Genomic DNA, 57,671 nt, shown 5'->3' on the forward strand with positions numbered 1-57,671 from the left:
ACGACGGAGAGTGCTTCGGATGAGCCTTCACGAACAGATGCACGTGGTCGGGCTCGATCTCCAACGCAACGATTGGCCAGTCGTGCTCGGCGCACTTCTCGCGAAGCAGCACGTCGAGCCTGTCACGAACCGGGCCGGCGAGCACAGGACGGCGGTATTTCGGGCACCAGACGACATGGTAGCCGAGGTCGTGGACCCCGCCTGCGCCCGCTGTCACCTGCCTGCCCATGCCACCGACTATACCAGCGCGGCCTGTATAACCACCGCCGGTGCGTTCTCGTACCGGATTCCCCTGTCGCCTAAAGGCGACAGTCCCCTCCGGAGGTATTTGATGGGCGCGAAGCATGTGCGGGGGGACAGCGGCATCGTGTCGCGAACTCCGCCTTGTCGCGTCCGCTTTGTCTCCGATGCGCTGACGATCTCCGTCGCCGGCGGTGGTCAGGCGACGATTTCGCTGATCTGCATCTGGGGGGTGGCGTTGGTGTAGTTGGCGATGTCGGCGCCGACGGTGGGGCCGTCCAGTCTGGCCAGCGCGGTCCGCATAGCCTCGAGCGAGTCGAAACGGATGTGCGCGGCCGCGAGGTAGGGGCCGTCCACGGCCCGGTCGATCTCGACGTCGGTGACGCCCATCATGGACGCGATCATGGGGATGTGGCTGGTCCGGTAGTACTCGTGGTCGAACGTCGCGCCCTCGGTCTTCGGGTACAGGACGGTGTAGCGGATCACGGCAGCTCCCTCGATGCGCGTCGACACCCGGCCATCCGGACACCCCCGGACAACCTGCCGGAAGTCTGCCAGATCCGCGGCCGCGACCATGCTTGATCCCGCCGGCCCCATCGCGCCATCCGACATTGTCCATCCGGCACTGTCCATCGAGCACTGTCCATCGAGCACGGCGGATCACGGGAAAGGGGCGCGAGCGTCCCCGCCGCATCCGACCGTCCGGCCCGCGAGCATCCGGAGCAGGGCGGGGACCATGCCGAGGATGCCGGGTCTCGTTACCAGACCGCCCGGGGCGTGCAACGGGACGCGGACGCGCACGGCGGCGGGCAGGGCGTGGAACTCCAGCGGTGGGGGCAGGCGCAGGGCCTCGCCGTCGATCGCGACGCTCAGCGGTCCACCGGAGTCGACGCGCAGGCCCGGGCTGTTCCACTGCTGGAAGCCGGGGAAGCGGTCGATGGCGCCCATCGCCTCCAGGGCGACGAGTCTCGGCAGGTCCTGGGCGCGGTCGATGCGCAGTGCCACGATGCCGAGCCGGCCGCCGTCCAGTCGAGGCCGCACACCGAACCCGCCGAGGCTGCGCACCTGGTACGGATTGTTCGACACCAGCAGGACGTCGGCGGTCCCGGCGCCGACGCCGGCGGCCCCGCCGCCGTGGGCGGGGGTGGGGAAGCGCAGGTCCGGGGGCTCGTGGCCGGGTCCGAGGAGGTCCGGCAGCAGGTCCGCCGCCGTGCTGATCTTGGCCTCTCGGTAGTCGTCGGACTGCACGATCTCCGCGTAGACGCCGAGCGACACGTTGTTCACGAACACCCGGTCGCCCACCTGGCCGAGGTCGACCCGTCGTTCGACGGCCTCGCCGAACGCGTCGAGCGCACCCGCCACGTCCCGCCGGTCCAGCCCGAGGTCGAGGGCGAAGTGGTTGCGCGTCCCCGCCGGCACGCACACGTAGGCGAGCCCGCGCCGCCGCGCCACGTCGGCGACCACGGCCTGCGAGCCGTCACCGCCCGCCATGCCCACGACGTCGGCCCCGCGGTCGGCGGCCGCCTCACACAGCGACCGCAGGTCCGCGCCAGCCGTCAGCATCACAACGCCGACGCCGCGCCGGGCCGCCTCATCGGCGAGGTCGTGCCGGCCCGCGGCACCGCCGCCGGACCGCGGATTGACGAGCAGGACGCCGCGACGGGCCGGTCCGACGCGCGTCCCGGCCGGCCGATGCCGCCCGAACGCCACCCGTGCCAACGCCGCCGACGCCGCGACCAGACCCACGATCAGCAGCACCCTCACCAGGCCGGCGACCTCGGCGAACAGGATGAGCCCGATCAGCGCCACGACGGCCACCAGCCCGGCGGCCACTCGTCGCGGCCCCCGTCCGACGAGCGCCGCCCACGCCGCCATCACCGTGATCGCGATCGCGGCGACCGTCACGGGCAGCGCGACCGGCCGGTGCACCAGCCCGGCGACCGCGACGGCGAGCGCCGCCGCGAAGCACCCGAGACACCCCCCGGCGGCCAGCCGCCGCAGCCCGCTCACCCCGCTGCTGCCGTCTTCATCGTCGTCCGGGGCAGCAGGGCCGCCAGTGCCAGGCCGAGGAGGCCGACGACGGCGAGGACGACGAGGGCGACGGCGTAGGCGTGGCCGGTCAGGCCGGCGACGAGGATCGTGCCGGCGATGGCGGTACCGAGCGACGAGCCGAGGTTGGACACGCTGCGGGACAGCCCGGAGATCTCGCCCTGCCGCTCCTGCGGGAACGCCGACTGCACGATGTTCACCGACGGCGTCAGCATCGCACCGATGCCGAGCCCCGTCAGCCCCAGCCCGGGCACGGACCCCCACGGGTTGTTCGTCACCGCGGCCAGCGCCAGCAGGACGGCGGTGCCGGCGACGGCGAGCGCGAACCCGGCCATGATCAGGTTGCGCTGCGGCCAGCGGCGGGCGAGGCGCTCGGCGGTGAGCGACGACACGAGCACGCCGATGGTGGCCGAGGTGAAGATGAGGCCCGTGGCGATCGCGCTGTAGCCGCGGACGACCTGCAGGTACGCGGAGACGGTGAACGAGGTGCCCATCAGCATCAGCCACTGTGCGTTCTGGGTCGCGAGCCCGAGGTTGGACGTCCGGTCGCGCAGCAGCGCCGTGGACAGCAGCGGCTCCCGCCCGGCACGTTCCTCGGCGCGCACCCAGCAGACGAACCCGGCCAGGACAGCGACCCCCGCCGCCAGCAGCAGGGCTGTGGCCAGCAGGTTGTTGTCGGCGGCGAGCACGCCCGTCACGACCAGGACGAGACCGGCGGCGGACAGGCAGGCGCCGACGGTGTCGAAGTGCCGGGTGCGGTCCGGCGGGACCGGGTCGGGAACGGAGCGGCTGAGCACCACGATCAGCGCGACGATCAGTGCCTGGAAGACGAACGCGGCCCGCCAGCTGATCGCCGAGGTGATCAGTCCGCCGATGAGCGGCCCGGCCGCCGCGCCGACGCCGCCCGCGGCCATGATCACCCCGAAGGCGTGGGCCCGGGCGGCGAGATCGGTGAAGATCATCGTCGTCAGGATGTAGACCGGGGGGATCAGCAGCGCGGTGCCGACGCCCTCGAGGATCGAGTTGCCGAGGATAAGCACGCCGAGGCCCGGGGCGACGGCGCTGAGCACGGCGCCCGCCCCGTACAGGGCGAGTCCGGCGAGCAGGCAGGGCCGGCGGCCGTACCGGTCCGTCAGCTTGCCGCCGGGAATCATCAGCGCCGCCATCACCAGCAGGAAGATCGTGATGGTGACCTGGACGCCCTGCACGGTCGTGTCCAGGTCGTCGCTGATGTCCTTGATCATGACGTTCATGTTCGACCCGGCGAAGCTGCAGACGAACTGTGCGAGCGCCAGCGGCGCGAGGATCCGCTTCGTCATGCGCGGGCCGAGGCGGCGGCTGGCGGCCGGCTCTCGGCGCGGTCGAGTTCCTCGTCGAGGGCGAGGGCCGCGTCGATGAGGGCCAGGTGGGTGAAGGCCTGCGGGAAGTTGCCGAGCTGCTCCCCCGACGGCCCGATCTCCTCGGCGAACAGGCCGACGTGGTTGGCGTACGTCAGCATCTTGTCGAAGGCGTACCGGGCCTGGACGAGCCGCCCGGCCCGGGCGAGCGCCGCGACGTACAGGAAGCTGCACAGGTTGAACGTGCCCTCGGCGCCGCGCAGCCCGTCCGGCGACGCCTCGGGGTTGTACCGGTAGACGAGGCTGTCGCTGACCAGCTCGCGCTCCATCGCGTCCAGGGTGGACAGCCACGCCGGATCCACCGGCGACAGGAAGCCGACGCGCGGCATGAGCAGCAGCGACGCGTCGAGGACATCGGTGTCGAAGTGCTGGATGAACGCCTCCCGCTTCGGGTTCCAGCCGCGGTCGAGGATCTGGTCGAAGACGGCGTCGCGGGCCCGGGTCCAGCGGGCGACGTCCGCCGGCCGGGAGAACCGGGCGGCCAGACGCAGGCCGCGGTCGAAGGCGACCCAGGTCATCAGCCGGCTGTAGGTGAAGTTCTGCCGGCCGCCGCGGGTCTCCCAGATGCCCTCGTCGGGCCGGTCCCAGGCGTCGGCGAGCCAGTCGAGCATCCCGGCGAACGCCCGCCAGCCCTCGATCGCGCCGACGTCGCCGGTGGCCGCCAGCGCGTAGGTGGCCTCCCCGTAGATGTCGAGCTGGATCTGGTCGGCGGCGGCGTTGCCGGCCCGCACCGGTGCCGAGCGCCGGTAGCCCTCCAGATGGTCGAGCGTCTCCTCGGTGAGGTAGGGGTCGCCGTCGACCCGGTACATGATCTGCAGCGGTTCGCCGGACGTCGACACGCCCGCGGCCACCCGGTCGCGCAGCCAGTGACGGAAGTCGTGCGCCTCCCGGGTGAACCCGATGTCGATCAGCGTCCGCACGGACAGCGACGCGTCGCGGATCCAGGTGAAGCGGTAGTCCCAGTTGCGTTCGCCGCCGATCTGCTCGGGCAGCCCCATGGTCGCCGCGGCGATCGGGGCACCGGTCGGGGCGTAGGTGAGCAGCTTCAACGTGATCGCCGAGCGGTTCACCATGTCCCGCCAGCGGCCGCGGTAGGTGCACGCGCGCAGCCAGTCGATCCAGAACGCGCGGCAACGCTGCAGCTCGTCGCGGATGCCGGCGCGCGTCGACGGCTCGGGCGCGGCGCCGCCGCTCGGCACGCTGGTCAGCACGACCGCGGCCACCTCGCCGGCCTCCAGGGTGCACCGCGCCCAGACGTCGCCGTCGCGGGCCTCGAACGTGATGGGGGCGGTGGCCTGCAGGTGCAGGTCCCCGTGCGGGGCACGGAAGACGGCGGCGCGCGCGTCGGCGTCACTCAGGGTGAGCGTATGTGACGCCCGTCCGTAGTCGAAGCGCGGCTGACAGGTGAACGTGAACGGCACCCGTCCCCGCACCACCCGGGCGATCCGCACCAGCCGGTGCCGTCCGCTCGGCGCGCTGGTCGCCAGCGGCTCCATGAAGTCCGCGACCTCGCCGACGCCCTCGGGCGCCAGGTACCGGGTGACGAGCACCGCCGTGTCCGACAGGTACAGCTGCCGGCCGGACGCTCCGGCCTGCGGCGACAGGTCGGCGGCGAAACGGCAGTGCCCGCCCCGCTCGCTGTCCAGCAGGGACGCGAAGACGCTGGGCGCGTCGAAGCGCGGCGTGCACCACCAGTCGATCGACCCGTCGGCCGACACCAGCGCCGCGGTCTGGAGGTCCCCGATCAGGCCGTGGTCGCCAATCGGCGGATAGCTGCTCACCAGGCACTCCTCCCAGCCGAACCCGCCTCCACGATGCACCCGGACACCACTGAACGCATCTCGACCGCTACCGTGCGCGCAGTTCCGGCCCGCCCGGCGCGGGTGTCGCGGGTGTCGCGGCGGCGGCGAGGATGGCCAGCAGTGCCAGCGCGGCGACGACGACCAGCAGGACGATGGCGACGGTGACCGCCGTCGGGTAGCTCCACAACACCAGCGTCAGCACCCCGGCCGCGATGACGATCCCGCTGGTCAGCGGGCGGTGCTCGGTCAGCCAGCGGCCCACCGCGCCGGTGCGCAGCCCCCTGCGCGCCAGCCTGCTGCCTGTGGCCGAGGTGGCCCGCCCTGTCCCGCGCCGCACGGCCCGGGCGCCCCGAGCCGGTCCGACCAGCCAGCCGGCCGCGATCGCGATCGCGGCGAGGGTGAGCAGGGCCTCGGCGCTGCCGCGCAGGTAGCGCAGCAGGGTGTCGTAGATCGCCGACGCCGCGTCCCGCGTCTGCGCCGACGACGGGACGGAGTCCAGGTAACGCTGGCGCAGCAGCGTGAGCAGCACCAGCAGGACGATCATCATCGCGCCGACGCCGACGCCGCCGGCCATCAGCGCGATCCGCCGGTCCGGCATCAGCAGCACCCCGGCCAGCAGCAGCAGCCCGGCGGCGACGGGCAGCCAGAGCCCGAGCACGTCGAGCACTCGCAGCCAGTCCTGGACCCGGCTCAGTTCCTTCGTCTGCAGCAGCACGATCGTGCGGTCGGAGTCGGGGATCTTCGCCGCCGCGCCGAAACCGGCGTCGACCAGCCGCTTGCGTACCTCGTCGACCACGGCCCCGACGTCCAGCACGATCGCGTTCCCCGACGTCGTGATCGCGCCGCCGCCCGTGCCGGTGAGGACCTTCATCACCGCCGGCTGCACCCGACGGTTCGCCGCCGTCCACAGATCGGCGAACTGGTCGCTGTCGACGACCCCGGCGACGATCTCGTGCACCACGTCGGTGACCGCGGACGACAGCACCCCCGACAGCGCGTCCGCGTGGTCGGCGACGACGGCCGGAGCGCCGTTGCGGCGCAGCACGTCATCGAGCGAACCGGTAACCCCCTTGACGTCGACGTTGTCGACGATCCGCGTCGTCAGCCGATCGATCACGAGGTTCTGGACGGCGGGATCGGCGGCCAGCGGCGCGACGGTCGACACATAACGGTCGGTGTCGGAGATCGACGAGTCCAGCCAGGCGGCGACCACGGCGAACGGCGCCAGCAGCACGGCCAGGACCAGCAGCACCGACGCCCAGACGGTCCGCAACCGCCCCCCACCCCGAGCCGTTTCCATGCCGGCGCCGGTGCCGGCGGGATGCGCATCGTCCTCACCACGGCTCGGCGGAGGTGTCCACGACACGTTTCCTCCCACAGGTCCCGCCGGGGCCCGATCTTGCGGCCGCGCCGAGTTCGGCGCCGTGAGGAGTGAACCAGAGAATGCCCCTTGATCGCGCCCGCAGCGATCGATCCGGAAATTCCGACAAATATCGACAACCCTTCTCGAGAATATCCACGCCGGGAGGACGGAGTTTGCCTGCGTCCACCCCGGGTAGAACTCGCCGGGAATGCGGCGTCTGCCGAATTTCCATTCACCGAATCGGGGAGAGAACCATGACGACGCTGGCACCGGAGCGGACACTTGACGCGATCGCCAACGGCGAGGCACCGGTCTTCGAGGAACTCGTCCAGATGCACCTGGACACCCTCGAGCGGTCCGGTCTCGACGAACGCACCTATCACCTGGTACGGCTGGCCGCTCTCATCGCGCAGGGCTCCGCCCCCGCCTCGTACATGATGAACCTCGCCGCCGCCCGGGAAGCAGGGCTCACCGCCAAGGACGCGAAGGGCGTCACCACCGCCATCGCGCCGATCGTCGGCAGCGCCAGGGTGGTGTCGGCGGCCGGCAGCGTCCTGCGGGCCCTCGGGTTCGAGGCCGCCATCTCCGACGACGAGTAGCAGCGGTCGCTCGGCTCAGATCCGCCGGGTCGGGGCACGGTCACGGTGACCGGCCCGGCGTCCTCGGCCACCCATCCTCCGGAAAGCACGGAGGAGGGAGAGGCCGCTTTCGTTGTACCACTTTCCGACAATGGCCCCGCCGGTCAGGACGACCCCCAGGCCGATCAGCCAGGAAAGCAGCGTGAAGACGACACCGATATTTCCGTAGCTCCGCTCGTTCTGCACTATGGACGACGAGAAGGTCAGCCTGCTGACCACCCCGAGCCCGGTCAGGCCGATCGTGGTGAGCACGGCGGTGGGCAGCAGTTCCCGCCAGCTCAGCCGGCCGAGGACGAGGATCCACGCCCCGCCCCAGAGGAACAGCCCCAGCGCCAGGGTGACGAGCGCCGCCTGGGCCGCCTGGCCGCCGACGGTGCGGGTGAGCACCGCCCCCGCTGCCGTGCTGCCGGCCAGAAAGACGATCAACCCGGCCAGCCACACCGCCTGGGCCGGCAGCCCCCGCCGCCATCCGATCGCCGGCACCCGGAAGACCCGCAGATACACCGACTGCACCGCGGCCGCGAGGCTCAGCCCACCAAGGACCAGCCAGACCACCCCCACCACCGTCCAGCCGGATCGCGCCGTGCCGCCGCCCTGCGGCGCGAAGAGCCGTTCGACGGCCAGCGCCGCGTCATGATCGAGCCCCATCCGCCGCACGACGATCTCCGCGGCGCCACCCGGCCGCAACGGCGACACCGCCGCCAGCGTGATGATGAACGGAAAGAACATCATCAGAGTCAGCGCGGCCAGGTTCATCGCACCGTTGATCAGATCCCCTTCGTGCAGCCTGCGCCCCAGTTCCTCGGCCGCCGACCCACGCAGCCGCCCCCGCACCCGCTCGCGCACCCGCTCCCCCACCGCGGCGGCCCGCCCGGCCTGCCCGACCGCCCACCCGGGAACGCGCCCACCCACCCGCCTGGGCACGCCCCCGGGCAGCCGCCGCCCCGCGCCGGAGTCCCCGCCTCGATCGGGCTCACGTCCGCTGTCGCCCACATCCCGGCCGCCGGGCATCACGTCCCCCCGCCCCTCGGTGCCTCCCCCGCGGCCAGCATCTGCCGCCGGACGCACCCGCGCACCCGCACCGGGCAGCGATCCGCCTGTCCACGTGGCCTACTCCCGCAGCAACCACACGGCGCGGGGATCCTTGTTCGACTTTCCCGACCAGCGGACCAGACCCTCCTTCTCCAATGCCCGCAGTCGGGACGCCACGGCCGGCCTGCTCATGATGAGACGCTCGGCGACCTCGCCAGTTCCGAGCGGCGTCTCGCTCGCCCGCAGCAGGTCGAGCACGTCCTGACTTCTCGTCGGCAAGCGGGAGATCAGCCTGGGATCAAGGCGAGGAAGCGCGGCGAGCACGAGTCGCACGCTTCCAGCACTCTGCTTGTAAAGCGGATCAGTGAGCCCCACCCGCCGCATCTCCTCGAACATTCTCTTGATTCCCTCGCCCAGCTCCTGTGCAATCCTAAGATCGGCACACACGCGCGCGATACGAGGGTTTCGAGCAAAACGGCTGATGTCGAGCGGGCGCGACGGGTCAGCCAGTCCGGGGAACCTGCCGGGGCTTTCGATCTCGATCCTGTTCGGATAGATCTCGACACGGATGTGATCACCCCCCAGACTGTACGACCGGTGGATCACCGCGTTCACGAGGCCTTCCAGCCAGGCATCGCGCGGAACGATCGCTCGGCCGACGAAGGTCCCCTCGTCGCCCAGCACACGCCGCCTGGGGACAAACTCCTCGATGATGTCGCTGGCACGCTGGATCGACTGAGGTATCGAACCTTCGACCCGTATGTCCGAGCTGTCGTCCAGCCCGAGACGCGAGCCTGTCCCACGCTCAACGGTGAAAAAGCGAAGTATCCGGATGTACGCCTGAGGGAATATGTCCTGTGGGTGCGCACCGAACAGCAGGTAGCCCGCATTCGTGACCCGCCCGTCCCGCGCAAGAAGACTGCGGGCCTCCAGCAGCCGTTCGAACGTTCGCGTGGCGCCGGTCTTCTCTCGATAGACCTGGAGCTGCGCGCCATCAAGATCATTCACCGCCACGCCGGGTGCAGGCATGCCATCGTACTGAGCCTGTCCCTTGTCGAACTCCAGCTCCTGGCGAGCCTGGAATCCGAGCTTCCGGGACTCGTCGCCAATCCGGAGATAACACTCCCCGTTCACCAGTTCGTGCACGCGCTCGCTTGGGTCGACCCGCACGACGAGAAGGACGTCCAGATGGCCGCCATCGTTCCGGCAATTGATCTGACTGAATCTGGCACGGACTGGGGGGCTGGTGAAGTCGATCGGTGCCTGACGGAAGTCGTTGAGCTTCTTCGCCGCGTCCCGCAACCCCTCCACCTTACCGCCGTGTAGCCCGACAACGATAATGCCCCCCTCGGCGTTCGCAAACGCGACGAGCGGAACTGCGAGGTCTTTGGGTGCGATCCGGGAGCTTTTCCGATCGAACCACTGATCTTCGGGCGTGGCGAGCAGCAGCGCTCCGACCTCATCGATCGGGGCCGCAAGCGCCGCGTCGACGCGGTTTGCGGTCACGCGGACCACTCTAAGATCCTTCAGGTCGGTTCGGCCGGTCGGGTCGGACGGGTCGGCGAGCACGCTGGGGCGCGCCCGCGAGGCGGCAGGGGCTTTCATGTAGGTTTCAAGTAGACCGCCGAGGCAAGCATATTCCCAGGTCAGGGGACCAATTCTAGCAAGAAGGATCTTTCTAGTAGTGATGCGCCGACCGGCGAGGGATCGGTGCGCGTCCACCGGCGGAACTTGTCAAGATCTTTAGGACAAGATTCTTTGTGGATTACCCTGTAGTCGATCTCTGTGGGGGGACGACCTCCGATCGTTCGGGGACGCCGGCGGCGTCGGCCTGGTCGCCGGGCTTGTGGTTGATCCCGGCGGGCTTCGGGAGTGGTGGCGGGACCGGGGGCCGGTTCACGAACCGTTCCGGGTGCGCGGCGTAGGCGGCGTCGAGGACGTGGCCGCGGGCGGCGTGCACCGCCTCGGCCTGGCCGAAATACACGACCGCCGGTGCGAGGTAGCCGATTCCTGAATGTCTGTGCTCATGGTTGTACCAGGCGAAGAACCGGCGGCAGAACTGGCGCGCCTCGGCGATGGTACCGAACCGGTCAGGGAAGTCGGGCCGGTACTTCAATGTTTTGAACTGGGACTCCGAGTAGGGGTTGTCGTTCGAGACCCGCGGCCTGGAATGCGACCGGACGATGTCGAGGTCCGCGTAGAGCATCGCGACGGTCTTCGACGTCATCGACGAACCCCGGTCCGCGTGCACCGTCAGCCGCAACGTGTCGACGCCGTACTTCTCACAGGTCTGTGTGACCAGCTCCTTCGCCAGCTCACCCGACTCGTTCGACGCCAGCATCCAACCCACCACATACCGGCTGAAGATGTCAAGGATGACATACAGATAAAAATAGCTGTGTTTCGACGGTCCCTTGATTTTCGTGATATCCCAGGTCCACACCCGGTTGGGTGCCGCCGCGAGCAGTTCGGGCTTCACGTGCGGCGGGTGCGTGGCCTGGCCGCGACGCTCCCCGGTCTGGCCCTCGGCGGCCAGGATCCGGTAGAACGTCCGCCAGGACGCCAGGTAGACGCCCTCATCGAGCAGCGTCGCCCACACCGACGCCGGCGACATGTCCGCGAACCGCTCCGAGTTGAGAACCGCCAGAACCTCGGCGCGTTCACCGGGAGAAAGGGCCCGCGGCTGCACGCGTTCGCTGTACGGCTTCGGCGACCGCCGCGCCGCCGCCACAGGCGGACGGTGACGCCGGTAGAACGTCGCCCGTGACCGCCCCGTCAGCTCACAGGCCTTCGCCGGCCCGACGACCCCGGCCAACTCCACAGCACACGCCTCGGCTATCCGTTCTCCTTCCGCGGCGACTCCCGGGAGACGTCGGGAATGCTCTCGGAGAGCGCCTCCAAGAGCGCGTTGGCTTTTCCCATAATATCAATCACGCGCCGGGACGCCTCAAGCTCCTTCTCCTGCCGGGCCAGCCGGGCCCGCAGCTGCTCGATCTCCTTGTCCCGTGGATCGGACGCCGGCCGGCCCCGCGGCCTCGACAAAGCCTCCGCCGCACCCTGATCCCGCGCCCGACGCCATTCCACCAGATGCGCAGAATACAACCGCTCCCGGCGAAGAATCGCACCCTTCTCACCATGCCCGGCCGCGTCATACTCCGCCAGAATCCGCGCCTTGTACTCCGCCGTGAACGTCCGCCGCTTCGCCTTCGGCTCGACCTCCGGATCAGGCCGCGCGGACTCGGACTCGCTCACCCGACCATCATCGACCAGACCCCGCCCGGCCGTCACCACCATCGCCACGATCAACCTCTCCCAACCCCGCCCACGCTAGCCTAGATGGAACATAACATCTGTCTCATCTCATCTTGGCAGGTAGGGCGGCGAGGTACCGCGGCGGCCAACGGGTGGACACGATCGCGGCTCAGGGAGAGGGCGCGACGGCGACGCTCGACTGGGCGGCAGGGACGAGCAGGCGGGGCGTTCGCGCGGGGTCCCGCGACGTACATGGGTGGTCGCCCTCGCCGGGGTGGCTCAGTTGTTCTCGCCGGGCGCGGCGACGGCCCGGTCGTCGGCGGGGACGGCGTCGACGGCCGGGTGCGTCCGGCCGGCGGGGCCGGCGGCGAAGGCGGTCAGCAGGGTGGTGGTGATCCGGGTGATGGGCTGCTGGATGGCGGGGCCGTGGGCGCCGGGGCCGCAGACGTCGGCGAGCGCGCACACCCAGGCGCTGGTGCCGCTGTCGAACACGCCCGCGCCGGACGGCGCCGAGTAGTACGAGACGTCGGAGTGGTCGGGGGCGCCGCGGCAGGTGATGGGCGAATGGGCGATCACCTCGATGGGGTGCGGCGTCGGGTAGGCGTCGTCGACCCGGTCGTACTCGGAGCCGATCAGGCCGGGCAGCCGGGCGCCGGCGGCGAGCCCGGTGCCGGCGAGCAGCCAGGACTGCGGGCGGGAGATCACCATGTCGCCGTGGACGGGATTGCACTGGTACATGCCGCCGGTCAGGGAGCTCTCCGGGTTCGCCCGCGGCGGCGACGGCCAGTTCGCGGTGATCCGCGCGTCGTCACGGCCGTAGACGGGATCCTCCTGGGCGACCTTGTAGGCCGTTTCCAGCCGGTCGGCGCCGAGCGGCGACGGGTCGAGCCGGATGCGCCGGTAGACGGCGTTCGCGCCGAGGAACGCGAGGTTGGTGCCGCGGTCGCGGGCTGCGGTCAGCGCGGTGCGCATCGCCGGGGAGTAGTACTCGTCGTGGCCGAGGGAGATGACGGCGCGGGCGCCGTCGAGCAGATGCGGGTCGGCGTGCAGGTCAACGTCGGTCTCGTAGTCGACCGGCAGGTTCAGCCGCTCGGCGAGGGCGACGAGGGGCTGCTCGTTGCCGGTGAAGTCGGCGGCGCCGTCGCCGTAGTCGTAGGGCCGGTCGAACGAGACGACCCGGGCCCGGTCGGCGAATCCGCGCGGCCCGTGGTAGAGGCTGTAGCCGCCCCAGGCGTTGTAGGCCTGCCAGGTGGTGACGGCGTTGAGGATGACGACCCGTCCGGCCGCGCCCGGCCCGCGGACTGTGAGCGGGATGTACCGGTGGTCGCCGGTGGACGCGTCGAGGCGGAACAGGTAGTCGCCGGGCGGCCAGGAGGCGGTGGCGAAGCTGGCGGTGGGCCGCCAGTCGGCCGCGGAGATCGTGTTCGTCCCGGGCGCGTGACCGGGCTGGGCCTGCGCGGCGCCGGGCAGTGGGCCGGTCGTCGCGATGAGCCGGCAGGTCCGCCCGCCGTACCAGCCGGTACGGAACACCGAGACCGTCAGCGACGGCGCCGTCGTCGACACGAAAAGCCGCACCGGTTCGCCCGGCCGAATGCTGACCCGGTCGGCGAAGCCCTCGACCGCGTGCTGCGCGCCGAGCTGGCTCAGCCCGCATTCGGCTCCCGGCCGCCCGTTCTCCACCCGCACGTCCAGGCCGCCCGCGGCCGCCCCCGGACCGCTGTCCAGCCCGGCCGCGGCGGCCCGGCGCCCTCCGGGCCCGCTGGTGGCACTGCCGGACCCGCCGGGCCCGCCGGCCCGGCGGGTTCCGCCGGCGGAGCAGCCGACGAGCAACGAGAGACAGGCGAGCAGGCACAGGCACGTCGCCACGCGCAGGGGCCGACACCGGGACACACCTCATCCTCGCAGAGGGGCGCCAGCTCCCCCGCCGGCAGATCCGATCCGCCCGCTGTCGACGGGCCCGCGGGGACTTGTCCGATGCGCGGTCAGCCCACCGGAACGGAGGCGGTGAAGACGATCGGGAGTTCGTGGACGGCGCGGACCTGGCTCGGGCTGGACACCGGGGGGTGCTCCGGGTCCAGCTCGTAGTCGGGCAGGCGGCGGTGGATCTCCTCCAGCGCGATACGCAGCTCGACGCGGGCGAGGTGGGAGCCGATGCAGCGGTGCGGGCCGACGCCGAACGACAGATGCCGGTTCGGCGCCCGGTCGATACGCAGCCGCGCCGGGGCGTCGAACTCGCGCTCGTCCCGGTTGCCGCTGGCCAGCACCAGCAGCACCCGGTCGCCCTCCTTCAGGGTGACCCCGCCGAACTCGGTGTCACGGGTGACCCGGCGACCGGGGGACACCGCGGCCTCGATGCGCAGCAGCTCCTCGACGGCGGCGGGAATCAGCGCGGGATCGTCCAGCAGGCGCCGGCGCTGGTCGGGATGGCGCGACAGGTACTGCACACTCCAGGCGAGAGTTCCCTGCACGGTGTGCAGCCCGGCGATGAGCAGCAGGAAGAAGAGGTTGACGAGTTCGTCGTCGGTGAGCCGGCGCCGTTGACCTGCGAGCTCCACCTCGGCGTCGATGATCTGCCGGGTGACGTCGTCCTCGTCGGCGCCGATGCCCGCGCGCCGGTCGGCGATCACCTGGCCGAAATAGGCGAACATGCGCTGGGCCGCCCGCGCGCGGGCCGCCTCGTTCTCCTCGGCGCTCGCCCCGGGAATCCCGCGGACCGCGATGTCGGTGCACTCACTGAACAGCGGTGCGTCGCTCAGCGGCCAGCCCATCAGCGCCAGGAACACCCGGGCCGGCAGCTCGTGCGCGAAGGCGGTGATGAACTCCGCCCGCCCGTGCGGGGCGAACCCGTCGATGAGCTCGCCCGCGATCGCCCGGATGCGCGGCTCGAGCGTGGCCATCCGGGTCGGGCTGAACAGCGGCTGCAGCAGGTGCCGGAACACCGCGTGGTCCGGCGGGTCGACCTCGAGCGGGAGCGTGCGGGCGACGCCGTTGGGGACCAGCGAGTTCGGCCAGCTGGAGAAGAGATCCGGATCGCGCAGCACATCGAAGATCTCCTGATAGCCGGTGACCACCCAGTGCCCACCGTGGGCGGTGGAGAAGAGCACCGGCCCCCGCGCGGCCAGCGCCGCGACATCATCCTGGAAATGGTCGACCGGCTCGGTGAGCGCCGGAGAGAACACGTCGAAGTCGACTCGAAGCCGCTCCGGAACCTCATCAACGGAGGTAGCCACGATGACCGTCCACTCCTTTGCGTTCACAAACGGGGGCGCGTTCCGCGAGACGATACAAAGCAGTTCCGGCAGGGAAATCCTAGGGTGCCGGATTCGCCACCGTCAAGCAGTCGCCGACCGAAAGAACGTTCGTGCAGGTTGACGCCCGTGCAGGTTGATGCCAGCCGCATCGAATCGGCCACGGGAAATACGGCCGGCCGTCCCGCGCCCCCCGGGCGTTCTCACCAGGATGAGCGCGGCGAACCGTGATCCGGCTCACCGGAAGCGACGTCCGAGCTGGCGATTCCATGCGACACACCGAAGCATGTCAAGGCGGCATATATCTGGACATACCGTCCTGGGAGCGACAGCGTTGCAGTGCCCTTGGGGGGGCCGAACATCCTTTGTGGAGCACCCATGGATACCGCCACTCCTGCTGGTCCCATCACGTCGCCGCACCCGGGGAGCAGCTCGGACGCTCCCGGTCGCCGATTCGGCGGCCGTCGCCGGCGCGGTCCGGCCGTCACCCTCGCCGCGCTGGCGGCCCTCGCCGTCAGCACCGTCACCGCCGGCTGCGGCGGCGGCTCCAGCGGCTCCGGCGACGGCCAGGCCGCGGGGGCGAGCGGCGCCGCGCCCAGGTCCGGGAGCGCCGCCGTCGCGGTCGCCGTCTCCGTCACGGCCGACGGCTGTTCCGCCAGCCCCGCGAGCGTCCCGGCCGGGCCGGTCTCCTTCACGGTCCGCAACGTCGACGCGGACGACGTCAGCGAGATCGAGCTGTCCCGGGCCGGCGACGACGACATCCTCGCCTCCCGGGAGAACCTCATGCCCGGGTCGACGCGCACCTTCTCGGTCCGACTGGCCGCTGGTTCCTACAGCCTCGGCTGCGAGGGTGCGAAGAACGAGGCAGGCCCGCTCGCGGTCACCGGCTCCGCCGCCGCCCCGACGCTGAGCGCGGCGCAGCAGGCGATCGCGACCTCCTACCACACCTACGCCGTGGGGCAGGCCGGCCAGCTCGTCACTAAGACCAAGGTCTTCACCGACGCGATCCGCGCGGGCGACATGACCGCCGCGATGAACGCCTACGGCCCGGCGCACCTCATCTACGAGAACATCGAGTTCGTCGGCGACCACGTGGACGACGGCAAGCTGGACATGGCCATCGACGCGCGGGAGACGGCCGCGCAGGAGGGCGACGGCGACCAGACCGAATGGACCGGCTTCCACCGGCTGGAGAAGATGCTCTGGGGTGATCGGTCGCTGACCGGCGCGGCGCCGCTGGCCACCCGGCTGGACACCGACATCGCCGCGTTCCGCGACCTGCTCGGGTCGCACTCGTTCACCCCGGTCGAGCTGGCGAACGGCGCGGCCGCGTCGATCGACGAGACGCTCGAGGTCCACCTGCCGGCCCTGGAGGACCACTACTCCCATACCGGCCTGTGGGATGTCGCCGGAAAGGTCGAGTCCGCCAACCAGATCTTCACCCTGTTGCGGCCGACCGTCGAGCAGGCCGACAACGGGCTCGCGGAGCAGGTGCAGACCGAACTGACCGGCATCACCGGCAAACTCGCCACGCTGCGCACCGGCGATCGCTACATCGACTACTCCACCGTCGCGGATCCCGATCGCAAGGCGCTCATCGCCACCGCGACGCGACTCGACGACGCGCTCTCGAAGGTTCCCGCACTCGTCGTCTGACCACGCGGCTTCCCTGCGGCCAGTCCATCATTCAGGGAGATCTTCAGACTTCTTAGGGAAATCTTCAGCATCCTGATGGTTCGGTTCCCGGACTGCCCGGCGCACCACCCGCCTGCCCCGCCCACCCCGGCGCCGACCGGAATCCCGCAGTGAACCCACCCGGCCAACAATAAGCCCACATCGGCATACGGCGGGGCCGGCGCAGAATCGCGACAGCGAGGATGCGCCGTTCCCGCGGTTGCGGGGCCGATCGGCGGGGCGGACCCGGGGGCGCTCTCGACGGGGAGGTAGGCCCAGTACGCATGAAGTTGGGCAGGATGGCACGTTCGGGTGAAGGCTCACCTGCGGGAACCGGCATCGACGCCCTGTCGCCGACCCGCGACCTTCGCGTTCCGCCCACGGACGACCAGGTCACGCCCCGAGTCACAACCCTCGGAAAACTGCTACCCGGCCCCGCCTGTCGGGACGGTGACGGTCGACGCCGGAGACGGGCTCGGGGTGGTATCCGGTCTGGTGCGTATCAGACCCCTCTGCTACCGTTTGTCCCGAGGTGCTACCGGGGGGGATGATCCCGGAGGGTTACCTTGGCGAGCACGTCGCTGAGTACTGCATTGACCGTAGTTGCAAAACCGAAGATCCGCCCTGGGGTCACGTCCGACTCGACCCTTACCCATATCGCCGGCATTCTTGGCTACACCGCTTTTTTCCTGATGGCGGCCACCGTCATCTGGGGTATTCTGCTGGCCACCCGCATGGCCGACCGGCAGATTCGCCGTCAGACCCTCTACGGCGGCCACCTCATGCTGACGGTGCTGGCACTCGGATTCGCGGTCATGCACGCCCAGGTGCAGTACTTCCGCCACGACGTGTACTACACCCAGAGCAAGATACTGCTGCCCTGGCTCGGTGGAGCCGCGTCCTCGATCTCGGCCGGCATACTCGGGCTGGAGGTCGTGGTGGTGGTCACGATCTCCATCTGGTTCCAGCACCGCATGAACTACCGCCGGTGGCGCTGGCTCCACTGGCTCAGCTACCCGGGATTCGTCCTGATCGCGGTACACAGCGCGGTGGCATCGCGAGAGCAGCACTTCGGCGTCATCTGGGCGGCGATGGCGGCCGTCCTGTTCGTGGCCCTCGTACTCACCGTGATGCGGGTTCTCTCGCCTGCGATGAAGCAGGACCAGCCCGACCAGTGGTTCGACGTTGTGGAGGAATTCGAGAATGGGATCTATCGTCGGTGACGATGGTTTTCCGGGCGCCAGGCCCGACGGATTCCGCCCGGCCGGCTGGGCGCCGCCGGCTCAGCGGCTGCCAGAGCGGGCAGCGGACGACCCGTACCTGGCGGTGTACTCGGGCCTGGCCGGGTGGACGAACTCCGCCGGCCAGGCCGGTGGCGCCCAGCTGGTGAGAAACCCACCGCCGCCGTTCCCGCCGCCCAGCGAGCCGCGCCGCGGGAACGACCGCCCGGCCGGCTCCGCGGCCCCCCTGCGGATCAGCCCCGGCGGCATGGCCGCTCCCGCCGGCGGAACCGGCCCTCGCGGCGCCACGCCTCCCGGCGCCGACCCGCTTGGCGCCGACCCGCTTGGCGCCCACCCGCTTGGCGCCCACCCGCTTGGCGCCCACCCGCTTGGCGCCGACCCCCTGGCCGCGGGCCCCGCGACGCCGAGCCCTCTCGACACCGGCTCCTTCGACCTGGGCAGATTCGACACCGGCAGCTTCGAATCAGCCAGGTCGGACTCGGCCAGGTGGGACTCGGCCAGGTGGGACTCGGCCAGGTGGGACTCAGCCGGCACGGTCAACACGGGGCCGTTCGCCACGTATCCACCGTCCACGGGCCAGAACACCTGGACCGTCGCTCCCGTCGTGACGGACACCGGGACCATCGTGAACACCGGGACCATCGTGAACACCGGGCCCGTCGCAGGCACCGGTCCCATCGTGAACACCGGGCCGATCGCGGCTGCCGGCGAGGTCGCGCCCGCCGGCGCGCAGGTCGCCGCGATCGAGCCGCTCGGGCCCGCGACCAGCGGTTCGCATCCGGTCATCGATGCCAGTGGTCCGCTGCCCGTGCCCGTGCCCCTGCCCGTGTCCCCGCCGACCGGGCCCCTCGACGTCGCCCCGCTCGCCGACCTCGGCGGATACGGATACACGCCGATCCGCCGCGCGGAGCCCGGGCCGTCCTTCCAGCCCAGCGTGCGCCGCCGGCAGGGCCGTACCCCCCGGAGGGCGGGACGCTCCGTGGTGAGCGTCGACAACAACAAGTGCCACCTGTACGCCATCTGTCAGATGGAGGCGCCGGCCAGCTTCCTGGTCGCCCAGGACGGCCGCCTCTACTACGACGCCGCCCCGCCCTCGGAGCAGATGCCGAGCGTCCGCCAGGCGGCGCGGTTGTGCCCGATGCAGGCCATCGCCCTGAGGACCGAGCCCTGATGAACTCCCGTCGACGCAGTCCGGACATCGCCCAGGCACTGGTGCGGGTCGGGCAGACCCGTCTCGAGTACAAGCCGCCGTCGCGCCGGGTCGTGATCGTCGGCGCCGGCATCGCGGGGCTGCGCGCCGCCGAGCGCCTGCGAGAGCGCGGCTTCGACGGACCGATCGTGTTCGTCGGCGAGGAGCCGCACAAACCGTACAACCGCACGCCGCTGTCAAAAGCGATGATCGCCCAGGTCGGGCGGCTCAACGACCTGCGCCTGCCGGTGTACCGCGACCTGGACGCGATGTGGCGCCTCGGCACCCGCGCGGTCGGCCTCGACGTCGCCCGCAACCGGGTGATCCTGCCTCGCGGCGAGGAACTCGAGTACGACGGCGTGGTGATCGCCACCGGTGTCGAGTCCCGTCACCTCAAGGGCGCGCCGATCTGGTCGGAGAACGTCTGGGCGCTGCGCGACCTGTCCGACGGCCGCGGCCTCGTGCGGCGGCTCGCGGACAACGTGCGCCACGTCGCGATCGTCGGCACCGGCTTCATCGGCTGCGAGGTGGCGTCCAGCCTGCGCAAGCGCGGCATGGAAGTGTCCGTCATCGGCCGCGGTGACGCGCTGATGGGCTCGGCGATCGGCGCCAAGGTCGGTGGGGTGATGACCCGGGTGCACCGGCAGAACCACGTCAACCTGCTGCTGGGCCGCAACCCGGTCCGCTGGGCCACCGCCGACTCGCCGAAGGACCGCAACCGGCCGTCCAGCGGCGTGCGGATCTGGCTGGACGACGGCAGCCGGGTCGACGCCGATGCCGCCGTGGTCGCCGTCGGCGGGCTGCCGACGACCCGCTGGCTGCAAGGATCCGGCCTGGACATCAGCGACGGCGTGCTGACCACCGCGGCCTGCCACGCCGTCACCGCCGCGCCGGAGGGCGGCGTGCCCCTGGTGGTGCCGTCGGTGGTGGCCGCGGGCGACGTCGCACGCTGGCCGAACCTGCGCATCGACGAGACGCCCCGGCGCGTCGAGCACTGGATCACGGCGTCGGAGCACGGCCAGGCGGCCGCCGACTCGCTGCTGCTCGGCCCGGAGCAGGCGCCGCCGTTCATGCCGCTGCCCCGGTTCTGGACCGAGCAGTTCGGCGTGCAGCTGTCCGGCGTGGGCCGTCCGGGCCTCGCCGACGCCTGCCGGCTCGCCGAGGGCTCCCCCCGGGACCTGGAGTTCATCGCCTGCTACACCCGGGCGGGCAAGGTCATCGGGGCGGTGTCGTGCAACGCGAGCTCCCGGCTGCTGGAATACGCCGACCTGATGGGCTGGCCGCTGGAGCCGGGGCCCGCCCTCGGCGCCGGGGCCGGCGGGGGGTCAGCGGCGATGGCACCGCGCTCGCTGGCCGCCGCCGTCTGAGACCGGGACACCTCGGGGAGCCTCCTCCCGCGAGGTTCCTGGACGGCGGGTCGCGACCCTCCAGGCGGCCCGTCGTCCAGGAACCTCGCCTGCCGCACGACCCGCCTCAGGGCAGGCGGCGCTCGGGGCGTCCGGCGTCGGCCGTCGTCGCGGCGGCGCGCAGCCGGATGGCGTCCTGGCCGGGTGGGACGCCGAACTGGCGGCGGTACTCGCGGTTGAACTGCGACGGACTGTCATATCCGACCAGATGACCGACGCCCGCGACGTCGCCCGCGCCACCGACCAGCAGCACTCGGGCCTCCTGGAGCCGGATCCTCTTCTGGAACTGCAGCGGGCTCATCGCGGTGACCGCGCGGAAGTGTCGGTGGAACGCCGACGGGCTCATCGCGGCCAGCCGGGCGACGTCCTCGATCCGCATCGGCTCGGCGTAGTTGTCGCGAATCCAATGAATGGCACGCCGGACGTGGGACAGGCCGCTGTCGGCCAGGCCGATCTGCCGAACCATGGCACCGTGCGGGCCGGTGAGCAGCCGCCAGAGGATCTCCCGCTCGACGAGCGGCGCGAGCACAGCGCGGTCGGTGGGACGATCGAGCAACCGCAGCAGCCGCGCCACCGCGTCCAACAACTGCGGCCCGGCGTCGCCCGTGGCGATCGCGTGCTGCCGCGCTTCGGCGGCGCCGGCGCCTCGCACGACGGGCGGGATCTCCAGCAGCAGCGGCGCGAGGACGGCGGGCCGCAGCGCCAGCCCCACGCCCAGCGCCGGGCTCGTCGGGCTCGCGCCGAGGAAGTGGCCGGTGACCGGAAGATCGGCGGCCACGACGAGACACTGCCCCGCTCGGTACTCGTAGGTGTGCTCGCCCAGCAGCAGCCTCTTGCCGCCCTGGGCCAGGACGACGAGCAGCGGCTCGGTCAGCGAGTAGTCGGGTTCCGCCGTCTCGACCCGCGACAGCAGCAGCCCGTCGATCTCCGTGCGCAGGTCCGGCCGGGCCCGTGCGGCGACGATCGCGCGGATCTCGGCCAGCAGCTCCGGGGCGTTCAGCACGTCCTCAGCCAACCACGCCAGGCCGAGCGATGCCGGTCCGATCCGCTCGATCTCAGTAGGATCAGGCAAGACCACGCGCGGATTCGCCTACCCCGAGGTCCTCCGCCCGCGTTTACATGAACGCATGCCACTCGATCACTCCGCCACGCCGGACCGTCCCGCCGCTCTGGACCAGTACGTCACCCTCGGTCGCTCGGGGCTGCGGGTGAGCCCGTTCGCCCTTGGCGCGATGACGTTCGGGGAGGATCCCGGCGGCGCCGGCTGCGACGTCGAGGAGTCGCACCGGATCCTCGACGCCTACCTCGACCGCGGCGGGAACTTCCTCGACACCGCGAACTTCTACACCAACGGCCATTCCGAGGCGATCCTCGGCGACTACCTCGCCAGGCGTCCGGGGCGGCGTCAGCATGTCGTCCTGGCGTCGAAGTTCTTCACGAACATGTACCCCGGCGACCCGAACGGCGGCGGCGCCGGCCGCGGCGCGATCCTCGCCCAGCTCGACGAGACCCTGCGCCGGCTGCGCACCGACTACCTCGACCTGTACTGGCTGCACAACTGGGACCGCAACACCCCCGTCGAGGAGACCCTGCGCACCCTCGACGACCTCGTCCGCACCGGCCGCGTCCGCTACCTCGGCTTCTCCAACACCCCCGCCTGGTTCACCGCCCAGGCGCAGACGACGGCGTTGCTGCGCGGCTGGACGCCGCTCATCGCGCTGCAGGTCGAGTACTCGCTGCTCGCGCGGACCGTCGAGGGCGAACTCGCGGGCCTCGCCGACGACCAGGGCATGGCGCTCGTCCCGTGGAGCCCGCTGCGCAACGGCTTCCTGTCCGGCAAGTACCGCCGTGGCGCCGAGGTCACCGACTCGGCCCGGTCCACGTATGTCGGCGGCCCGAGCGAGGCGGACTTCGTGGTCATCGACGCCGTCACCGCGATCGCCGACGACCTCGGCACGACCCCCGCGGCGGTGTCGCTCGCCTGGCTGCGCTCCCGCCCCGGCACCGTCGTGCCGATCGTCGGCGCCCGCCGCGCAGACCAGCTCACCGCCAACCTCGCCGCCGTGGACGTCACCCTCTCCCCCGCCCACCTGCGCAACCTCGACGACATCTCGGCCCCGACGCTCGACTACCCGGCCCCGATGCACGGCGAGTTGCGCGCGATGCTCCAGTTCGCCGGCACCACCGTCGACGGCGAACCCTCCACCGTCTACCCCCCACTCCGCCAGAGCCCCGTCCGTTACTGATCCGCCGGCCAGGCCGGACTCGCGGCACTGGCGACGGCCACTCCTGGCTCCGGAGCCGGCGAAGCGTTCCCGCGGTAACACGCTTTTTCGCGATTGTGGCGGTGGGCGGGGCCGTCAGGTGGATAGGCCGGCGAGGATGACGTCGATGGCGCGGGCGAGCACCGGCGGCGGGGTGGGGGTGGTGGCGGTGACCTGGGCCAGGCCGCGGATCAGCAGGTAGACCTCGTCAACCGTCACGTCGCGGCGGATCTCGCCGGCCTCACCCCGGCGCGGCTGCGCGAGCACTTCGCCGCCACGGACCAGCTCGGCGGCGTCGACAGCTTCGAACCGACGAACACGGTCGTGCACCGCACCACCGACCCCGAGGTCGTGGTCGTGGTCGTCGAGTTCGCCTACGCCGCCACCCGCAGCAGCGACGGCGCCGCGTTCGAGGTGCCGAACATTTTCGTCGTCCGCGTGCGGGACGGGCAGATCATCGAGTCCCGGGACTACGGCGACCACGCCGGCTTCGCCCGCCTGTTCGGCCCACCGGAGGCCCGCGCAGCGACCCGGTGACCTCACCCGGCGATTGGTCAGATGGCCGCCCGGCCGCCGTCTACGGACAGGATGGCGCCATGGATGTTGGACGCGGCGTCACCCGCGAGGAAGAGCACGGCGGCCGCGACCTCCTCGGGGGTGCTGGGGCGACGGGACGGCAGGCCGGCGATGAGCGGCGCGAGGTAGTCGGCCATGGCCTGGACCTTCTCGGTGGTGGTCGGCCCCGGCGCCACCGCGTTCACCCGGACGCCCGAGGGCCCGTACTCGGCCGCCCAGGACTTCGTCAGTGAGTGGATCGCGGCTTTGGTGGTGCTGTAGAGGGCGGAGCCGCTGGAGCCGAACAGGCCGCTGATCGAACCGAGGTTGACGATCGCGCCCCGGCCGCGGTCCGCCATCGGCGGGGCGAGCAGCCCGGTCAGCAGGAACACCGCCCTGACGTTGACGGCCAGCGCGCGGTCGATCGTCTCCTCGGCGACCTCGGCGGTCGGGGTCGGATCGAGCAGCATGGCCGCGTTGTTCACCAGGATGTCGAGCGGCCCCCCGGCGATGCGCTGCGCCTCGGCGGCGAGGCGTCGCACATCCGCGCTGTCGGCCAGGTCGGCACGGACGAACTCGGCGGCGCCGCCGGACTCGGCGATGGCGGCGGCGACCTTCTCGCCGCGCTGCGCGTTCAGCCCGCTGACAACGAGACGCGCGCCCGCAGCGGCGAGACCGCGGGCGATGGCGACGCCGATGCCGTCGGTGGATCCGGTGACGAGAGCCGTGCGTCCGCGCAGATCGGTGCTCACGATCGGGCCTTCCTGTCGGTGTGGCGGGGCGATGCGGTCGCCACCCTGCCGAGATAAAATTGGACTTGCAAGTCCAGAACGGCGGGACGCAGGGCGCCTGGGAGGGCTCGGCACTCGCGAGGCACAGGTGAGGCGGAGGCGCTGGTGACCGGGCTGACACCGAAGGGCGCCGCCACGCGGGCGCGCATCGTCGAGGGCGCGTCCGCGGTGATCCGCGATCTCGGCGTCGCCGCCGCGACGCTGGACGACATCCGGGCCCACACCCGGACGAGCAAGAGCCAGTTGTTCCACTACTTTCCCGGCGGCCGCGAGGAGCTGCTGCTCGCGGTGGCCCGCTTCGAGGCCGAGACGGTGCTGCGTGACCAGCAGCCTCAGCTCGGCAACCTCACCACGTGGGACGGCTGGACAGCCTGGCGGGACACGGTCGTCGAGCGCTACCGCCGCCAGGGCCGGCGCTGCCCGCTGCACGTCCTGACCGCGCATCTCGGCGCGACCTCCCCCGGTTCGCAGGCCGTCGTCACCGAGCTGATGCAGCATTGGCAGGCCGAGATCGCCACCGGGGTACGCCACCTGCACGACGCGGGCGAGATCGACCCTCGCCTCGACGCCGACACGGTGGCCGCCGCCATCCTCGCCGGCATTCAGGGCGGCGTCGTCATCCAGATGTCCACCGGCAGCACCCGCCATCTGGAGGCGGCACTCGACTCCGCCCTCGACCATCTGCGCACCAGCCGGCTCGGTGCCAGCCAGCTCGGTGCCAGCCGCAGCCGCTGACATCCAGACGGGGCCGTGGAGGGAGCAGGCGTCGAGCGTCGTCGACACGTTTGGGCAGCGACACGACTACCCTGCCCGCCGTCGACTGGCGTCGCAATTCCTCGGCCGGAAGATCATCCTTCTTCTCCACTCATCAGGACGGGTATCGAGGTCGTAGGCAGGACATTGCCGCTCCTTCAGGGATACCTGCGATCGCTGTACGCGTATGCTCGGGAGGTCGACCCGAGGAGGATTCTTCGATGACGCCAGGGGGCGGCTGGGCGCGGAAAGCGATACTGGCCATCACGGCCCCCGCACTCGGACGAAAGCAGCACGGCGCGTGGTAGCCCTGGTGAGGCATGTCGAGTCCGGGGCCATCCTTGACTTCGGGGAACCCGATCTCGGCGGCCCGAACGAGTCCACCATCTTCGACCAGTGGCGGGGGCGGCTCACAGGGAAAGATCGAGGGCGATTCGTGTGCGCCCTCGCCGACTGTTCCGCTCCCGACGCCCCTGTCTATTTTCAGCTTCGTGGCAGGACCCGCGTGGCCTGCCACTACGACAGCGGCGTCACGCACCGGGCCGGGACTGGCGTCAGTGACGAGCACAAACGTCAGCAGGACTATCTGCAGCGCAGTGCGGAAGACGCCGGTTACGAAGCCGTGCAGGAGGGACGGCTTCGGAGCAGCCGCCCCGATGTCCTGATCACCGGTGGCCTCGTGCCCGTCGGCGCCGAGGTCCAGCGAAGCCGGCTCACCAAGGAGACGGCCGCCCGCCGTGATTCCCGGACGCGGGCCGCCGGGGTGCAGACCATGTGGCTCCACGGCAATGACCGGCCGCCGGCCTGGTCCGCCGCCGTGCCTTCCCTGGGCACCAACCAGCTGCCCTGGAGCGTCGTCCACAAACGTGGCAGCTGGACAGTCGCCAGCGGCGTCGGCCGTATCCGCCCGCGGCCGTGCACCCTGGAGCACTTCGGTACCTGCCCGGCAGGGCATCTGCGCCATTGCCGCGGTACGCATCCGAAGTACTCGGCGGAGCCGGTGTTCGGCGGCCTCACCGTCGACCGGCTGGCCGAACTCGTACCGGAAAGGAAGCTCCTCTCGGTACGTTTCCGCGGCCGGCATCACTACTGGGTACCGGCGAACGATGCACAGGTGTACCTGCAGGTCATCGCCGCCGAGAGAGCGGCGCCCCCGAGACCCGGCCGGCTACGCGGCGCGGGTTCCCACGCGCGTTGCGACCGGGACCATTCCGGCGCGCTCGCCGTACTACCGGTGACATCGGTGGTCCTCGACTGGAGCGACGACTCACACTGGTCCGAGATCTCCGCGCCGTGTATCTACGGCGACGGCGACACCAACCTCCTCGATGATCACGGTCGCGCCTGCCACAAGGTCTGCGCTGAGCGTTGGTACGTGAGCGGATCTCCTTCTACCGCCTGAGCCGCCGCGACCGGCCGCGAGTCCCCCGGCCCGCCGACGGCTTTCCGAACGTCCATTCGAAAGATAGCGGTAGCGCTACCCAAGCCCAAAGGAAGCAAATCTTAGCTAAAGGCATCCTTTTGCTGCATACTTGCTCCTGACCCAGGGTGAGGAGGCTGTGACGTGCCCGCGAACGGATCGCCGACAGCCACTCCTCGCGACGCCACGCCCGACCTCAGCCGGCCGCCGTCGGCGCTCGGCCGGGCGGTCCAGCTCGGCCTGGACATCGACGGGGTCCAGCGCCAGATCACCCATTACGAGCAGGTCCTGTCCGTACTGCGCCGGCAGCAGGAGAACTGGGCGGCGGGGGCCCGCGGCGAGCAGGACGTCGTGCAGGTCCTCGTCGGCATGGACGACGCCCGCTGGCATGTCCTGCCGGACAGGCGATGGCCCGGGACGCGCAGGGCCAACATCGACGTGATCCTCGTGGGCCACGGCGGCGTCTTCGTCATCGACGTGAAGAACTGGCGCGAGGCGACCGTCGAGGATGGCCGGCTGCTGCGCGGGGACGCGGACGCCTCCGACCACCTGGTGAAACTCACCGACCAGACGGTCGCGGTCGAGGATGTGCTGATCGCGGCGGGACTGCCGCCGACCGAGGTCGTGGCGATGCTCGTGTTGGCGGGGCGGCGCAACATCCGCCACCAGCTCGGCCGCATCGTCCTCCTGGGCGAGCAGGACCTCGCCCGCGACCTCGCACGCCGTGGCGCCCGGCTGTCCCCCGAGCTCGTCGAAAGGGTCAAGGAAGAGCTTGATCAGGGCTGCCCGCCCATGCCACGGGACGACCCCCCGCCCCTCTCCCTCCCGGCAACGCCGACGCCGGCACGGCCGGCTGCCTCCACACCGCGGCGGGGACGCCGCCCGGTGAACGGTGCCGGTGCTGGTGCTGGCAGGCCAGCCGCGTCCGCACCGCGTCCGCTGCCCGCCGCCACGCAGGCCGAGCAGGAGGAGCTGTTCAGCCGGGACGAGCTGTGGCAGGAGCTGCTGGACGCGGCGGGCCGGGAGCCCATCGAGGGCTGGATGACCTGGCTGCATCCCACGCAGGCCCGCCTGACCAGCCGCACCTATTCGGGTCCGGCGCGCATCCGCGGTGCGGCCGGCACCGGCAAGACGGTCGTCGCGCTGCACCGGGCCAAATATCTCGCCGCACGCGGAGAGCGGGTGCTGTTCACCACGCTGGTGAAATCACTCGGGCCGGTGTATCGCGCACTGATGGCCAGGATGGCTCCGGAGCACGTCGACCGGATCGAGTTCATGAACGTGCACACCGTCGCGAAGCGTTGCCTGGAGGAGAGCGGCGAGACCCGACCGTACGACGAGAAGGCGGCCGGGACCTGCTTCTGGCGCGCGTGGGCCCAGGTCGGGCAGCATTCCGAACTCGCTCGTCTCGGCCTTCCCCTCGACTATTGGAAGGAGGAGGTCTTCGTCGTCATCAAGTCCCGTGGCCTGACCGACGCCGAGCAGTACGCGCGGCTGTCCCGGGTGGGGCGCAGCACGCCGCTGCAGCCCGTCCACCGGCGCGCGGTGTGGGCGCTGTTCGAGCGGTACGAGAAGCTCCGGGAGGAGCGCCGTGTCCTCGACGGCGGGGACCTGCTGCGCCTGGCCCGCGATCACGTCCGCGCGCAGTCGGATGCGGGGGGGCAGGCGCCGGTACGACGCGGTGATCGTCGACGAGGTGCAGGACCTGGGCTGCGTCGCCGTCCAGTTGCTGCACGCGTGCGTCGGCGACCGGCCCGGCGGTCTGCTCCTCGTCGGCGACGGCCAGCAGACGATCTACCCCGGCGGCTTCACCCTCGCCGAGGCGGGCATCTCCGTCGTCGGGCGGTCCACGGTGCTCACGCGCAACTACCGCAACCGCGAGAACATCGTGCGCTACGCCCAGGCGGTCGTCGGCGACGACAGTTTCGACGATCTCGACGGTGTGCAGGAACGCGGCCGTCGCGAGGTCGAGGTGGTCCAGCACGGCGGCGAGGTCCACGAGGCCGCCGTGGCGGACAGGGCGGCGCAGGAGGCGGCGCTGTGCGCGCACCTGACCCGCCTGCACACCGAACGGGACGCCCGCTTCGGAGACATGGCCGTCCTCGCCCCGACGAATGCCGAGGCCGCGACCTGGTTGCGTGTTCTCCTCCGGAACAGGATCCCGGCGGTCTCGCTCGAGTGCTATGAGGGAGGCGGCAACCCGTCCGTCAAGGTCGGCACCTATCACCGGTCGAAGAGCCTCGACTTCACCCACGTCGCGCTGCCCGACCGAAACCTTTTCCCGCCGCCCCGGCAGCCGTCGGAGTCGGACGACGGATACCGCGAACGCCTCCGCCTCGAACGCCGCCAGCTCTTCGTCGCCATCACCCGCGCCCGCGACACCCTGTGGGCCGGCGTCCGCCCGAACCCGAACGACGCACGCCCGGCATAAGCCGGTCACCCCGCCGACAACCCAGCCGGCAGGATCAGCGCCGGATTGTGGCAGGCTGCCCACTGTGGGGGATCGTGGGGGAACATCAGGTCATCGCGACTTCTTTGTCTGCGGCGCGGACAACGCGACGGACCGCGTCTGGGCCGCGTGGATCGCCTGGACCCTGGAGGCGGCGCAACGCGCACCCGCCGCCGGATCCGACAGCCTGAGCCCGGAGCCGTTCACCACATTCCTGGAGCTGTGGGACTCCGTCGGCGGCGACAACATCGCCCGACGGGTCGACGAGGGGCTGCGCCGGTCGCGCCGCGTGCTCGTCGTGCTGTCCCGCACTCTCCTGGCGCAGACCGCGGGCACCTCGCAGGCGACGTGGCTGGCCGCCTGGCGCAAGGACCCCGATGGCGCGGCCCGCCAGGTGCTGCCCGTACGCGTGGACGACTGCGATCCCGACGGTCTGCTCGGCGGCATCCCCCGCCGACCTCTACACCCCGTCCTGACACCGGTCCGCCAGCTTGTCAGTCCGTAGCCGTGGATGGACGCGTCGGTCGGTCCAATCACCCTCGGGGTCGTCGTAGATCGAGTAAGCTCCGGGCTGATCGTCGGGAACCGATCATCGGGGGGTTTCCTCGCGGCACGTCAGTCGCTGGCAGGTCGGGTGACGGCTGTTCGCATGGATTCCATCGGATTTGCGAAGCAATCGGGGTGGCGCGCATGAGGTTCACTCGTATTGTCGGACGTCGTCTTGCCGCGGTCGGGATAGCCGCCGCACTGGCCGTGGGCGGTGTTGCCACCGCCGCGTCCCCAGCTCACGCGACGACGGTCACGTCGCCGGCACGGACGCACATCACCCTGGAGATGAGTGAGTGCGGCCTGATGTATGTGGGCACGGTCGGGTCCTGCATCATCAGCCTCCAGACGTGGATGAACTGGGCGGTGGGCACCAAGGTGTCGCTGGCCCCCATCGACGGGGTCTACGGGCAGACGACCCTCACGCTGGTGCAGGCCTTCCAGCGCCGCTATGTGCCGAGCGTGATCCCGGATGGCCGGTTCGGTGACCGGTCGCGCGCGGCGTTGAAGGACTGGTTCGTTCGCGGCGCCACCGCCAAGCACGGCAGCGGCCTACCCTGTAACACCGCCCTTGGCTGGGGTTGCGATTCCGGTGCGGCCGTTCCCGGACTCGGCCTCGGCGCGAAGGGCGAAGCCGGAAAGACGTTCATCTGCGCCGCCGCCGGCGAACTCCCCGGAGTTTATGGAAGATTCACCGGCGTCTTCTGCGACGTCCTGCTCTCCTGACCTTTCCACCAAGGAGCGCATGGCGTGACCCCTGTCAGCCGAGAAGGCTGGCGACCATGGGTGCGGGGATCGCCCGGACCGGGTGGTCGAGGTCGAGGACTCCCGTTCACCATCTCGGCTGCGGCGCACCGCGCGATTCGGATCGTCGCTGCGGCGGGTCGAGCAGATCACTCGGCTCCGCTTTCCGCAGGCCGAGCTTCAGGCCGTGAATGCGAGTCCGACCGCGCCCGCGCACCTGTGGCTGAGGGACCGCGACCACGACGGGGTTCACCACCGAGCGGGTCGTCCTGGTCTGCGAGGACCCCCTCAGTCCAGAGGTCGTCAACCGGGTGTCCGAGCAGGTCGCCGGCCGCTATTCGACGGGCGTCACTGGGCCATCGAGCTGCGCGACCTCGACAAGTCCCACAGCCTCGACCAGCTCGTCGCCTCCCACCTCGCCGGCGCGGACGAGGACCGCTTCGACCTGGCCGCCTTCCACTACCTGCTGCGCGAGGGCCGGATCGCGCTGTTCTTCGACGGCTACGACGAACTGGCCGTCCGCGTCACCTACGCCCGCGCCACCGAGCACCTCACCACCCTGCTCGCCGCCGCGCAGGGCAGTGCCAAGGTCGTCGTCACCACTCGGCACGACCCTCGCGGAGGGTCTGGCGGAGCAGATCATCCTCGACCGCTCGGCGTCCGCGACAGCCAACGCGAACGCGCTCGTCCTCGTCCTCGTCCTGCGGATCGACGCACGGCTGTCCCGGCCCGCCAGCCTCGGCCACGCCCAGCTCGCCGGCCAGGACCTGTCCGGCCGCGACGTGTCCCACCAGGATCTGCGCGGCGCCGACCTGCGCGGCGCCGACCTCACCAACGCGGGCCTCGCCCACACCGACCTCACCGACGCCGACCTGACCGGCGCGCGTCTGACCGACGTCGACCTGCGAGCCACCGCAGCCTTCACCGACACACGCTGGACCGGCGCGCTCCTCCTCGGTGGGCATGCCCCAGCGGACCCACTCCTCAGCGTCGCCGTACGTGCCGGCCAGCAGACACCCCTACCGTGATCGCACCGCAGATCAGCTCCGTCATGGCGATCGCCTGCGCCCCCGACGGCCAGACCCTCGCGCTTGCCTGCGGCTCCGCCGTACTCATCGCCGACGCCCACGACGGCACAGTGCGCCGCGTCCTCACCGGCCACCTCGCCATGATTTCCACGATGGCGTTCTCCCCCGACGGCCACACCCTCGCCACCAGCGCCGATGACAACACCATCCGCCTGTGGGACGCCACGCTGGCCGAGGAGATCGCGATCCTGGTGCCACTGCCGGACGGCGGTCACGCGGTTGTGCTGCCCGACGGCTCGTACTCCCTGGACGGGGAGGCCCAGGGGCGGTTCTGGTGGGTGATCGGGAACCACAGGTTCGAGGTGGGCGAGCTCGACGACCACGTCCCCGCTGTGCGCCGGCTCGCCCCCGGCACACCGATTCCGCGGCCGCAGGCTTCCCGGCCGCAGCGCTGACGCCCGAACGGGCCGTGAGCGGTGGGTGCCGCAGGCGGCGTCGGATACGTTCCGCGGAACGCGGTGAGCCATCCGGTTCCCCGCCCGGCGGCCCCGCGGGCCTCCCGGGCGGGTCCAGGCCTACCCCGAGGTTCGGGAGTTACGCCCCGCGTTCAGGCATCCGCCGAGCGACAGGATCGTCTCTGGGACGAGACGTGATCGCGGCGGCGCCGACGCGTGGCCGCCAAGGTGGAGGTCGGACGATTATCAGGATCGACGCCGGACGACCCGCTGGGGACACCGGTCGCCCGGAGGCGACGGCAAGCCCGGCTGGACGCTCCGATGCGACGACGGGCCCAGCCGGGCGACGTGGCGCGACGACGAGCCGAACCGCGCGCCCGTGGATGCGCCGGCTCGCCTCGCTGGCGGCCGCGGCGACGCTCGCCATGAGCACGAGCCTGGGCCTGGTCGGCTGTGGCGACGGCCTGGCGACGGCGCACGCCGAGGACAGGGTGAACGCTGCCCCAGCCGGCGGGGACCAGGCGGTGGACACGACGGAGGTGGGGACGGACGCCGGGCCGGTGGTGGGGACGGTCGGCCGGGCGGTGCGGACGTTTCAGGGGATTCCGTATGCGGCGCCGCCGGTCGGGGAGCTGCGGTGGCGGTCGCCGCAGCCGGTCGCGCCGTGGAGCGCGCCGCGGGACGCCACCCGGCCGGGGCCCACCTGCGCGCAGTCGGTGGGGTTCATGGGTGACCGGCCGAGCGACAACGAGGACTGCCTGTACCTCAACGTGACCGCCCCGGGCGGCCAGACCGCCGCGACAACACCGCGCCCGGTGCTGGTGTGGATCCACGGCGGCGGGTTCTACTCCGGCTCGAGCGATCTCTACGGTGCCCGCCAGCTCGTCGAGCAGGGCGGCCTCGTCGTCGTCACGCTGAACTACCGGCTCGGTGTGCTCGGATTCCTCGCCCATCCGGCCCTCAACGGCACCGGCAACGGCGGCCAGGACCAGCGGCTTTCCGGGAACTACGGGCTGGAGGACCAGCAGGCGGCGCTGCGCTGGGTGCGTCGCAACGCGGCGGCGTTCGGCGGTGACCCGTCGAACGTGACGGTCGCCGGCGAGTCCGCGGGCGGGGCGAGCACCTGCGCCCATCTGGCGGCGCCGGGCAGCGCGGGGCTGTTCCAGCGGGCGATCATCCAGAGCGGGCCGTGCACGATGGCGGGCCGGTGGCCCTACCCGGGCGACTGGCTGCCCCGGCCCCGCGCGACCGCCGAGAAGGCGGGGCAGACCCTGTCCTCCGCCGTCGGCTGCACGTCCAGGTCGACGAAGGATCCGGCGGCGGCGTCCGTCGCGGCGTGCCTGCGCCGGCAACCCGTGGCCGGGCTGCTGGCGGTGACCGCCGGTGGGCAGGGGTACGGGCCGGTGGTGGGCGGCGGGGTGCTGCCGGTCAGCCCCACCGAGGCGCTCACGTCCGGCCGGTTCCCGAGGGTGCCGGTGATGCAGGGGACGACCCGCCAGGAGCACCGCACGTTCGTCGCCGGCGAGGAGTTCTACACCCGGCACGAGGCCACCAGCGTGGACTACACCGCGACGATCGCCGCGGTGTTCGGCCCGACGAAGGCCGCCAGGGTCTTCGCCCGCTACCCGGTGAAGGACTATCCCTCGCCGTCGCTGGCCCTGGCCGCGGTGTGGACGGACTACACCTGGGCGGCGCCCGCGCTCGACACGTCCCGCCTGCTCGCCCGGCAGGTCCCGACGTACGCCTACGAGTTCGCCGACGACGGCGCGCCGTGGGCGTCCCAGCCGCCGCGGCCGAGCTTCCCGACCGGCGCCGCCCATGCCAGCGAGCTGCAGTACCTGTTCGACAACGCCCAGTACACCGGCCCGCTCACCGTGGACCAGCAGCGCCTGTCCGACGAGATGGTCGGCTACTGGAGCCGTTTCGCCCGCACCGGCGATCCCAGCGGCCCCGGCGCCCCCACCTGGGCGCCGTTCACCCCGTCCACCGGCACGACCGTCCTGGCTCTCGCCCCCGGAGCGAACGGCACCGCCCCCGTCGACCTCGCCCGCGAGCACAACTACGACTTCTGGCACTCCCTCACCGGTTGACGCCCGCATATCCGATAGCGGGCCGTCATAGACCGATTGTGATTGCCCGGCGCGGGACCATGGCGCGCCGGCGGCGGCTCATAGTGGGCCGGCGGGTGCGACCGAGCACCGGGTTCGGCTGGGCCGGAGGAGCTGCGGTGACCATTGTCGAGGCGGCGCCGCGTACCGCGGAGCGATTCCAGAGTCGGCTGGACGAGGGGGGCGTGCTCGACCGGCGCTACACGCTGGCCCACGCCGACAATGCCACCCTGGACCTGGTCGACACCGACGGCCGGGCGCACCGGTGCACCGACTTCATGTCGGCCTACGCCGCGGTCAACTTCGGCCATCGCAACCCGTCGATCGAGCGGGCGCTCGCCGCCTCGTCCGACCTGACCGGGCTCTTCCACGGGCCGGAGGCGGAGCAGGTGGCGCGCTGGCTGTGCGGCCGGCTGCCGGCGCCGGACAGCCGGCGGGTTCTCTACCAGGTGGGGGGCAGCTTCGCGGTCGCCGCGGCGCTGGCGCTGGCGCGGCGGCGCCGGCCCGGCCGGGTGATGTCGATCGACGGTGCCTTCCACGGTCTCGGGGTGGACGCGGCGGCGCTCACCAGCGTGCAGCGCGCCTTCTCGCTGCACGACACGGGTTTCGCCGACCGGCTCGCGCCCGAGGTGGTGCACCTGCCGGTCGGTGCCGTTCCCCGCGACTGGGACGACGTCTCCTGCCTGATCTACGAGCCGGTGCAGGGCGCCGGCGGGTATGTGCCGCTCGACCGGGACTGGCTGGGCGAACTGACGGCCGCCGCGGCGGCGGCCGAGGTGGTCACCATCGCCGACGAGATCCAGTGTGGGTTCTTCCGGCACGGGATGTTCAGCCCGTCGGCGGCCTGGGGTCTGGACGCGGACATCGTGCTGTACAGCAAGTCGCTGACGAACGGGATGTACCCGCTGTCCGCCGTCGTCTACCGGCGCTTCCTGGAGGCGGGCGCGGGTCCCCTCTACCTCGCGCACACCTTCCAGACGGGCACCCTGGGCACCGCCGCCGCGCACGAGGTCACCCGCTTCATCGACGGCACGGACGTGACGGGCCTGGCCGCGGCCGTCGGTGCCCGGCTGACGGAGCTCGCCGACCGGCTGCGAGCGGCGGGGCTGGCACGGGCCGTGCACGCGGTCGGCCCGTCGCTGTCCTTCGAACCGACCGCGGTCGCCAGCGGGGATCTCGTACGCCGGGCGTTCGCCGCCGGCGCGCTCGTGTTCAGCGGCGGTCGCCACGGCGAGCGCATCCGGATGGCGCCGCCGCTGACCATTCCGGACGCCCAGCTCGCCGAGGGCATCGAGCTGGTCTGGTCGGCCGCGGGCGGCGGCCGCGCCGGGGGACGGTGACCGCGCCCGTCCCGCCGGCCAGGCCCGACCCGCCGGCCAGGCCTACCGTCGCGGTGCTGTGCGCGGACCGGCGGCCGCCCGGGATGCGGGAGGTCGAACGCGGCGCCGACGTCCGGTACACCACGGCCGACCGGCTCGCCGGCGACCTGCGCGGCGCGGACGCGCTGCTCGTCTGGGACTTCCGCTCGAGCGCGCTGGAGGCGGCCTGGCCGGCCGCGGACGCGCTGCGCTGGACGCACGTCGCCAGCGCCGGGGTGGACGCCGTGCTGTTTCCCGCGCTGCGCGACAGCGACGTCGTGCTGACGAACTCCCGGGGTGTCTTCGAGGGCCCGGTCGCCGAGTACGTGCTCGGCCTCGTGCTCGCGTTCGCGAAGGATCTCGCCGGGACGATGGCCGCGCAGCGGGAGCGCCGGTGGTGGTACCGCGAGGCCGAGCGGGTCGACGGTGCCACCGCGGTGATCGTCGGCACCGGGCCGATCGGGCGGGCCGTCGCGCGCACGCTGCGGGCGGTGGGCATGCGGGTCGAGGGTGTCGGGCGCGGCGGGCGCGGCCACGACCCCGACTTCGGCGTGGTGCACGGCCTCGACGCGCTGACCAGGCGGCTCGGGCACGCCGACTACGTGGTCGTCGCCGCCCCGCTGACAGCACGGACCACGGGCCTGGTCGACGCGGCGGCGCTGGCGGCGATGAAACCCTCCGCCCGCCTCATCAACGTCGGCCGGGGCGCGCTGGTGGTGACCGCCGACCTGGTGGCGGCCCTGCGCGCCGGGATCATCGCCGGCGCGGCGCTGGACGTCTTCGACACCGAGCCGCTGCCCGCCGGCTCGCCGCTGTGGTCCATGCCGAACGTCCTGGTCTCGCCGCACATGGCGGGCGACGTCGTCGGCCACCTGCCCATGCTCGCCGCGCTGTTCGTCGACAACTACGGCCGCTGGCGGCGCGGCCTTCCCCTGCGCAACGTCGTGGACAAGTACCTCGGCTACGTGCCCGTCCCGGCCGCCGCGACGCGGGACTGACGGGCGCCGGGCCGTTCAGAGAATCGTGCGCAGTCCGCGCAGCGCGTCGTCGGGGTCCAGGTCGACCGGGTTGTTGCCCGCCCGGGCCCGCGAGCCCAGGCCCGCGCTCACCAGGGCGGTGAGCGCATCAGGACCGACACCGTAGTCCCGCAGCCGTGGCGACCAGCCGTAGCGGGCGAACGCGTCGCCGAGATGGTCGGCCGGCTCGCGCTGCCCACGGCCGAGCAGCTCGTCGACGGCCGCGAGGCGTGCGGCGAACTCCGGCGCCGTGCCGGGCCGGCGGGCCACGGCCAGGTGGTGGGTCAGCAGCCACTGGAGGTTCAGCAGGCAGGCCACCCCGTGAGGGACGCCGTACCGCGTGGTCAGCCCGTAGGCGAAGGCGTGCGCCGCCGTCGTCCGGGTGAGATCGATGGCCCGGCCCGCCGCGAGCGCCGCCGCCGCCAGCGCCGCGCGCCGCGCCGCGCCGCCGTCGGCATCCGCGCCGCCGTCGGCATCCGCACCGGCAACGACGGACGAGGCGCAGGCGGCGTCCGCGGCCGTGGGGGGCCGCAGCAGCAGCGGGACGAGCGCGTCCAGCGCCTCGCGCGCGAACTCCCGGGACCGCGGGGTCGACCGCCGGCTCCACCAGGACTCGACGGCGTGGCACAGCGCGTCGAAGGCGCAGCTGCCGACGAGGCCCGCCGGGCAGGTCGCGGCCAGGTCGGGGTCGACAAGGGCCACGTCGGCGAGCACGGCCGGGTGGTCCAGCGACAGCTTGGTGTGGCCGTCGAAGACCGTCGCGAACCGGGTGACCTCGGCGCCGGTGCCGGCGGTGGTGGGCACGAGCACCAGCGGCGGGCGCCGCGCCGCCGACGGCTCCCAGCCGGTCCCGCGCAGCGTGGCGCGGGCCCGCACGTCGTCGGCGGGCAGCAGCCGAACGGCCTTGGCCACGTCGAGCGCGCTGCCGCCGCCGATCCCGACGATCACCTCCGGTCGCCAGCGTTCCCGCACCCGCGCGCCCTCGACGACGTCGGCCAGGCGCGGGTTGGGGGTGAACGCGGAGAACAGCGCGATCTCACTGCCTGCCAGCAGGCCCTCGACCCCGACAGCCCGCCACGCCCGGGCACTGGCCACCACCAGCACGCGCCGCCCCGCGCCCACCATCCGCGGCAGCACCGAGATCGCACCAGGCGCGCGGACCACCCTCGGCGTCCCACCCGGCACGCGCGTCGCCCCCAGGTCCACGTCGAAGGTGTCGGTCATGGCGCGACCGGCGTCGCGGACGTCTCCGCGAGCCAGGCGTGGAAGCGGCGGTGCAGGTCGGGGGCGCTCACCGCGGAGGTCGCCCGGGGCGGGGCGGTCCCGCCGTCCGTGGCCGCCACCCGTACGACAAGCAGGTGCGGGCCTGGACGGGCGAGCATCCCCCGCAACTCCGAGTGCGCGTCCTCAGGCCGCGCGCAACCACGCACCGCGCGGTACCCGCAGGCCAGTGCCACCGCGGCGAGGTCCGTCGTCGGCGAGGTGGTCGCCTGCGCGCCGGTGGACGCGTAGGTGCCGTTGTCGAACACGACGTGCACGAGATTCGGCGGCGCCGTCGCACCGATCGTCGACATCGTGCCCAGGTGCATGAGTGCCGCGCCGTCGCCGTCGAGGACGACCACCGGCCGGCCAGCGGGCGCGGTCCACGCCAGGCCCAGGGCGACGGCGGCGGCGTGCCCCATCGAGCCCTGCATATAGAAGTGGTTGGCGGCGTCGCCCAGCGCGAACAGCTCGCGGGAGGTGTAGCCGGTCGTCGCGACCACCGGCAGGCCGCGCAGCTCGGGCAGCAGCGCCCGCAGCACCTCCAGCCGGGACGGCGCCCGCGACGCCTCGCCCGCGGGCGCGGGCGCTGGCACTGGCACTGGGGCGATCGGGAGCGCGGAGCCGACCGCGCCCTTCTCGACGAGGACGAACGCCGGGCGGCCGCGGGCCAGCTCGTGCTCGGTCTCGTCGAGGATCGTGTCGAGGCCGTCCGCCCCGCGGCGCAGCAGCCACCAGGCGGCACCGAGCGCGTCGAGCAGTCCGGCGGTGGCCCCGCCCATAACCGCGTGCTGGGGCTCGTCGCCCGCCGGGTCCGGCCAGCCGCGCAGGCTGACGAACGCGAGCACGGGCAGGTCGTAGGTCATCAGCAGCGAGGCAAGCGGGTTGACCATGTTGCCCAGCCCGGAGTTCTGGGCGAACACCGCGACCCGCGTGCCGGCCAGCGCCCCGCCCGCGGCGATGCCCAGCGCGGCGCCCTCGTTCGCCGCCGGCACGTACCGCCCGGCCCGCGAGTACACCTCGATCGGGCCGGCGAGGTACGAGCACGGCACACCGGTGGCGGCGGTGAAGCCGCGCGTGCGGAGCACGGCGCAGAACCGCTCGGCGTCCATCAGTCGTCCAGCTCCTGCCACTGACGCAGCCGCTGGAGCGCGAAGACGTCGGACAGCGACGCGAGCGAGGGCTCCAGGTCCGCCGACCCGCCGCGGGTGACGATCGCGTCGAAGGTGGTCCGCAGTGCGTCGATCGTCGCCCGCAGGCCCTGGTTGGCGTAGATGACGAGGGACGCGCCCGCCTTGACGGCGTCGTCGAAGTGCCACCCGGGATAGGTGGTCGGCACCAGCACGATCGGCACCCGCCCGTCCCACCGGTCCAGGAACGCCCCCACCTGTGCGTGCGTCGGTTCCTTGGAGTGGACGAGCACCGCGTCCGCGCCGGAGTCGGCGTACGCGTGGGCGCGGTGCAGCGCCTCGTCCACGCCGAGGCCGCTGATCAGCGCCTCCGTGCGGGCGATGACGAAGAAGTCGGCGCCGTGCTGGACCCGCTTGGCGACGGCGATCTTCCGCGCGAACGCGGCGGTGTCGAGCAGGTCCTGCTGGCCGGGCGCGAAGCTGTTGAGCTTCGGGTAGAGCTTGTCCTCGATGCAGACCGCGGTGATGCCCGCCGCCTCGTACTCGTGCACCAGGTAGGCGACGTTCATGGCGCCGCCGAACCCGGTGTCGCAGTCGGCGACGACGGGGACGCCGACGCGGCGCTGGATGTGCACCGCGGCCTGCAGGTAGTCGGTCATCGTCAGCAGACTCGCGTCGGGGACGCCGCGGGCCGCGGAGATGCCGAGGCTGGACGCCCAGACGGCGGCGAACCCGGCCTGCTCGGCGAGCACCGCGCCCAGCGCGTCGTGCACCCCCGCGGCGCGGGCGGCGTGCCCGTCGGCCAGCACCTCCCGTAACGTCCTGGTCGTCGTTCTGCGCATCGCGTGTCCTCCACCGGGCATGTCGCGTCGGTTCGCTTCGCTGGGTCGGGGGCTGCGGGCGGGGGTCGGGGGTCGGGTGCGCGGGGTCAGGCGACCCGGCCCGCGGGCGGCGGGGCGTCGTCACGCAGGACGTGCGCGACGCCGTCGGCCACCCGCCGGCGCAGGCTCGCCTCCGACTCGGCGGACAGGAACGCCCGGTGCGCGGTGACGATGACGTCCGCCCGGCGCAGCAACGCCCGGCCGACCTCGTCGTCGTTCGGGTCCTCCGGGGAGAACACGTCCGAGGCGAATCCGCCGAGGCGCCCGTCGCGCAGCGCGTCGAGGACGGCGGGCAGGTCGACGAGCCCGCCGCGGGCGGTGTTCACCAGCAGCGCGCCCGGCCGCGCCGCGCGAAGCACGTCCCGGTCGACGAGGCGGGTGGTCTTGGCGGTCAGCTCCGGGTGAAGCACGACGACGTCGGACGCGGCGAACAGCTCCGCCGTCGACGCGCAGGACGTCACGCCGTGGCTGGCCATCAGGTCCGCCGGCACGTACGGGTCGTACGCGAGGACCCGCCCATAGCAGGCGTGCAGCTTGCGGCTGGTGGCGCGCCCGATCCGGCCGAAGCCCACGATGCCGGCGGTGAGCCCCGCGGTGCGCCGGGGGATCCGGCCGGCGTGGATGTTCCACGCGCCGTCGCGCACCAGCCGATCCTGGACGCACACGCCGCGTTCGAGGGCGAGCGCGAGGGCGAGGGTGTGCGTGCTGACCTCGTCGCCGCAGTAGTCGGGCACGTGGAAGCCCCACAGCCCGCGCGCCCGCAGCAGCTCGGCGTTCAGGTTGTCGAGGCCGACGCCCTGGCGCGCCACCACCCGACAGGACGGACCCACCGCGTCCAGCAGCCGGGCCGTCACCCGGGCGCGGTAGACGACCAGCGCGTCCGCGCCGGCGACGTGCCGCTCGAACTCCGGGCCGTCGAGCAGGAAGCGGCCGTCGCGGCGCACGCCGAGGCCCAGGTCGACGCCGTCGCCGAGAGCGGCGCGCTCGATCGTCGCCAGCGCCGGGTCGAGCGCGCCGCGCCCGTCGACGGCCCACGCCGGATCCGTGTAGACGACACGCGTCACGCCGGCACCCCGCTGCGGGCGTCGTAGCCCCAGGCAAGCCGGTCGCGCCGGCCGCGGCGCAGCGCCCGTCCCGCCTCGAACGTGTTGGACAGCTCCAGGTGGTCCTGGTAGGACAGGTGCGGCCCGCTGCCGAGCTTCACCAGCGAGCCGTGGCCGGTCCAGCCGTGCGCGACGAACGGCGGCACCCACACGCTGCCGTCCGCGCCCAGCCGCGCCCGGCCGGCCGCGCACCCACCGTCGCCTCCCCCGCCGGCGTCGCCTCCCCCGCCGGCGTCGTCCCGGCGCCACCAGAGGGTCACGTCGCCGTCGAGGACGAAGTAGTGGGTCTGCGTGGTGTCGCACAGGTCGAGCGGCGCACGAGCGGCGGTGGCGCTGACGTCGACGGGTGTGCTCGCGTCGGCGTCGACGCGCAGGTACAGGCCGGTGAGGTCGGGCAGGTGCGGGGCGGCGGCGAGGTCGGCGACCTGGTAGCCGCGGAAGGGGCGGATGCTCGCCACGCTGTCCTCGACCGAGCAGAACGTCTTGCCGACCTCGTCGTGCTGGCGCCGCGCGGGCAGCAGGGTGCGGTAGTCGGTGGCGAGAACGGCGGCGATCGCGCGCAGCTCGTCGAGGGTCAGGTCGGCCAGCACGGCGAGCCGGTCCCGGGCGATGCCGGTGCGCCGGGCGAGGCTGGTCAGGTCGTGGCCGCGGCGGGCCAGGGCGTCGCGCAGGACCGCGGCCGGCGAGCCGTCGGCGGCCATGGCCACCATCGCCTCGAAGGCATGGTCGGCCCAGGCGTTCGCCTCGGTCAGCAGCGCCCGCAGGCCGGATTCGCCGGTGTAGGAGATGATCCGGGCCGGGCGGTCGGACGCGAGCGCGTAGGTGTGCGGGCAGAAGGACGGCTCGACGTAGGAGTCGCCGGTCACCCAGGGCACGGCGGGGGTGCCCGCGCGCATCTGCCGCCACGTCGCCGGCGTGAGTTCGCAGCCCCAGCGGCCGCGGATGTCCCCCGGCCCCAGGTTCACTGTGATGGCGGGTTCGAGGTGGCCGTTGTTGAGCGCGGGGAGCCGACCGGCGGGACAGAGGATGTCCAGGATGACCGGCGCGACCCGGCCGAGCGGCGCCGCCATCGTGTAGTAGTTGTAGAAGGCGATGCCGTCCCGGGCCACGACGCGGCGGGTCGCGCGCAGCTCGGCGGCGGTGCGGACCACCACGTCGGTCGCGGCGGTGCTCCCCCGCAGCTGCGGGAGCTCGATCTCCAGGTGTCGGGCCAGGGCTTCGGCGACCTCGTCGGCCAGGTCGAGCTCGTCGGCGGCGAGCAGCCGGCCGAACTCCTCCACCTCGAGATGGAGCCGGTCCGCGAGCTCGTGGCTCGTCATCTTCCGGACGTTCATCCAGTGCACAACCTTGAACACGTCGACCAGCACGTCTCGCCGCTCCTCGATCACGGGCGTTCGGCTTCGGCACACTCGGCTTGGGGACACTCGGGGTCGGAGTGCGGGGACTCGGGCTCAGCGGCTCACGGTCGGGCTCCCGCGATCTGGGGCCCGCCGACCGGCTGGCCGACCGGTCGCGGCGCCAGGGGGACGTCGCGCAGGTCGCGGACCGCCGGGGTGAGCAGCGGGTGCAGCGCGCAGGTCGCGATGAGGCCGCCGGCGACGATTGTCAGGGCGAGCCCGGCCCGTTCCCCGAGGGCGGCGACGAGGACGGTGGCGAGCCCGCCGCCGAGCAGGGACCCCAGCGGCAGGGTTCCCCACGCGATCGTGCGGATGGACGCGAGCACCCGGCTCTGCAGCTCCGGCGGCGCCAGCACCTGGCGGGCGGTCGCGACCTGGCTGTTCCAGATCGGCAGCCAGGGCGCGGCGGCCGCGACGATCACGCCGAGGACGAGCGCCGGGTGACCGAGCAGCGCCAGCGGCACCAGCAGCCAGACGAAGCCCTCGCCGGCCGTGCACAGCAGCGTCCGCCCGTAGCCGAGGCGGCGTGTCACCAGCCCCGCCGTCGACGCGCCGAGCACCGCCGTCACCGCCCCGACGGCGAGGATCAGCCCCATGGTGCCGACCGACAGGTGCAGCGCACGGTAGGCGTACAGGTAGATCGCCGTCTTGGTCATGGTGATGCCGAGGTTGCGCGCCGCGGCGCTGAGCGTGAGCGGCCGCAGCACGTCGTGCGCGAGGACGAACGCGAATCCCTCGCGCAGCCGGGCGGACGCGGTGTCCCGCGACGCGCGGGGCCGTACCGCCGGCTCGCGGGTGCGCAGCGCCGACACGCCGGCGATCGAGCCGGCGAAAGACAGCGCGTTGAGCGTCACCGCGGCGACCGCTCCGAACGCGCCCGCCAGCGCCCCACCGAGTGCCGGCCCGACGACCTGCGACGTCGTCCGGGAGAACTCGACCGCGGCGTTGCCCCGGGGCAGCCGCGCGCCGGGCAGCAGCAGCGGCAGGTACCCCTGCAGCGCCACGTCGTACACCATGGTGAAACAGCCGCTGACCGCGACGACGAGCAGCAGCTGCTCGATCGTCAGCATCCCGTGGTGCTGGGCGAGCGGGATGCTCAGGTAGAGGCCGAGCCGCGCGACGCCGGCCAGCAGCATCATCCGGCGCCGGGTGTACCGGTCCACGAGCAGTCCCGCGCCGAGCCCGGCGACGGGGTACGCGACGTAGGTGGCCATCGTCAGCAGCCCGACCTCGCCGGTGCTGGCGTGCAGGGTGAGGATCGCGAGCGTCGGCACGGCGAACGTGGCGACCCGGTCGCCGAGCAGGCTGATGGACTCGCCGCACCACAGGACGCGGAAGTCCCGGATGCCGGGGTCGGTGGTCATGGCGTCAGGCCAGCCGAGTCAGCTCTAGGAGATGGTCGTCGGGCTGGCCGGGTACCCGCGGATGGGCCGTGGCGAAACGGCGTCCGGCGGGCGTCGCCTCGACGACCAGGTCGTCGAGCTCGCCGGGGCGCAGCCGGTGCTCCCGTCCCCGCCCGACGTAGAAGGCGACCAGCGCCTCGGTCGGGATGTCACCGTGGCGCGACAGCACCGCGCCGAGCCAGGCCGCCGCGGGAGCGTAGTCGACGTCGTAGGCCGCCTCGTCGAACACGGCGTCGAGCTCGCCGCGGCGGGCGGCCTCGGCGAGCACCACGTGGTCGCGCTCGTACAGCCCGAGCCGGTAGCTCAGCCGGGCCCGCCCACCGACCCGCACCGCACCGGCCAGCGTCCGCAGGGCGCGCACCAGTTCCGCGCGGACGAACCTGTTGACGAGCCGGTCGGCCAGCACGAGATCGAAGCCGCCGTCGAACCCGGTCCCGCCGTCGAGAACGGTCCCGCCGTCGAGAACGGTCCCGCCGTCGAGAACGGTCCCTCCGGCGAGCGCGGTGCCGGTGTCGGTGACGTCGGCCAGGACGTGGCGGGCGCGGCCCGGGAGCAGGCGGTCGAGCGCGGCGAGCAGCACCGGGGAGAAGTCCGCGACGACCAGCTCCGCGCCGGCGTCGAGGGCCGCGCGGGCGAGCGCGACGGTGCTGGCGCCGACGAGCAGCACCCGCGCGCCGGGGGTGACGCCGTCGAGGTACTCCGCGCACGCGGCCGGGCCGGGCCCGCCGTCGTAGCCGCGGTTCCAGTAGTCGCCGCCCAGCCGGTCCCAGGCGGCGGCCTTCGCGTTGGTGATACTCAAAGGATCAACGTCCTTAGCCTCGTCATCTCCTCGATGGCGTACCGGGCGCCCTCGCGGCCCAGGCCGCTGTCCTTCACCCCGCCGAACGGGATGTTGGGCGATTCGAACTGCGGCCCGCCGTTCACGACGACCGCGCCGACGTCGAACAGCTCGCCGGCCCGGCGGGCCAGGTCGAGGCTGCGGGTGAAGATGCCGGCCTGCAGGCCGTAGCGGGTGCCGTTGACGACCGCCACCGCCTCGGCGAAGTCACGCACCCGGACCACCGGCGCCGTCGGGCCGAACGTCTCGAGGCGCACCAGGTCGGTGTCGGGCGGCACGTGGTCGAGGACGGTCGGCCAGTACTGGGCGCCGTGGCGTCTCGCCCCGCACAGCACCCGCGCGCCGGCGGCCACCGCGTCGATGACCCGCCGTTCGACGACGTCGGCGGCGGCGGCGTCGATCAGCGTGCCGACGTCGGTCGCCGGGTCCGCCGGATCGCCGACGACCAGCGCCGACGCGGCCTCGGCGAGCCGCTCGGCGACCTCGTCGGCCACGTCGGCGTGCGCGATGACGCGCTTGACACCCCGGCAGGACTGGCCGGACGTCGCGAAGGCGCCCGCGGCGGCCGCCGCCACTGCGGCGGGGACGTCCGCGTCGGCCATCACCACCAGCGCGCCGCTGTCGCCGAGCTCGTAGGTCTGCCGGATCATCCCGGCGGACGCGGCGAGCAGCCTGCCGACCCGGCTGCTGCCGGTGAACGTCAGCATGTCGACGTGCCCGGACGCCAGCAGCGCGTCGACGATCTCGGCGGGTTCGCCGCACACCAGCGCGGCCTGGTCGGGCGGCAGGCCGGCGCGCAGCAGCGTGTCAAGCAGGCGGATCGCGCTCAGCGGCGTCTTCTCCGACGGCTTCACGACGACCCGGTTGCCCGCCGCGAGCGCCGGGGCGACCTTGGTGACGACCTGGTTGAGCGGCCGGTTGAACGGGGTCACCGCGCAGACGACGCCGACCGGCTCCCGCGTCGTGATGGCCAGGCGGCGGGCCCGCGCCTCGGTGACGTCGGTGCGGATCGCCTCGCCGTGGACGCGCAGAGCCTCCTGCGCGCAGAACCGTAGCTGCGTGACGGCGCGGGTGACCTCGCGGTGGCCATCCCGGACGGCGAGCCCGGACTCCTGACTGATGAGGACGGCGACGTCGTCACGCTCGCGGTACAGCAGGTCCGCCGTCGCGGCGAGGATGGTGGCCCGGTCGTGGGCGGTGAGATCGCCGCGGCCGGCCGCGGCGAGCGCGCGCACGGCGTCGCGGGCCTGCTGCGGGCTCGCGCGCGTCACCGTCCCCACCACCGCCCCGGTGTACGGGTTGCGCACCTGCGCGGTCCCCACCCCAGGCGACCACCGCCCGTCCGCGAACAGCCCCATCGTCACGCTCATCGGTCAACCTCGGCGACGGCGACGTTGTCGATCAGACGGGCGCCACCGAGCCGGACGGCGGCGAAGACGCGCAGGTCCGCGACCGGGGTGTCCGCGCGGACCGGGCCGAGCTCGCGGGTGTGCACCTCGACGTACTCGACCCGGTCGAACCCGCTCGCCAGCAGCCGCGCGGCGATGTCCGTCTTGGTCGGGCCCGCGATCGCGGCACCGCCCTCGGCGATACGGCGGGCGCCACGGCGCAGCTCGGCGTACAGCGTGGGGGCGATCGCCCGCTGGGCGGCGTCGAGGTAGGTGTTGCGGCTGCTGAGCGCCAGGCCGTCGGAGTCGCGCACGGTCGGACAGGGCACCACCCCCACCGGCAGCGCGAGGTCCTCGGCCATCGCCCGGATGACGGCGTACTGCTGGTAGTCCTTCTCGCCCCAGTAGGTGCGGTCGCAGTCGACGAGGCGCAGCATCAGGTGGACCTCGGTGGTGACCCCGTCGAAGTGTCCCGGGCGGTGGCGCCCGCACAGCACCTCCGTCAGCCGGCGGACGACCACCCTGGTCCGGACGTCGCCGAGGCTCCGCTCGCCGGCCGGGAAGATGGTCCGGGTGGATGGGGCGAAGACCGCGTCACAGGACCGCTCGGCCAGCGCGCGGAAATCCGCCTCCTCGGTCCGGGGATAACGGTCGAAGTCCTCGTCGGGGCCGAACTGGATCGGATTGACGAACAACGTGAGAATAGCCTTTTCGCATTCCTTGCGGGCCGCGTCGACCAGGCTCAGATGGCCGCCGTGAAGCGCGCCCATCGTCATGACACAGCCAATGGAAGAACCGGCGTCCCGCCATTCCCGCGTCTGTTGACGTACATCGTCGATCGTGCGCAGGACCCTCAGCAACGCGCCCCCTCCACGGCCGTGCCGGGCATGCCGGCCAGGCGTCTTCGACGTGCTCCACATTCCACGCAGTGAGGATTTAACCGGATCCCTGGGGCGTGTCAACGGCCGGGATCCGTGTAACCCTCATCTCCTATCGCTCCATCAGGGTTTCCGCGCCGACGCCCGTTCCAGGTCGACGGCGGGCATTCTCGTCATGCGCGGCGACGGCCTCCGCCATGCGCCGGCCACAGGAACTCGCCGCACCCAAGGCCACAGGAAGTCGCCGAACTCGCCGTGCTCAGGCCACAGGAACTCGCCGTGTACGGCCGGAGGAAAGGATGCCGGTGGACAGAGACGCGGATCTGGGCACCGTCGCCGCACCGGAGGAGGTCGGGCTGTCGAGCGAGCGACTCGCCCGGATCGACCGGCTGCTGCGGGCGCAGGTGGACGGCGGCGAGCTGCCCGGCGCGGTCGCGCTGGTGTACCGCCGCGGCCAGGTCGCGTTCACCGCCCAGGCCGGCACCCTCGGCACCCTGCCCACGACACCACCACCGCCCGCCGGCGCCCGCGCGCCGATGACGCTCGACGCGATCTTCCGCGTCTACTCGATGACCAAGCCGATGACGAGCGTGCTCGCGCTGTCCCTGTTCGAGGACGGCCTGTTCGACCTCGGCGATCCGGTCGGACGGTTCCTGCCCGACCTCGCCGGCCTGCCGGTGGCCGAGGCCACGCCGGACGGCGACTACCGCCTCGTCGACGCGCACCGGGACATGACCATCCTCGACCTGCTGCGGCACACCTCCGGCATCGTCGGCGGCTACTACGGCACCCCGTGGATGCTGAAGTTGTACGAGCGGGCGGGCATCCGGGAGTTCGACCACACCGAGGCCGCCCACACCACGTCCAGCCAGGACCTCGTCGACGCGTTCGCCAAGCTGCCGCTGGCCATGCAGCCCGGCGCGCACTGGGAGTACGGCCGGTCCGGCGACATCGTCGGCCGACTGCTGGAGGTCGCCGGCGGCCAGCCGCTGGACGTGCTGCTCGCCGAGCGTGTGCTCACGCCCCTGGGCATGTCCGACACCGGCTTCCACGTCCCGCCGGACCAGGCTCACCGGATCGCCCAGCCCGCCGAGCCGTTCGGCGCCCACACGGTGCTGCGCGACCTCACCGCGCGACCGGGTTTCCTCTCCGGCGGCAGCGGGGCGTTCTCGACCGCGCGCGACTACCTGCGGTTCACCCGGATGCTGCTGGGCATGGGCGCCCTGGACGGCCGTCGGGTACTCAGCCGCAAGTCGGTCGAGCTGATGACGTCCGACCAGCTCGGCCCGCTGTACGGCTCGGGGCCCGACTACATGCCCCGCGCCGGCTACACGTTCGGCCTGGGCGTGGCGGTGCGCCGGGCTTTGGGTCCGTCGTCGGACGTGCTCGGCTCCCCCGGCGACTACTGGTGGATCGGGCGCGGCTCGACGAGCTTCTTCGTCGACCCAGCCGAGGACATGATCGGCCTGTTCCTGACCCAGCGGTACTGGCGGGCCCGGCACTACCAGCGCGTCTTCAAGAACGCCGTCTACCAGGCCGTCATCGACTAGCTCGCGCCTCGAATTGTGATCTTCATGGTGTCGTCGGGCCGCCGGTTGTGGCAGCGTTCTGGCAATGTCACGGCGGTCCGTGTCGCATAATCCGGGGCAAAGCGGACAGCGGACCCCGAGTTCGCGACACGGTGCCACTGTCCCCCGTGGGCTCTTCCCCCGCATGGGAAGTGCGCCCCCGCCGCGTGGGAAGTGAGCCTCCCGCGCGTGGGAAGTGAGCCCGACATGCGGCTCCGGGGAACGGCCGACGCCGCCACTGATCACGTCCGCTCCCGGCGACCGTCGCCGACGATGAGGTCGCGGGCCGGGACATGCGGGGCCGAGGCGCCGAGAAGATCGCGGCTCCGCTCGCGGCCTCACCGCCGCACTCGACGGCCCCGCCGCGCCCTCGGGCCACCCGGCCGTACCCGTCACCTGACGTGACCGCCGAGCCCGCCATCGGTCCGGGCAGCGGCCCTGGGGCAGCAACGCGGCGACAGAAAAGGTACCTCTATGCGCCACGTCACGCCCGCGTCCCGCCCGCGTCCCGCGCGGCTCGACTCGCGGTCGATCAGCCCGTTCCAGGCGTGTGCTCAGCCGGTACCGCGTGTCAGCCTCGTCCGCCACCGGACCGCGGGACGGTTCACGGCGTGACGCCGGCCACTCACGACCGTTGCGCTCCGCGGCGTCTCCTTGGATAGTTCGTCCTTAATAGGGACGAGCACGGACGCAGGGGAGGGATCTTCATGAGCACGCCGAACGACTCCGGCCGGTTCACCTTCATCGACGCGCACGTTCACCTCTGGGATCTGGCGAACGGCTGGTACCCCTTCTTCGAGCCGACCGAGCGCACCGACGACGTCGACCAGACGCTCGACGTCGACGAGCTCGGCATGGGCGACATGAGCGCGCTCAGGCGCAGCTACCTGACCGACGACTACCTCGGCGACACCGCCCGCTACGACATCCCGTCCGTCGTCCATGTGCACGCGACGACCGTCCCGACGGCCAACCTCGACGAGACACGGTGGCTGGCGAAGCTCGCCGCCGAGCGGGGGCTGATCCGCCGCCTCGTGGCCCAGGTCGACGGTTCGGCGGGCGCCGACGGCATCCGCCGCGAGCTCGAGCAGCACGCCGCCGAGTCCGACCTGTTCATCGGCGCCCGCCTGGTCGAGGGCATCGACTACGACTCCGACGCCGGGCGCGCGTTCGTCGGCACCCTCGACGAGCACGGCTGGGTGTACGACGCGGTCGCCCACGCCGGTGGCGGCATCCGCGAGCTGGCCGGGGTGGCGGCGCGCCATGAGGGCCTGACGATCATGCTGGAGCATGCCGGCTGGCCGCTGACCCGCGAGGGCACGTTCGAGACCTGGCGCACCGAGCTCGCGGAACTCGCGGCCCGGCCCAACGTCTGGCTCAAGCTCTCCGGGTTCGCGATGTGGCTGCACCGCATCGAGGCTTCCGACCTGCGCCCGTGGCTGGAGACCTGCGTCGAGACGTTCGGGCCGCAGCGCTGCGTCGTCGGGAGCAACTTCCCGATCGACTCGCTGTGGACCGACTTCGACGCCCTGCTCGGCACCTACCGCACGATCACCGAGCAGTACGGCGCCGAGGTCCAGCGCGGCCTGTTCGAAACGAACGTCCAGCGCGTCTACCGGTTCTAGGAAGCACGGCGACGCGATCCATCCAGTACGGAACACCGAAAGGGAGTCAGGCGTGGGCATGCTCGACGGCAAGGCGGTCGTCATCACCGGGGCCGGTCGCGGGATCGGCGCCGCGTATGCGGAGGACTGCGCGCGCCACGGCGCGTCGGTGGTCGTCAACGACCTCGACCTCGACGTCGCCGAGGAGGTCACGGCGGCGATCGTCGACGCCGGCGGCACCGCGGTCACCGAACAGGCCGACATCCGCGTCTCGAAGGACGCGGGCCGCCTCATCGACCGCTGCGTCCAGGAGTTCGGCCGCATCGACGGGTTAGTGAACAACGCCGGCGTCTTCCGGATGGGCCTGCTCGACGAGCAGGACGAGGACGAGCTGCGCGAGCTCGTCGAGACCAACATCGTGGGCACGTTCCTGTGCGCGTCCGCTGCCGCGAAGCGGATGAAGGCCCAGGGCTCCGGCTCGATCGTCAACATCACCTCGGGCGCGCACGCCGGCATCCCGATGATGGGCGCCTACGGCGCGACGAAGGGCGCCGCCGCGTCCGCCGTCTACGCCTGGGCGCAGGAACTCGCCGGAACCGGCGTCCGGGTGAACGCCGTCTCCCCCCAGGGACGCACCCGGATGTCCGACATCACCGCCGATTTCCTCGTGTCGCACGGCCTCCCCCTCTACCCCGGCACCCAGCCGGAGGCCGAGGCGAACACCCCCGCCGTCGTCTTCCTGCTCTCCGACGCCGCGGCCGACGTCACCGGCCAGGTCGTCCGCATCGAGGGCTCGCAGCTCGCCCTGATGTCGCATCCGTGCGTGCTGCTGCCGTTCCCGACCCGGGAGAACGGCTGGACGGCCGAGGAGGTCCAGGCCGCCTTCGCCACCGACCTCGCCGCCCGCCAGCAGCCCCTGGGCATCCACGGCCTCGTCGGCGAGATCAAGGGCATCTCCTCGGTCTTCTGGTCCGACGACGAGTAGCGCCCGCGCGGGACCGCACGCGACCACGTATCTCCGAGATCCACCCGAATAGCTCGAGTGGTCGCACTATGTGGCACTCTGCCGACCATGGGGGATCGGTCGGAAACGCCGGGTCATCGCGACTTCTTCATCTGCTACGCCGAGGACGAGACCGGTCTCACCTGGGCGGAGTGGATCTCCTGGACCCTGGAGGGGTCCGGGGCCGCTGACGGCGCGGGCGGGTCTGGCCAGACGTTCAGCGTGTGGGTGAGGCATTGGGACTCCGTCAGCGGCGACAACATCGTCGAGCGGATCCAGGTCGGCCTGCGCCAGGCGGACCGTGTCATCGTGCTGCTCTCGCGGACCTTCCTGGACCGGACATCGCCCAGCATCACGCAGGCAGCCTGGCGGACCATCTGGCGGCAGGACCCGGACAGCGCCGCCCGCCGGGTCCTGCCGGTTCGGATCGACGACTGCGACCCCGACGGCCTGCTTGGCGAACTCCAGACGATCGACCTGGTCGGCCTGACCGAGCACGAGGCGACCTCGCGACTGCTCGCCGGCATCAACGCGGCGATCCGAGGCCGCGACAAGCCCGCCACCAAGCCCGCCTTCCCCGGCCTGACGGACGACAAGCCCGCCCCGACCATCACGACGGGTCCACCGCGGTCCATCTCCGGCCCCCGCGTCCGACGGGGGTGGGCGGACTTCGCCCCTGTCGGCCTCGACGTCGACGATCAGCGGGCTGGCCGGCCGGGACGGGAGACGCCGCTGAGCAAGATCGATCAGATCACCCGACTGCGGCATCCGCGAGCCGAGGTCCATCTGGTCAGCGCGAACGGATCGATGCCGGCGCATCTGTGGGTGCGGGAGCGTGACGACGCGGGATTCGACTCCGAGCGGGTCGTCGTCGCCTGCGAGGAGCCGATCAGCGCGGAGGTCGTCGACCGGATCGCGGCGCAGGCGGCGGGCAGCTACCAGGCCGGGGTGGGCGGGGTGGCCGGGCTGCGGATCATCATCGTGTACTTCGGCGACAGGGCGGCCGACGAGCCGCTCCTGCGCTATGCGAACAGCCGCTTCGTCGGGCTGCGCAGCCTGGTCGAGTACCAGGGGATCCTGGACTTCCGGGACTACGTCGCCCGGCAGACCGAACGCCTGGAACGCGACCCGCTCTACCCGCCCGCGCTCTACATCCCCCAGCGGCTGACCCGCATCGACCGCTCGTCGTCGCCGACCGTCGACAACGCCCTCGACGAGGTGGTCGACTGGCTGAGCACCGACGGGCCGCGCTTCACCCTGCTGCTCGGCGACCCGGGCCGCGGCAAGACCTTCCTGCTCCATCAGCTCGCCCGGCTACTGCCCGACCGCCTGCCACATCTGACGCCGATGCTCGTCGAGCTGCGGGACCTCGACAAGTCCCTCAGCCTCGACCAGCTCATCGCCTCCCATCTGGCCGACGCGAGTGACGTGCGCTTCGAACGCAACGCCTTCCGCTACCTGCTGCGGGAGGGCCGGATCGCGCTGCTGTTCGACGGCTACGACGAGCTGGCCGTCCGCGTCAGCTACGCCCGCGCCGCCGAGCACCTGACCACCCTGCTCGGGGCCGCCGAAGGCAATGCCAAGGTCGTCGTGACCAGCCGCACCCAGCATTTCCTGACCGACCAGGACGTCCGCACCGCCCTCGGCACCCGCGTCGAGATGATCACCGGTAACCGTCTGGCCCGCCTGGAATCCTTCACCCGCGACCAGGTCCACCAGTTCCTCGCCCGGCGCTACCGCGCCGAGCTCACCGCCACGGCACCCGAGCACGGCACCGACGACCCCGGCAGTCTGGACGAGCCCGGCCGTCTGGACGAGCTCGCCGGCCAGCGGGCCAACCGGCGGATGACGTTCCTGGCCAGCATCGAGGACCTGTCCGGCCTCGCTTCCAAGCACAGGATTCGCGAAGTTGCCTATTCCCCCTAAAGATCTACATCCCTTCTACCTGCGGTTTCTCGACACCGGGTGAGGCACGCCACATCCGCGATACCGGTGGTCGGCGGCGGGGTGTGGGCGAAGCGTCGGACGCACCTGGCGTCGGTGGCCCTTCTCGTGTGGGGCGGGGCTTCGGGTCGGCTGGGCCGGGAGCTGCGGTTGGCGTTGGGTGCGGTGCGCGTGGGTGCCGCCAGGCTGGCGGGGCGTGTCGTGACCGGTCCCTGTGCTCGGTGAGTGGCTGGCGGCCGAGTCACGCGCGGCACCTCCTGGCGCGAGGGTCCGGCGGCCGTCTTGCCGAGGTGTCCGCGGTCGTCCGTGATGTCGCCTGCCGGGGTGAGTTCGCGCTCTGCGGCGCGGTCGCTCGAGTGGAGGGGCGGTCCTCGCTGGGCGCGGCGCGCTCATGCGGTCGGACGGCTCGGAAGCGGGGGCAAACTCGAGGTTGATCAACGACGGTAACGTCTCGACAGTTCCGTTTCGTCGCAGCATTAACGAAACCCCTGCAACGAAACTATGGAACGAAACGATTGGCCGTGCTCGTCGTATGGGCGGCGCGGCCTGCGTCGGCACTGCTCTGAGCTGCAAGGATACCCGTGCGCGGGCTTCGGGGGCGCGGACGGCCCGGAACTCGAGTCGGCGGGAGCGGTCCGGCTGGTTCGGCGGCGCGGACGGCCCGGAACTCGAGTCGGCAGGGGCGGTCCGGCTGGTTCGGGGGCGCCGAACGCAAGGAGAGAGCCTCGGGTCTTGTCGGCCCCTCCATTTTTTCGTCCTTTCCCGACGGCGCTTGGCTTTAGCGGAGTGGTGGGTGGGTCAAGGGTCATCCGAAGGATGATCGCGTAGCGACGCGTAGCGCCCTTGACGTGGCCGCCGGTCCGTTAAACGATTCTGCGCCAGCGGGAAAGGGGGAAACCTACTGGCAGCGACCAATGCGACTTTTCGGGCTGTGACCGGTGTCCAACCCGCTGGATCCGCTGTCGCGGTGCGCTCGGTTTCCCGGATGTTCCTGGCGCTGGGTGGGCTGTGACGCTCCGACGCGTCGACACTCCCGACACTCCCGCGGGGCCGACGCTCCGGCGGGGTGGCCGACCAACGGGAGGCCGGGGCCCCGCCGTGTGCGGCGAGGTCCGCGGGCGTGGCGCGTGTGGCGGCGCGGCGCGTGCGGCACCGCCCACCGGCGGCCCGAAGGGCCGCCCTTGAACAGGTACAGAAAGTCTGCGACAGCACTTTGCCCTCGTCAGGGGCTTGGAGCGCCGATGATCGTGCGGGCGTGTTCGGTGAGGTCGTCGGCTCCGGGGTGGCGGGTGGCGCGGATCTCTCGGCAGGCTTCGGCGATGTAGTCGTGGGTGCGGGCCGAGCTGAAGGGCGCGGCGTCGTCGATGGTCTGGTGCGCGATGGTGAGCGCGGTTTCGGGCGCGCCGGCTCGGGCGTGGGCGACGGCGAGCTTGGAGCGGAAGAAGACGAGGTCGCGGGGCATGTCGTGGGCGATGTTGTCGGTGGCGGGTTGCAGGTAGGAGACGGCGGCGTCGGGGCTGCCGGCGGAGATCATCGCGGTTCCGGTGTAGTAGGCGATGGTGTGGGCGGATGCCCAGTAGACGTAGGGCGGTGCTCCGTCGGGGCGGGCGTGGTCGATGTAGGTGTGGGCTTCGTCAGCGGCGGCTCGGGTGGCGTCGCGGTTGCCGGCCTGTCCGTGGGCGACGGCGAGTTGTCCGGCGATGACGGCGTTCTCGGTCGGGGTGAGTCGGCCGCGTGTTCCGGCGCGTGCGGAGCGTAGGAGTTCGACGGCGGTGGGGGCGTCGTCGAGGTCGCAGGCTTGCGCGGCCATGCACCGGAGGATGTTGGCAGCGATGCCGGGGTTGTCGGCATCGTGCGCGGCGCGTAGCCCGGTGAGGTAGAGGCGTTGGGCGGTGGTGTGGTCGCCGCTGTCCTGGGCGGTCCATCCGGCCATGCGGGCGAGTTCGGCGGCGATGCCGTGGAGGGCCTGGCCGTCGGATTGGGTGTAGCTGGCGTTGCGTAGGACGCGGACGACAAGCCGGAGCTGTTCGAGGATCATGCCGTTGACAGCCTGTCCGCCGAGTTTGTCGTCCAGGCGGCGTAGGGCGTCCATGGTGGTGGTGAGGTCGGCGATGACGGCGGCGTCGGCGCGGCGTCCGGACAGGGTGGCGGCGATGCGGGCGGGGTCGGCCACGAGCCATTCCCGGGCCGCGTCGAGGAGCGTGAGGCCCGTAAGAGCGGTGAACTCGCGGCGATCGATGCTCGTCACCTCCTCCCACGCGTCGCTCAGTCCGTGGGTGGCCCAGAGCTTGCGGACCCACTCATCGTCTGTGGCTGGCGGACCGGAGAGCAAGACACGGTGTGTGACGGTCACGGCACCGTTGGCCTCACGGGTGCAGAAGCCCAGGTCAACGCGGTTGAGGCCCATGGTGTGGGTGTAGGCGGCTTGCCAGTCCTCGCCGGGGAAGGCCCATCCGCGTTCGTGGCGGCGGATGGTCTGTTCGTTCGCGATCGGCGGGGTGAACGGCACGTCGATGCTGCGGATGGTGCGGATTTTGCGGGTGAGGGTGGCGCGGCTCCAGCCGAGAGCGTCGCGGGCGTCGCGCAGGCGCTGCGGGTCCCATCCGGGGTGGCGTGCGCGCAGTGTGGCGGCGCGTTCCTGTTCGGCGGTGGTGGATCGGGACCGCACGGTGGTGGGCATCGCTTCTCCGCTGGTGGGCACACAAGGGGTTGGGGAAAGCGTAACGAGCCGGTGACAGGTTTCCGAGGGATCGGGAGTGGTCCGCGGGCGGAAAGGCCCTGACTCTTTCCTGACCCTCCCTGGCGAAGAGGGTCACGGGCGGGTGCGGAAAGTGTTAGGTCACGACCCCCACTGCGTTTACGGTCCGTGACAGGGCCGTGGCCGAACGGGGATTTTCGGGTCACGCTTGCCGTGTGGCCCTGGGGCGGACGCTCGGGGCCGAGGTCCTGTCCTACCCGCGGGCCCGCAGGCGCGCCCGGTGCGCTCCAGAGCCCGGATGACGCGCGGTTCCCCCTGCGAAGAAACCCGCGGGTAGGGCAGCCTCCTACGTTCTGTGGATCGGAGTGATGGTGATGGTGGATCGGTTGTCGGCGGCGGCGTTCGGGCTGGTGCCGTCGGGTCAGTTGTTCGCTCGGGAGTTGCACGCCGCGCCTCGGGTGGGGCTGCGTCCGGAGCAGATGCCGGGGCTGGTGGACTCGTGCACGGTGTACACGGCGGACGCGGATCTATTGATGGCGCGGATGGCGGGTTCGGTGGCGCGGATTCACCGGGTGATGTTCGCGGAGAAGCTGCCGGGTACGGCGGAGCTGGACGTGGTCGACAAGCTGCTGGTCGGCTGGTCGTACCAGGCGTTGGACCTGGGTCGCACCTGGGTGCGCCACCGGGTGAACGGCCTGCGCGACCTCGACACCGACCAGGTCCGGCGCATCTCCGAGGTACACGGGGCCGTGACGGCGCTGCTGGCGGGCGAGATGCGCAAGAGCCCGGTGGAGCAGGCGGCGGCCTGACCCCTGATCGGCCTGGCCGCCTGCCGTTCGGTGAGCGCCACGGGTGGGCGGGCAGGCCCCTGACCGTGCGAAAGGCAGGTCATGTGATGGCGGTGACGGTGTCGCGGACGCGGTGTGCGTCGGTGGCTGCGGGCGGGCTGGCGGCGCGGGTCAAGGCCGGCGCTCCGGCTGGTGGTGTGCCGGTGGGGTCGATGGTGTGGGGTATCGCGATGGTCGATGCCGTCCGGACGGTGACGGGGATGATCGGCCCGTTCACGTCGGCGACGGCGGCGCACGCCCACGCCGAAGAGCACTGCCGGGGCCGGTGGGTGGTGGCACCGATGCTGTGCCTGCCCGTGCCGGACGGGGACCCGGTCCGGTGAGACGACGACGGCCCGACCCGGGCGGCGGGGCGTCACGGCGACGGCGCGGTGTCGGCTCCGAGGACGCGGCGGCGTCGTTCGTGGAACGTCTCGGCCTGGTGCTGGCCGCGCGCATCGCTACCGAGCTGCCCGACGTCGACCGGGAGGTGATCGGCGACGTGGTGGCCCGCACGCTCGGCCTGTTGGCAGGGGCGGCGGCGGTGAACCGGGCGCATCCGCTGACCGACCCGGCGGTATACGTGATGGCCCACGCGCTGCACGACCCGTCGTTGCACGCGGCCTTGGCCACGGCCCGGTTGGAGCTTCCCGGCCTGACCGTCGACGTCGCCTCGTTCACCAGGCAGGCGGCACGGTTCCGCCCGGTGGACGGGCAGGAACCACCGTCGGGGCGGTGACGGCGATCTGATGCACGCGGCGGGACAGGACCACGCCTTCCCGCCGCATCCCCGGGAGACACACCCCGGCCCTTCCCCTGGCCGCACAGGGCGGGGTGTGTCTCCCCGCGGTGGCCGATCCGCTCCGGCCACCGTCACAGGCCCCGGACCGCAGCGCACCCCCCGGCTGCGGTCCGGGGCCTCGCTGCGTCCGGGCCGCACCCCCCGGTGCAAGGTCGGCTCCGAGTGGACTCCGGCTCTGCTCCGACTCCACCCGAATCCGATTCGGCTCCCGGTGCACTACGGCTGTACTCCGGCTGTACTCCGGGTCTACTCCGGGTGGAATACCCCGGCTCGGCTCCGATTCCAGTCCGTCTCCACTCCGCGTCAAACCCGTGAAATCAACGGCTCCAGTCGCTTTACGAGAAAGGAAATTGGCGTCAGGGTAGATGGGGCGGGAAACATTCCGGTTTCCCGGTTCTCCCCTCTGACCCTGGGGGCTTTCCATGCCGCGTCGTGGCTGTCGCCGAACACCCGAACCCGTCCGCCGATCGCCGCTGACGGGCTCACCGATCCCGGACGCGGTGTGGGCCTGATGCGCACACGACGTCGCCCGACGACCGGTGCCCCCGGCGGGTCGGGGATGGCCGGTGAACGGTTCCTTCCCTTCGACGACGAACCCGACGAGACGCCACCCGACCCCGCGCCCGTCGACGCGGGCGGCTGTGCGCCTGCGGGGCTGCCGGTCGCCGTGACGAGTACCGAAGGTTCCGCGGTGCCGGGCTCGTCCGCGGTGCCGGGCTCGTCCACCGGGCCGGACACGGTGCCCGCCGCGGTGGGGGTGGGCGGGCGGGCCACCCCGGTCCCTCCGCCGGTGTCCCGGCCGGGGGCGGTGCCCGAGGAAGCGCGTTCGTCGGGTGGTGGGCGGTTGTCGGCGGAGGCGGTGGCGTGGGGGCGGGCTCAGGCGGTGAACGCTCCGGCGTGGTCGGCGGAGAAACGCCGTCGGGTGGCGG

The 57,671-nt window shown here is 72.1% G+C and carries 50 protein-coding genes and 1 pseudogene (1 of these 51 running past the window's edge); 26 read left to right on the top strand and 25 right to left on the bottom strand.

Annotation, left to right across the window (positions count from 1 at the left end; all coding sequences use genetic code 11):
- The 6 genes from tnpA to AC6EXY_RS23320 form a co-directional block, all read right to left on the bottom strand.
- The coding region (gene tnpA / locus AC6EXY_RS23295) for an IS200/IS605 family transposase (RefSeq protein ID WP_499818131.1) at positions 1–229 on the bottom strand (229 nt) is incomplete at its 3' end.
- Between the two features lie 209 nt (positions 230–438).
- Positions 439–753, bottom strand: a complete 315-nt coding sequence (locus tag AC6EXY_RS23300) for an EthD family reductase (RefSeq protein ID WP_499818132.1) — start codon at positions 751–753, stop codon at positions 439–441.
- Positions 754–900: 147 nt separating this feature from the next.
- On the bottom strand, positions 901–2,250 hold the full coding sequence (locus AC6EXY_RS23305) for a diacylglycerol/lipid kinase family protein (protein WP_101832200.1): 1,350 nt from the start codon (positions 2,248–2,250) through the stop codon (positions 901–903).
- Entirely contained in the window at positions 2,247–3,608 is a 1,362-nt protein-coding gene (locus AC6EXY_RS23310) for an MFS transporter (protein ID WP_499818133.1), read from the bottom strand. The genes AC6EXY_RS23305 and AC6EXY_RS23310 overlap by 4 nt, the downstream gene beginning before the upstream one ends.
- Positions 3,605–5,467 carry a glycoside hydrolase family 15 protein gene (locus AC6EXY_RS23315; RefSeq protein WP_101832198.1) on the bottom strand — a complete coding sequence of 621 codons (1,863 nt, stop codon included), beginning with the start codon at positions 5,465–5,467 and terminating at the stop codon, positions 3,605–3,607. The genes AC6EXY_RS23310 and AC6EXY_RS23315 overlap by 4 nt, the downstream gene beginning before the upstream one ends.
- Positions 5,468–5,534: 67 nt before the next feature.
- Complete coding sequence (locus tag AC6EXY_RS23320) at positions 5,535–6,761, bottom strand: hypothetical protein (protein WP_499818134.1); 1,227 nt, start codon at positions 6,759–6,761, stop codon at positions 5,535–5,537.
- Between the two features lie 344 nt (positions 6,762–7,105).
- Between AC6EXY_RS23320 and AC6EXY_RS23325 the strand changes: the two genes are divergently transcribed.
- Positions 7,106–7,450 carry a carboxymuconolactone decarboxylase family protein gene (locus tag AC6EXY_RS23325; RefSeq protein WP_101832196.1) on the top strand — a complete coding sequence of 115 codons (345 nt, stop codon included), beginning with the start codon at positions 7,106–7,108 and terminating at the stop codon, positions 7,448–7,450.
- 15 nt (positions 7,451–7,465) lie between these two features.
- On the opposite strand, the gene AC6EXY_RS23330 is transcribed toward AC6EXY_RS23325, so the two are convergent.
- From AC6EXY_RS23330 to AC6EXY_RS23350, 5 genes are all read right to left on the bottom strand, one after another.
- Entirely contained in the window at positions 7,466–8,401 is a 936-nt protein-coding gene (locus AC6EXY_RS23330) for a ribonuclease BN (RefSeq protein ID WP_499818135.1), read from the bottom strand.
- Between the two features lie 198 nt (positions 8,402–8,599).
- Positions 8,600–10,243 (bottom strand): ATP-binding protein, encoded by a 1,644-nt coding sequence (locus AC6EXY_RS23335; RefSeq protein WP_499818136.1) that lies wholly within the window; start codon positions 10,241–10,243, stop codon positions 8,600–8,602.
- Between the two features lie 43 nt (positions 10,244–10,286).
- Positions 10,287–11,791 (bottom strand): IS3 family transposase gene (locus AC6EXY_RS23340; protein ID WP_423748180.1). Its coding sequence is split into 2 segments (ribosomal slippage): positions 10,287–11,440 and positions 11,440–11,791, totalling 1,506 coding nucleotides; the frame shifts between segments, so codons are not numbered across the junction.
- A gap of 261 nt (positions 11,792–12,052) precedes the next feature.
- Positions 12,053–13,663 carry a N,N-dimethylformamidase beta subunit family domain-containing protein gene (locus AC6EXY_RS23345; RefSeq protein WP_499818137.1) on the bottom strand — a complete coding sequence of 537 codons (1,611 nt, stop codon included), beginning with the start codon at positions 13,661–13,663 and terminating at the stop codon, positions 12,053–12,055.
- A 92-nt stretch (positions 13,664–13,755) separates the two neighbouring features.
- A complete protein-coding gene (locus tag AC6EXY_RS23350) occupies positions 13,756–15,003 on the bottom strand; it encodes a cytochrome P450 (RefSeq protein WP_101830175.1) in 1,248 nt (415 codons plus the stop codon).
- Positions 15,004–15,399: 396 nt separating this feature from the next.
- Here AC6EXY_RS23350 and efeO point away from each other — a divergent pair, with 396 nt between their 5' ends.
- From efeO to AC6EXY_RS23370, 4 genes are all read left to right on the top strand, one after another.
- Complete coding sequence (efeO, locus tag AC6EXY_RS23355) at positions 15,400–16,677, top strand: iron uptake system protein EfeO (protein WP_499818138.1); 1,278 nt, start codon at positions 15,400–15,402, stop codon at positions 16,675–16,677.
- A 584-nt stretch (positions 16,678–17,261) separates the two neighbouring features.
- A complete protein-coding gene (locus tag AC6EXY_RS23360; RefSeq protein ID WP_101830169.1) occupies positions 17,262–17,918 on the top strand; it encodes a ferric reductase-like transmembrane domain-containing protein in 657 nt (218 codons plus the stop codon).
- A complete protein-coding gene (locus AC6EXY_RS23365) occupies positions 17,899–19,107 on the top strand; it encodes a ferredoxin (protein WP_499818139.1) in 1,209 nt (402 codons plus the stop codon). Before AC6EXY_RS23360 ends, AC6EXY_RS23365 begins: the two co-directional genes overlap by 20 nt.
- Positions 19,107–20,492 (top strand): NAD(P)/FAD-dependent oxidoreductase, encoded by a 1,386-nt coding sequence (locus AC6EXY_RS23370; protein ID WP_101830168.1) that lies wholly within the window; start codon positions 19,107–19,109, stop codon positions 20,490–20,492. The genes AC6EXY_RS23365 and AC6EXY_RS23370 overlap by 1 nt, the downstream gene beginning before the upstream one ends.
- A 106-nt stretch (positions 20,493–20,598) precedes the next feature.
- Here the strand turns inward: AC6EXY_RS23370 and AC6EXY_RS23375 are convergent, their stop codons facing one another.
- Positions 20,599–21,609: an AraC family transcriptional regulator gene (locus AC6EXY_RS23375; protein WP_499842408.1), complete on the bottom strand. Its 1,011-nt coding sequence runs from the start codon at positions 21,607–21,609 to the stop codon at positions 20,599–20,601.
- A gap of 49 nt (positions 21,610–21,658) precedes the next feature.
- Here AC6EXY_RS23375 and AC6EXY_RS23380 point away from each other — a divergent pair, with 49 nt between their 5' ends.
- On the top strand, positions 21,659–22,777 hold the full coding sequence (locus AC6EXY_RS23380; protein ID WP_499818141.1) for an aldo/keto reductase: 1,119 nt from the start codon (positions 21,659–21,661) through the stop codon (positions 22,775–22,777).
- Between the two features lie 114 nt (positions 22,778–22,891).
- Here the strand turns inward: AC6EXY_RS23380 and AC6EXY_RS23385 are convergent, their stop codons facing one another.
- The gene (locus AC6EXY_RS23385) at positions 22,892–23,125 is read right to left on the bottom strand and encodes an SbtR family transcriptional regulator (protein ID WP_499818142.1); all 234 of its coding nucleotides are present in this window, start codon (positions 23,123–23,125) and stop codon (positions 22,892–22,894) included.
- On the opposite strand from AC6EXY_RS23385, the gene AC6EXY_RS23390 reads away from it, so the two are divergent.
- Entirely contained in the window at positions 23,120–23,332 is a 213-nt protein-coding gene (locus tag AC6EXY_RS23390; RefSeq protein ID WP_499818143.1) for a nuclear transport factor 2 family protein, read from the top strand. The genes AC6EXY_RS23385 and AC6EXY_RS23390 overlap by 6 nt on opposite strands.
- A 17-nt stretch (positions 23,333–23,349) precedes the next feature.
- Here the strand turns inward: AC6EXY_RS23390 and AC6EXY_RS23395 are convergent, their stop codons facing one another.
- Positions 23,350–24,102, bottom strand: a complete 753-nt coding sequence (locus AC6EXY_RS23395) for an SDR family NAD(P)-dependent oxidoreductase (RefSeq protein WP_499818144.1) — start codon at positions 24,100–24,102, stop codon at positions 23,350–23,352.
- Between the two features lie 144 nt (positions 24,103–24,246).
- Between AC6EXY_RS23395 and AC6EXY_RS23400 the strand changes: the two genes are divergently transcribed.
- The 6 genes and pseudogenes from AC6EXY_RS23400 (at position 24,247) to AC6EXY_RS23425 (ending at position 30,035) form a co-directional block, all read left to right on the top strand.
- The gene (locus tag AC6EXY_RS23400) at positions 24,247–24,876 is read left to right on the top strand and encodes a TetR/AcrR family transcriptional regulator (RefSeq protein WP_243407157.1); all 630 of its coding nucleotides are present in this window, start codon (positions 24,247–24,249) and stop codon (positions 24,874–24,876) included.
- Positions 24,877–25,195: 319 nt separating this feature from the next.
- Positions 25,196–26,296, top strand: coding sequence for a competence protein CoiA family protein (locus AC6EXY_RS23405; RefSeq protein WP_499842409.1), 1,101 nt, complete (start codon positions 25,196–25,198; stop codon positions 26,294–26,296).
- Positions 26,297–26,683: 387 nt separating this feature from the next.
- A pseudogene (locus AC6EXY_RS23410) lies at positions 26,684–26,887 on the top strand (nuclease-related domain-containing protein); the annotation flags it as partial.
- 1,018 nt (positions 26,888–27,905) lie between these two features.
- Positions 27,906–28,745 carry a 3'-5' exonuclease gene (locus tag AC6EXY_RS23415; protein WP_499818145.1) on the top strand — a complete coding sequence of 280 codons (840 nt, stop codon included), beginning with the start codon at positions 27,906–27,908 and terminating at the stop codon, positions 28,743–28,745.
- A gap of 64 nt (positions 28,746–28,809) precedes the next feature.
- Positions 28,810–29,268, top strand: coding sequence for a toll/interleukin-1 receptor domain-containing protein (locus tag AC6EXY_RS23420; RefSeq protein WP_165818217.1), 459 nt, complete (start codon positions 28,810–28,812; stop codon positions 29,266–29,268).
- Between the two features lie 176 nt (positions 29,269–29,444).
- Positions 29,445–30,035, top strand: coding sequence for a peptidoglycan-binding domain-containing protein (locus AC6EXY_RS23425; RefSeq protein ID WP_499818146.1), 591 nt, complete (start codon positions 29,445–29,447; stop codon positions 30,033–30,035).
- A 352-nt stretch (positions 30,036–30,387) separates the two neighbouring features.
- Here AC6EXY_RS23425 and AC6EXY_RS23430 read toward each other — a convergent pair whose 3' ends face one another.
- Positions 30,388–30,663 carry a hypothetical protein gene (locus tag AC6EXY_RS23430; protein ID WP_133150885.1) on the bottom strand — a complete coding sequence of 92 codons (276 nt, stop codon included), beginning with the start codon at positions 30,661–30,663 and terminating at the stop codon, positions 30,388–30,390.
- On the opposite strand from AC6EXY_RS23430, the gene AC6EXY_RS23435 reads away from it, so the two are divergent.
- The 5 genes from AC6EXY_RS23435 (at position 30,635) to AC6EXY_RS23455 (ending at position 36,000) form a co-directional block, all read left to right on the top strand.
- Complete coding sequence (locus AC6EXY_RS23435) at positions 30,635–31,081, top strand: pentapeptide repeat-containing protein (RefSeq protein WP_499818147.1); 447 nt, start codon at positions 30,635–30,637, stop codon at positions 31,079–31,081. The genes AC6EXY_RS23430 and AC6EXY_RS23435 overlap by 29 nt on opposite strands.
- Entirely contained in the window at positions 31,078–31,536 is a 459-nt protein-coding gene (locus tag AC6EXY_RS23440; protein WP_101835717.1) for a WD40 repeat domain-containing protein, read from the top strand. Before AC6EXY_RS23435 ends, AC6EXY_RS23440 begins: the two co-directional genes overlap by 4 nt.
- 425 nt (positions 31,537–31,961) lie before the next feature.
- Positions 31,962–33,626, top strand: coding sequence for a carboxylesterase/lipase family protein (locus AC6EXY_RS23445; protein ID WP_499818148.1), 1,665 nt, complete (start codon positions 31,962–31,964; stop codon positions 33,624–33,626).
- A gap of 137 nt (positions 33,627–33,763) precedes the next feature.
- Positions 33,764–34,984, top strand: a complete 1,221-nt coding sequence (locus AC6EXY_RS23450; protein WP_165818656.1) for an aminotransferase class III-fold pyridoxal phosphate-dependent enzyme — start codon at positions 33,764–33,766, stop codon at positions 34,982–34,984.
- Positions 34,981–36,000: a D-2-hydroxyacid dehydrogenase gene (locus AC6EXY_RS23455; RefSeq protein ID WP_499818149.1), complete on the top strand. Its 1,020-nt coding sequence runs from the start codon at positions 34,981–34,983 to the stop codon at positions 35,998–36,000. The genes AC6EXY_RS23450 and AC6EXY_RS23455 overlap by 4 nt, the downstream gene beginning before the upstream one ends.
- Positions 36,001–36,015: 15 nt before the next feature.
- On the opposite strand, the gene AC6EXY_RS23460 is transcribed toward AC6EXY_RS23455, so the two are convergent.
- From AC6EXY_RS23460 to panC, 9 genes are all read right to left on the bottom strand, one after another.
- Positions 36,016–37,242, bottom strand: coding sequence for a phosphonoacetaldehyde reductase (locus tag AC6EXY_RS23460; RefSeq protein ID WP_499818150.1), 1,227 nt, complete (start codon positions 37,240–37,242; stop codon positions 36,016–36,018).
- On the bottom strand, positions 37,239–38,390 hold the full coding sequence (aepY, locus tag AC6EXY_RS23465; RefSeq protein WP_499818151.1) for a phosphonopyruvate decarboxylase: 1,152 nt from the start codon (positions 38,388–38,390) through the stop codon (positions 37,239–37,241). Before aepY ends, AC6EXY_RS23460 begins: the two co-directional genes overlap by 4 nt.
- Complete coding sequence (locus AC6EXY_RS23470) at positions 38,390–39,250, bottom strand: isocitrate lyase/phosphoenolpyruvate mutase family protein (protein WP_499818152.1); 861 nt, start codon at positions 39,248–39,250, stop codon at positions 38,390–38,392. Before AC6EXY_RS23470 ends, aepY begins: the two co-directional genes overlap by 1 nt.
- An 86-nt stretch (positions 39,251–39,336) precedes the next feature.
- Positions 39,337–40,353, bottom strand: a complete 1,017-nt coding sequence (locus AC6EXY_RS23475; protein ID WP_499818153.1) for a C-terminal binding protein — start codon at positions 40,351–40,353, stop codon at positions 39,337–39,339.
- Positions 40,350–41,759: a helix-turn-helix domain-containing protein gene (locus tag AC6EXY_RS23480; protein WP_499818154.1), complete on the bottom strand. Its 1,410-nt coding sequence runs from the start codon at positions 41,757–41,759 to the stop codon at positions 40,350–40,352. Before AC6EXY_RS23480 ends, AC6EXY_RS23475 begins: the two co-directional genes overlap by 4 nt.
- A gap of 92 nt (positions 41,760–41,851) precedes the next feature.
- Complete coding sequence (locus tag AC6EXY_RS23485) at positions 41,852–43,153, bottom strand: MFS transporter (protein ID WP_499818155.1); 1,302 nt, start codon at positions 43,151–43,153, stop codon at positions 41,852–41,854.
- A gap of 4 nt (positions 43,154–43,157) precedes the next feature.
- A complete protein-coding gene (locus AC6EXY_RS23490) occupies positions 43,158–43,991 on the bottom strand; it encodes a hypothetical protein (RefSeq protein WP_499818156.1) in 834 nt (277 codons plus the stop codon).
- On the bottom strand, positions 43,988–45,400 hold the full coding sequence (locus tag AC6EXY_RS23495) for an aldehyde dehydrogenase family protein (protein ID WP_101835702.1): 1,413 nt from the start codon (positions 45,398–45,400) through the stop codon (positions 43,988–43,990). The genes AC6EXY_RS23490 and AC6EXY_RS23495 overlap by 4 nt, the downstream gene beginning before the upstream one ends.
- Positions 45,397–46,338 carry a pantoate--beta-alanine ligase gene (gene panC / locus AC6EXY_RS23500; RefSeq protein ID WP_101835700.1) on the bottom strand — a complete coding sequence of 314 codons (942 nt, stop codon included), beginning with the start codon at positions 46,336–46,338 and terminating at the stop codon, positions 45,397–45,399. The genes AC6EXY_RS23495 and panC overlap by 4 nt, the downstream gene beginning before the upstream one ends.
- Before the next feature lie 263 nt (positions 46,339–46,601).
- Between panC and AC6EXY_RS23505 the strand changes: the two genes are divergently transcribed.
- From AC6EXY_RS23505 to AC6EXY_RS23520, 4 genes are all read left to right on the top strand, one after another.
- A complete protein-coding gene (locus AC6EXY_RS23505) occupies positions 46,602–47,846 on the top strand; it encodes a serine hydrolase domain-containing protein (RefSeq protein ID WP_165818655.1) in 1,245 nt (414 codons plus the stop codon).
- A gap of 725 nt (positions 47,847–48,571) precedes the next feature.
- Positions 48,572–49,489 carry an amidohydrolase family protein gene (locus AC6EXY_RS23510; protein WP_101835696.1) on the top strand — a complete coding sequence of 306 codons (918 nt, stop codon included), beginning with the start codon at positions 48,572–48,574 and terminating at the stop codon, positions 49,487–49,489.
- A gap of 58 nt (positions 49,490–49,547) precedes the next feature.
- Positions 49,548–50,453 carry an SDR family NAD(P)-dependent oxidoreductase gene (locus AC6EXY_RS23515; protein ID WP_243408099.1) on the top strand — a complete coding sequence of 302 codons (906 nt, stop codon included), beginning with the start codon at positions 49,548–49,550 and terminating at the stop codon, positions 50,451–50,453.
- A gap of 87 nt (positions 50,454–50,540) precedes the next feature.
- A complete protein-coding gene (locus tag AC6EXY_RS23520; protein ID WP_499818157.1) occupies positions 50,541–52,397 on the top strand; it encodes a TIR domain-containing protein in 1,857 nt (618 codons plus the stop codon).
- Between the two features lie 1,240 nt (positions 52,398–53,637).
- Here AC6EXY_RS23520 and AC6EXY_RS23525 read toward each other — a convergent pair.
- Positions 53,638–55,095 (bottom strand): NsdA family TPR-like regulatory protein, encoded by a 1,458-nt coding sequence (locus AC6EXY_RS23525; protein ID WP_499818158.1) that lies wholly within the window; start codon positions 55,093–55,095, stop codon positions 53,638–53,640.
- 386 nt (positions 55,096–55,481) lie between these two features.
- On the opposite strand from AC6EXY_RS23525, the gene AC6EXY_RS23530 reads away from it, so the two are divergent.
- The 4 genes from AC6EXY_RS23530 to AC6EXY_RS23545 form a co-directional block, all read left to right on the top strand.
- Positions 55,482–55,922 (top strand): hypothetical protein, encoded by a 441-nt coding sequence (locus AC6EXY_RS23530; protein WP_499818159.1) that lies wholly within the window; start codon positions 55,482–55,484, stop codon positions 55,920–55,922.
- 122 nt (positions 55,923–56,044) lie between these two features.
- Complete coding sequence (locus AC6EXY_RS23535) at positions 56,045–56,284, top strand: hypothetical protein (RefSeq protein ID WP_499818160.1); 240 nt, start codon at positions 56,045–56,047, stop codon at positions 56,282–56,284.
- On the top strand, positions 56,281–56,679 hold the full coding sequence (locus AC6EXY_RS23540; RefSeq protein ID WP_499818161.1) for a hypothetical protein: 399 nt from the start codon (positions 56,281–56,283) through the stop codon (positions 56,677–56,679). Before AC6EXY_RS23535 ends, AC6EXY_RS23540 begins: the two co-directional genes overlap by 4 nt.
- 574 nt (positions 56,680–57,253) lie before the next feature.
- Positions 57,254–57,671, top strand: the 5' portion of a protein-coding gene (locus AC6EXY_RS23545; protein ID WP_499818162.1) for a hypothetical protein. 101 nt of this gene lie beyond the right edge of the window; 418 of the gene's 519 nt are visible here — the first part of the coding sequence; its start codon is at positions 57,254–57,256; the stop codon falls past the right edge of the window.

The sequence above is a fragment of the Frankia sp. RB5 genome, from assembly GCF_059816245.1.

Excerpts from the sequence above, each read along its gene's own strand:
- AC6EXY_RS23310 (WP_499818133.1), bottom strand. The coding sequence starts at position 3,608 with ATGACGAAGCGGATCCTCGCGCCGCTGGCGCTCGCACAGTTCGTCTGC.
- AC6EXY_RS23325 (WP_101832196.1), top strand. The coding sequence starts at position 7,106 with ATGACGACGCTGGCACCGGAGCGGACACTTGACGCGATCGCCAACGGC.
- efeO (WP_499818138.1), top strand. The coding sequence starts at position 15,400 with ATGGATACCGCCACTCCTGCTGGTCCCATCACGTCGCCGCACCCGGGG.
- AC6EXY_RS23365 (WP_499818139.1), top strand. The coding sequence starts at position 17,899 with ATGGGATCTATCGTCGGTGACGATGGTTTTCCGGGCGCCAGGCCCGAC.
- AC6EXY_RS23370 (WP_101830168.1), top strand. The coding sequence starts at position 19,107 with ATGAACTCCCGTCGACGCAGTCCGGACATCGCCCAGGCACTGGTGCGG.
- AC6EXY_RS23380 (WP_499818141.1), top strand. The coding sequence starts at position 21,659 with ATGCCACTCGATCACTCCGCCACGCCGGACCGTCCCGCCGCTCTGGAC.
- AC6EXY_RS23445 (WP_499818148.1), top strand. The coding sequence starts at position 31,962 with ATGAGCACGAGCCTGGGCCTGGTCGGCTGTGGCGACGGCCTGGCGACG.
- AC6EXY_RS23460 (WP_499818150.1), bottom strand. The coding sequence starts at position 37,242 with ATGACCGACACCTTCGACGTGGACCTGGGGGCGACGCGCGTGCCGGGT.
- aepY (WP_499818151.1), bottom strand. The coding sequence starts at position 38,390 with ATGGACGCCGAGCGGTTCTGCGCCGTGCTCCGCACGCGCGGCTTCACC.
- AC6EXY_RS23470 (WP_499818152.1), bottom strand. The coding sequence starts at position 39,250 with ATGCGCAGAACGACGACCAGGACGTTACGGGAGGTGCTGGCCGACGGG.
- AC6EXY_RS23485 (WP_499818155.1), bottom strand. The coding sequence starts at position 43,153 with ATGACCACCGACCCCGGCATCCGGGACTTCCGCGTCCTGTGGTGCGGC.
- AC6EXY_RS23495 (WP_101835702.1), bottom strand. The coding sequence starts at position 45,400 with ATGAGCGTGACGATGGGGCTGTTCGCGGACGGGCGGTGGTCGCCTGGG.
- panC (WP_101835700.1), bottom strand. The coding sequence starts at position 46,338 with ATGTGGAGCACGTCGAAGACGCCTGGCCGGCATGCCCGGCACGGCCGT.
- AC6EXY_RS23510 (WP_101835696.1), top strand. The coding sequence starts at position 48,572 with ATGAGCACGCCGAACGACTCCGGCCGGTTCACCTTCATCGACGCGCAC.
- AC6EXY_RS23515 (WP_243408099.1), top strand. The coding sequence starts at position 49,548 with ATGCTCGACGGCAAGGCGGTCGTCATCACCGGGGCCGGTCGCGGGATC.
- AC6EXY_RS23520 (WP_499818157.1), top strand. The coding sequence starts at position 50,541 with ATGGGGGATCGGTCGGAAACGCCGGGTCATCGCGACTTCTTCATCTGC.
- AC6EXY_RS23525 (WP_499818158.1), bottom strand. The coding sequence starts at position 55,095 with ATGCCCACCACCGTGCGGTCCCGATCCACCACCGCCGAACAGGAACGC.
- AC6EXY_RS23530 (WP_499818159.1), top strand. The coding sequence starts at position 55,482 with ATGGTGATGGTGGATCGGTTGTCGGCGGCGGCGTTCGGGCTGGTGCCG.